Source organism: Leptolyngbya sp. AN10 (assembly GCF_050565645.1).
In the GTDB taxonomy this organism is placed as follows: Bacteria; Cyanobacteriota; Cyanobacteriia; order Leptolyngbyales; family Leptolyngbyaceae; genus Leptolyngbya.
This window is the reverse complement of sequence record NZ_JBNXVP010000013.1, coordinates 114,307-170,005: the sequence shown is the minus strand read 5'-3', so window position 1 is coordinate 170,005 and position 55,699 is coordinate 114,307. Positions and strand designations below refer to the sequence as shown.

62 protein-coding genes (2 of these 62 running past the window's edge) are annotated in these 55,699 nt (G+C 47.0%); 29 read left to right on the top strand and 33 right to left on the bottom strand.

Annotation, left to right across the window (positions count from 1 at the left end; translation table 11 throughout):
* The 4 genes in view from ACQ4M5_RS19615 to ACQ4M5_RS19600 are tightly spaced (at most 44 nt apart) and all read right to left on the bottom strand, a layout consistent with a single transcriptional unit that may run on beyond the window.
* On the bottom strand, positions 1-303 hold the beginning of the coding sequence (locus tag ACQ4M5_RS19615) for a cellulose biosynthesis cyclic di-GMP-binding regulatory protein BcsB (protein WP_430677357.1). Its footprint begins 2,157 nt before the window's first position; 303 of the gene's 2,460 nt are visible here — the first part of the coding sequence; its start codon is at positions 301-303; its stop codon lies off the left edge, out of view.
* A 44-nt stretch (positions 304-347) separates the two neighbouring features.
* Entirely contained in the window at positions 348-1,574 is a 1,227-nt protein-coding gene (locus ACQ4M5_RS19610; protein ID WP_430677356.1) for a glycosyl hydrolase family 8, read from the bottom strand.
* Positions 1,575-1,592: 18 nt separating this feature from the next.
* Positions 1,593-3,911 carry a tetratricopeptide repeat protein gene (locus ACQ4M5_RS19605; RefSeq protein WP_430677355.1) on the bottom strand — a complete coding sequence of 773 codons (2,319 nt, stop codon included), beginning with the start codon at positions 3,909-3,911 and terminating at the stop codon, positions 1,593-1,595.
* Between the two features lie 41 nt (positions 3,912-3,952).
* Positions 3,953-5,533 (bottom strand): carbohydrate porin, encoded by a 1,581-nt coding sequence (locus ACQ4M5_RS19600; RefSeq protein WP_430677354.1) that lies wholly within the window; start codon positions 5,531-5,533, stop codon positions 3,953-3,955.
* A gap of 377 nt (positions 5,534-5,910) precedes the next feature.
* Between ACQ4M5_RS19600 and ACQ4M5_RS19595 the strand changes: the two genes are divergently transcribed.
* Positions 5,911-6,600 (top strand): hypothetical protein, encoded by a 690-nt coding sequence (locus ACQ4M5_RS19595; RefSeq protein ID WP_430677353.1) that lies wholly within the window; start codon positions 5,911-5,913, stop codon positions 6,598-6,600.
* A 46-nt stretch (positions 6,601-6,646) separates the two neighbouring features.
* Here ACQ4M5_RS19595 and ACQ4M5_RS19590 read toward each other — a convergent pair whose 3' ends face one another.
* Entirely contained in the window at positions 6,647-7,489 is an 843-nt protein-coding gene (locus tag ACQ4M5_RS19590) for a hypothetical protein (protein WP_430677352.1), read from the bottom strand.
* Positions 7,490-7,662: 173 nt separating this feature from the next.
* A complete protein-coding gene (pgeF, locus tag ACQ4M5_RS19585; protein WP_430677351.1) occupies positions 7,663-8,418 on the bottom strand; it encodes a peptidoglycan editing factor PgeF in 756 nt (251 codons plus the stop codon).
* 447 nt (positions 8,419-8,865) lie between these two features.
* On the opposite strand from pgeF, the gene ACQ4M5_RS19580 reads away from it, so the two are divergent.
* On the top strand, positions 8,866-9,987 hold the full coding sequence (locus ACQ4M5_RS19580; RefSeq protein ID WP_430677350.1) for a peptidoglycan DD-metalloendopeptidase family protein: 1,122 nt from the start codon (positions 8,866-8,868) through the stop codon (positions 9,985-9,987).
* A 17-nt stretch (positions 9,988-10,004) separates the two neighbouring features.
* On the opposite strand, the gene ACQ4M5_RS19575 is transcribed toward ACQ4M5_RS19580, so the two are convergent.
* From ACQ4M5_RS19575 to ACQ4M5_RS19565, 3 genes are all read right to left on the bottom strand, one after another.
* The gene (locus tag ACQ4M5_RS19575) at positions 10,005-10,955 is read right to left on the bottom strand and encodes an alpha/beta hydrolase (RefSeq protein WP_430677349.1); all 951 of its coding nucleotides are present in this window, start codon (positions 10,953-10,955) and stop codon (positions 10,005-10,007) included.
* Positions 10,956-11,897: a metal ABC transporter solute-binding protein, Zn/Mn family gene (locus ACQ4M5_RS19570; RefSeq protein ID WP_430677348.1), complete on the bottom strand. Its 942-nt coding sequence runs from the start codon at positions 11,895-11,897 to the stop codon at positions 10,956-10,958.
* A gap of 64 nt (positions 11,898-11,961) precedes the next feature.
* Entirely contained in the window at positions 11,962-12,417 is a 456-nt protein-coding gene (locus tag ACQ4M5_RS19565; protein ID WP_430677347.1) for a hypothetical protein, read from the bottom strand.
* A gap of 154 nt (positions 12,418-12,571) precedes the next feature.
* On the opposite strand from ACQ4M5_RS19565, the gene cobS reads away from it, so the two are divergent.
* On the top strand, positions 12,572-13,294 hold the full coding sequence (gene cobS / locus ACQ4M5_RS19560; RefSeq protein WP_430677346.1) for an adenosylcobinamide-GDP ribazoletransferase: 723 nt from the start codon (positions 12,572-12,574) through the stop codon (positions 13,292-13,294).
* Here cobS and ACQ4M5_RS19555 read toward each other — a convergent pair.
* From ACQ4M5_RS19555 to ACQ4M5_RS19545, 3 genes are all read right to left on the bottom strand, one after another.
* Entirely contained in the window at positions 13,268-14,083 is an 816-nt protein-coding gene (locus ACQ4M5_RS19555) for an ion transporter (protein ID WP_430677345.1), read from the bottom strand. The genes cobS and ACQ4M5_RS19555 overlap by 27 nt on opposite strands.
* 492 nt (positions 14,084-14,575) lie before the next feature.
* On the bottom strand, positions 14,576-15,751 hold the full coding sequence (locus tag ACQ4M5_RS19550; RefSeq protein WP_430677344.1) for a sugar phosphate nucleotidyltransferase: 1,176 nt from the start codon (positions 15,749-15,751) through the stop codon (positions 14,576-14,578).
* A 72-nt stretch (positions 15,752-15,823) separates the two neighbouring features.
* Positions 15,824-15,979: a hypothetical protein gene (locus ACQ4M5_RS19545; RefSeq protein ID WP_430677343.1), complete on the bottom strand. Its 156-nt coding sequence runs from the start codon at positions 15,977-15,979 to the stop codon at positions 15,824-15,826.
* A gap of 420 nt (positions 15,980-16,399) precedes the next feature.
* Between ACQ4M5_RS19545 and ACQ4M5_RS19540 the strand changes: the two genes are divergently transcribed.
* Positions 16,400-17,230, top strand: coding sequence for a tetratricopeptide repeat protein (locus ACQ4M5_RS19540; RefSeq protein WP_430677342.1), 831 nt, complete (start codon positions 16,400-16,402; stop codon positions 17,228-17,230).
* A gap of 64 nt (positions 17,231-17,294) precedes the next feature.
* Here the strand turns inward: ACQ4M5_RS19540 and ACQ4M5_RS19535 are convergent, their stop codons facing one another.
* Positions 17,295-17,957, bottom strand: a complete 663-nt coding sequence (locus ACQ4M5_RS19535) for an orange carotenoid protein N-terminal domain-containing protein (protein WP_430677341.1) — start codon at positions 17,955-17,957, stop codon at positions 17,295-17,297.
* 43 nt (positions 17,958-18,000) lie between these two features.
* Here ACQ4M5_RS19535 and ACQ4M5_RS19530 point away from each other — a divergent pair, with 43 nt between their 5' ends.
* The 6 genes from ACQ4M5_RS19530 to ACQ4M5_RS19505 all read left to right on the top strand — a co-directional run bounded on the left by ACQ4M5_RS19530 (position 18,001) and on the right by ACQ4M5_RS19505 (position 21,733).
* Entirely contained in the window at positions 18,001-18,687 is a 687-nt protein-coding gene (locus tag ACQ4M5_RS19530) for an ATP-dependent Clp protease proteolytic subunit (protein ID WP_430677340.1), read from the top strand.
* Positions 18,688-18,705: 18 nt separating this feature from the next.
* Positions 18,706-19,335 carry an ATP-dependent Clp protease proteolytic subunit gene (locus ACQ4M5_RS19525; protein ID WP_430677339.1) on the top strand — a complete coding sequence of 210 codons (630 nt, stop codon included), beginning with the start codon at positions 18,706-18,708 and terminating at the stop codon, positions 19,333-19,335.
* A gap of 16 nt (positions 19,336-19,351) precedes the next feature.
* Complete coding sequence (locus ACQ4M5_RS19520) at positions 19,352-19,945, top strand: ATP-dependent Clp protease proteolytic subunit (RefSeq protein ID WP_068385955.1); 594 nt, start codon at positions 19,352-19,354, stop codon at positions 19,943-19,945.
* A 63-nt stretch (positions 19,946-20,008) separates the two neighbouring features.
* Entirely contained in the window at positions 20,009-20,617 is a 609-nt protein-coding gene (locus ACQ4M5_RS19515) for a DnaJ domain-containing protein (RefSeq protein ID WP_430677338.1), read from the top strand.
* A 299-nt stretch (positions 20,618-20,916) separates the two neighbouring features.
* Positions 20,917-21,360, top strand: a complete 444-nt coding sequence (locus ACQ4M5_RS19510) for an ATP-binding protein (protein WP_430677337.1) — start codon at positions 20,917-20,919, stop codon at positions 21,358-21,360.
* Positions 21,361-21,511: 151 nt separating this feature from the next.
* The gene (locus tag ACQ4M5_RS19505) at positions 21,512-21,733 is read left to right on the top strand and encodes a hypothetical protein (protein ID WP_430677336.1); all 222 of its coding nucleotides are present in this window, start codon (positions 21,512-21,514) and stop codon (positions 21,731-21,733) included.
* Here ACQ4M5_RS19505 and ACQ4M5_RS19500 read toward each other — a convergent pair.
* The 5 genes from ACQ4M5_RS19500 to ACQ4M5_RS19480 all read right to left on the bottom strand — a co-directional run bounded on the left by ACQ4M5_RS19500 (position 21,723) and on the right by ACQ4M5_RS19480 (position 26,119).
* Positions 21,723-22,193: a hypothetical protein gene (locus ACQ4M5_RS19500; RefSeq protein WP_430677335.1), complete on the bottom strand. Its 471-nt coding sequence runs from the start codon at positions 22,191-22,193 to the stop codon at positions 21,723-21,725. The genes ACQ4M5_RS19505 and ACQ4M5_RS19500 overlap by 11 nt on opposite strands.
* A 68-nt stretch (positions 22,194-22,261) precedes the next feature.
* Entirely contained in the window at positions 22,262-23,344 is a 1,083-nt protein-coding gene (locus tag ACQ4M5_RS19495; protein ID WP_430677334.1) for a beta-galactosidase, read from the bottom strand.
* A 255-nt stretch (positions 23,345-23,599) separates the two neighbouring features.
* Positions 23,600-24,160 (bottom strand): rod shape-determining protein MreD, encoded by a 561-nt coding sequence (gene mreD / locus ACQ4M5_RS19490; RefSeq protein ID WP_430677333.1) that lies wholly within the window; start codon positions 24,158-24,160, stop codon positions 23,600-23,602.
* Positions 24,157-25,020 (bottom strand): rod shape-determining protein MreC, encoded by an 864-nt coding sequence (mreC, locus tag ACQ4M5_RS19485; RefSeq protein ID WP_430677332.1) that lies wholly within the window; start codon positions 25,018-25,020, stop codon positions 24,157-24,159. Before mreC ends, mreD begins: the two co-directional genes overlap by 4 nt.
* A 97-nt stretch (positions 25,021-25,117) precedes the next feature.
* On the bottom strand, positions 25,118-26,119 hold the full coding sequence (locus ACQ4M5_RS19480) for a rod shape-determining protein (protein ID WP_059000572.1): 1,002 nt from the start codon (positions 26,117-26,119) through the stop codon (positions 25,118-25,120).
* A 271-nt stretch (positions 26,120-26,390) separates the two neighbouring features.
* On the opposite strand from ACQ4M5_RS19480, the gene ACQ4M5_RS19475 reads away from it, so the two are divergent.
* Positions 26,391-26,753, top strand: coding sequence for a single-stranded DNA-binding protein (locus tag ACQ4M5_RS19475; protein WP_430677331.1), 363 nt, complete (start codon positions 26,391-26,393; stop codon positions 26,751-26,753).
* A gap of 201 nt (positions 26,754-26,954) precedes the next feature.
* On the opposite strand, the gene ACQ4M5_RS19470 is transcribed toward ACQ4M5_RS19475, so the two are convergent.
* The 3 genes from ACQ4M5_RS19470 to hemB are packed head-to-tail and all read right to left on the bottom strand — an operon-like array spanning position 26,955 to position 28,989.
* The gene (locus ACQ4M5_RS19470; protein ID WP_430677330.1) at positions 26,955-27,641 is read right to left on the bottom strand and encodes an SAM-dependent methyltransferase; all 687 of its coding nucleotides are present in this window, start codon (positions 27,639-27,641) and stop codon (positions 26,955-26,957) included.
* Positions 27,642-27,648: 7 nt separating this feature from the next.
* A complete protein-coding gene (locus tag ACQ4M5_RS19465; RefSeq protein WP_430677329.1) occupies positions 27,649-27,981 on the bottom strand; it encodes a hypothetical protein in 333 nt (110 codons plus the stop codon).
* A gap of 3 nt (positions 27,982-27,984) precedes the next feature.
* The gene (gene hemB, locus ACQ4M5_RS19460) at positions 27,985-28,989 is read right to left on the bottom strand and encodes a porphobilinogen synthase (RefSeq protein WP_430677328.1); all 1,005 of its coding nucleotides are present in this window, start codon (positions 28,987-28,989) and stop codon (positions 27,985-27,987) included.
* A gap of 86 nt (positions 28,990-29,075) precedes the next feature.
* On the opposite strand from hemB, the gene ACQ4M5_RS19455 reads away from it, so the two are divergent.
* A complete protein-coding gene (locus ACQ4M5_RS19455) occupies positions 29,076-29,213 on the top strand; it encodes a hypothetical protein (protein ID WP_430677327.1) in 138 nt (45 codons plus the stop codon).
* 108 nt (positions 29,214-29,321) lie between these two features.
* Here the strand turns inward: ACQ4M5_RS19455 and ACQ4M5_RS19450 are convergent, their stop codons facing one another.
* Together ACQ4M5_RS19450 and ACQ4M5_RS19445 are read right to left on the bottom strand one after the other, a co-directional pair.
* Positions 29,322-31,847 carry a TonB-dependent receptor gene (locus tag ACQ4M5_RS19450; protein ID WP_430677325.1) on the bottom strand — a complete coding sequence of 842 codons (2,526 nt, stop codon included), beginning with the start codon at positions 31,845-31,847 and terminating at the stop codon, positions 29,322-29,324.
* A gap of 121 nt (positions 31,848-31,968) precedes the next feature.
* Positions 31,969-32,979, bottom strand: coding sequence for a helix-turn-helix transcriptional regulator (locus tag ACQ4M5_RS19445; protein WP_430677323.1), 1,011 nt, complete (start codon positions 32,977-32,979; stop codon positions 31,969-31,971).
* 93 nt (positions 32,980-33,072) lie between these two features.
* Between ACQ4M5_RS19445 and ACQ4M5_RS19440 the strand changes: the two genes are divergently transcribed.
* The 7 genes from ACQ4M5_RS19440 to ACQ4M5_RS19410 all read left to right on the top strand — a co-directional run bounded on the left by ACQ4M5_RS19440 (position 33,073) and on the right by ACQ4M5_RS19410 (position 40,145).
* The gene (locus tag ACQ4M5_RS19440; RefSeq protein WP_430677322.1) at positions 33,073-33,861 is read left to right on the top strand and encodes an ABC transporter ATP-binding protein; all 789 of its coding nucleotides are present in this window, start codon (positions 33,073-33,075) and stop codon (positions 33,859-33,861) included.
* Between the two features lie 11 nt (positions 33,862-33,872).
* Entirely contained in the window at positions 33,873-34,766 is an 894-nt protein-coding gene (locus ACQ4M5_RS19435; RefSeq protein WP_430677320.1) for an ABC transporter substrate-binding protein, read from the top strand.
* A complete protein-coding gene (locus ACQ4M5_RS19430; RefSeq protein WP_430677319.1) occupies positions 34,763-36,757 on the top strand; it encodes an iron ABC transporter permease in 1,995 nt (664 codons plus the stop codon). Before ACQ4M5_RS19435 ends, ACQ4M5_RS19430 begins: the two co-directional genes overlap by 4 nt.
* Positions 36,758-36,866: 109 nt before the next feature.
* Positions 36,867-37,583 (top strand): GTP-binding protein, encoded by a 717-nt coding sequence (locus tag ACQ4M5_RS19425; protein ID WP_430677318.1) that lies wholly within the window; start codon positions 36,867-36,869, stop codon positions 37,581-37,583.
* Between the two features lie 11 nt (positions 37,584-37,594).
* A complete protein-coding gene (locus ACQ4M5_RS19420; protein ID WP_430677317.1) occupies positions 37,595-38,404 on the top strand; it encodes a metallophosphoesterase family protein in 810 nt (269 codons plus the stop codon).
* A 2-nt stretch (positions 38,405-38,406) separates the two neighbouring features.
* The gene (locus ACQ4M5_RS19415; RefSeq protein WP_430677316.1) at positions 38,407-39,135 is read left to right on the top strand and encodes a metallophosphoesterase family protein; all 729 of its coding nucleotides are present in this window, start codon (positions 38,407-38,409) and stop codon (positions 39,133-39,135) included.
* Positions 39,136-39,269: 134 nt separating this feature from the next.
* On the top strand, positions 39,270-40,145 hold the full coding sequence (locus ACQ4M5_RS19410; RefSeq protein WP_430677315.1) for an Rpn family recombination-promoting nuclease/putative transposase: 876 nt from the start codon (positions 39,270-39,272) through the stop codon (positions 40,143-40,145).
* 111 nt (positions 40,146-40,256) lie between these two features.
* Here the strand turns inward: ACQ4M5_RS19410 and ACQ4M5_RS19405 are convergent, their stop codons facing one another.
* The 3 genes from ACQ4M5_RS19405 to ACQ4M5_RS19395 are packed head-to-tail and all read right to left on the bottom strand — an operon-like array spanning position 40,257 to position 40,985.
* Positions 40,257-40,589, bottom strand: a complete 333-nt coding sequence (locus ACQ4M5_RS19405; protein WP_430677314.1) for a DUF5615 family PIN-like protein — start codon at positions 40,587-40,589, stop codon at positions 40,257-40,259.
* Entirely contained in the window at positions 40,570-40,848 is a 279-nt protein-coding gene (locus ACQ4M5_RS19400; protein WP_430677313.1) for a DUF433 domain-containing protein, read from the bottom strand. The genes ACQ4M5_RS19405 and ACQ4M5_RS19400 overlap by 20 nt, the downstream gene beginning before the upstream one ends.
* 14 nt (positions 40,849-40,862) lie before the next feature.
* Positions 40,863-40,985, bottom strand: a complete 123-nt coding sequence (locus ACQ4M5_RS19395) for a hypothetical protein (protein ID WP_430677312.1) — start codon at positions 40,983-40,985, stop codon at positions 40,863-40,865.
* Between the two features lie 164 nt (positions 40,986-41,149).
* Here ACQ4M5_RS19395 and ACQ4M5_RS19390 point away from each other — a divergent pair, with 164 nt between their 5' ends.
* From ACQ4M5_RS19390 to ACQ4M5_RS19375, 4 genes are all read left to right on the top strand, one after another.
* Complete coding sequence (locus ACQ4M5_RS19390) at positions 41,150-41,533, top strand: papain fold toxin domain-containing protein (protein WP_430677311.1); 384 nt, start codon at positions 41,150-41,152, stop codon at positions 41,531-41,533.
* A 15-nt stretch (positions 41,534-41,548) separates the two neighbouring features.
* Positions 41,549-41,929: a hypothetical protein gene (locus ACQ4M5_RS19385; RefSeq protein ID WP_430677310.1), complete on the top strand. Its 381-nt coding sequence runs from the start codon at positions 41,549-41,551 to the stop codon at positions 41,927-41,929.
* 134 nt (positions 41,930-42,063) lie between these two features.
* Positions 42,064-42,330 (top strand): DUF4351 domain-containing protein, encoded by a 267-nt coding sequence (locus ACQ4M5_RS19380; RefSeq protein WP_430677383.1) that lies wholly within the window; start codon positions 42,064-42,066, stop codon positions 42,328-42,330.
* Between the two features lie 36 nt (positions 42,331-42,366).
* Positions 42,367-42,495, top strand: coding sequence for a hypothetical protein (locus ACQ4M5_RS19375; protein ID WP_430677309.1), 129 nt, complete (start codon positions 42,367-42,369; stop codon positions 42,493-42,495).
* Here the strand turns inward: ACQ4M5_RS19375 and ACQ4M5_RS19370 are convergent.
* From ACQ4M5_RS19370 to ACQ4M5_RS19350, 5 genes are all read right to left on the bottom strand, one after another.
* Entirely contained in the window at positions 42,485-43,459 is a 975-nt protein-coding gene (locus ACQ4M5_RS19370; RefSeq protein WP_430677308.1) for an iron-siderophore ABC transporter substrate-binding protein, read from the bottom strand. The genes ACQ4M5_RS19375 and ACQ4M5_RS19370 overlap by 11 nt on opposite strands.
* Positions 43,460-43,473: 14 nt before the next feature.
* On the bottom strand, positions 43,474-45,975 hold the full coding sequence (locus ACQ4M5_RS19365; protein ID WP_430677307.1) for a TonB-dependent siderophore receptor: 2,502 nt from the start codon (positions 45,973-45,975) through the stop codon (positions 43,474-43,476).
* Positions 45,976-46,178: 203 nt separating this feature from the next.
* A complete protein-coding gene (locus ACQ4M5_RS19360; protein ID WP_430677305.1) occupies positions 46,179-46,529 on the bottom strand; it encodes a HepT-like ribonuclease domain-containing protein in 351 nt (116 codons plus the stop codon).
* Positions 46,519-46,809, bottom strand: coding sequence for a nucleotidyltransferase family protein (locus tag ACQ4M5_RS19355; protein WP_430677304.1), 291 nt, complete (start codon positions 46,807-46,809; stop codon positions 46,519-46,521). Before ACQ4M5_RS19355 ends, ACQ4M5_RS19360 begins: the two co-directional genes overlap by 11 nt.
* 80 nt (positions 46,810-46,889) lie before the next feature.
* Positions 46,890-47,879 carry a helix-turn-helix domain-containing protein gene (locus ACQ4M5_RS19350; protein ID WP_430677303.1) on the bottom strand — a complete coding sequence of 330 codons (990 nt, stop codon included), beginning with the start codon at positions 47,877-47,879 and terminating at the stop codon, positions 46,890-46,892.
* A 142-nt stretch (positions 47,880-48,021) separates the two neighbouring features.
* On the opposite strand from ACQ4M5_RS19350, the gene ACQ4M5_RS19345 reads away from it, so the two are divergent.
* Positions 48,022-48,870 (top strand): hypothetical protein, encoded by an 849-nt coding sequence (locus ACQ4M5_RS19345; protein ID WP_430677302.1) that lies wholly within the window; start codon positions 48,022-48,024, stop codon positions 48,868-48,870.
* Here the strand turns inward: ACQ4M5_RS19345 and ACQ4M5_RS19340 are convergent.
* Positions 48,845-49,012 (bottom strand): hypothetical protein, encoded by a 168-nt coding sequence (locus ACQ4M5_RS19340; protein WP_430677301.1) that lies wholly within the window; start codon positions 49,010-49,012, stop codon positions 48,845-48,847. The two genes, ACQ4M5_RS19345 and ACQ4M5_RS19340, sit on opposite strands and share 26 nt — an antisense overlap.
* A gap of 482 nt (positions 49,013-49,494) precedes the next feature.
* Between ACQ4M5_RS19340 and ACQ4M5_RS19335 the strand changes: the two genes are divergently transcribed.
* The 3 genes from ACQ4M5_RS19335 to ACQ4M5_RS19325 all read left to right on the top strand — a co-directional run bounded on the left by ACQ4M5_RS19335 (position 49,495) and on the right by ACQ4M5_RS19325 (position 52,799).
* Positions 49,495-50,154 (top strand): hypothetical protein, encoded by a 660-nt coding sequence (locus ACQ4M5_RS19335; RefSeq protein WP_430677300.1) that lies wholly within the window; start codon positions 49,495-49,497, stop codon positions 50,152-50,154.
* 132 nt (positions 50,155-50,286) lie between these two features.
* The gene (locus ACQ4M5_RS19330; RefSeq protein WP_430677299.1) at positions 50,287-51,303 is read left to right on the top strand and encodes a helix-turn-helix transcriptional regulator; all 1,017 of its coding nucleotides are present in this window, start codon (positions 50,287-50,289) and stop codon (positions 51,301-51,303) included.
* Between the two features lie 98 nt (positions 51,304-51,401).
* Positions 51,402-52,799 (top strand): TonB-dependent receptor plug domain-containing protein, encoded by a 1,398-nt coding sequence (locus tag ACQ4M5_RS19325; RefSeq protein WP_430677298.1) that lies wholly within the window; start codon positions 51,402-51,404, stop codon positions 52,797-52,799.
* On the opposite strand, the gene ACQ4M5_RS19320 is transcribed toward ACQ4M5_RS19325, so the two are convergent.
* Positions 52,750-53,576, bottom strand: a protein-coding gene (locus ACQ4M5_RS19320) for an IS5 family transposase (protein ID WP_430674732.1) whose coding sequence is annotated in 2 segments (ribosomal slippage) — positions 52,750-53,189 and positions 53,189-53,576 — 828 coding nt in all. Because the reading frame shifts where the segments join, the coding sequence is not laid out codon by codon here. The genes ACQ4M5_RS19325 and ACQ4M5_RS19320 overlap by 50 nt on opposite strands.
* Between ACQ4M5_RS19320 and ACQ4M5_RS19315 the strand changes: the two genes are divergently transcribed.
* The gene (locus ACQ4M5_RS19315; RefSeq protein WP_430677297.1) at positions 53,549-54,844 is read left to right on the top strand and encodes a TonB-dependent siderophore receptor; all 1,296 of its coding nucleotides are present in this window, start codon (positions 53,549-53,551) and stop codon (positions 54,842-54,844) included. The genes ACQ4M5_RS19320 and ACQ4M5_RS19315 overlap by 28 nt on opposite strands.
* A gap of 91 nt (positions 54,845-54,935) precedes the next feature.
* Positions 54,936-55,699, top strand: partial view of an ABC transporter substrate-binding protein gene (locus ACQ4M5_RS19310; protein WP_430677296.1) — the 5' portion only. It continues 181 nt past the right edge of the window; the window shows 764 of its 945 coding nt (coding positions 1-764); it begins with the start codon at positions 54,936-54,938; its stop codon lies beyond the right edge, outside the window.

The following is a 55,699-nucleotide window of genomic DNA, read 5'->3' as shown; positions in this document are numbered from 1 at the left end:
AGGGGTGGGCGCTGGGGACTCGGAGGCAACAGGCTCAGAAGGTGCAATGTAGGGTTCGCTCACTGCTTCGACGGGTGCAGGTTCAGCGATCGGAGCAGGTTCAGGCTGATAAACTGGCGCTTGTGGGCGGTAGACAGGTGCTTCCGCAGGCGTACTTGGTAACTTGAAGTCTCGAATGAGTTGGTCTTCTTGTTTTTGAATACCTTGAGCGGAAACGGCGATCGGTTGTTGAGCATGAAGCAGCACGATCGCGAGTCCGGTCACTAATCCAGCACAACATAAGACTAGAGTGCGTGTCAGCATAGTTTTAGAGCCTCGACGCAAAGATTGATCTGAAAACCGTTTATTCATGGAAGGGATACGTTTGCAGCTTGAGTAGGTTCAGTAAGGTAAGTTGCCATTTGGTTCGGTGGGAGCAGACCAAACCAGGCAAGATTCTGAGAGTAGTAGGCGGAATCGTTATCCCAGAATCCATTTCGGTATGAGGGCAATAGCTTTTGGGTGAAAATTTCCTGTGCGATCGCAGGATCGATCACGCGGAAAGCAGCGTATAACATTCCGTATTGTGAAGTCGCTTCGTAGTCTACTAATGGACGACCTTGCAAATCGAGCTTGGCAGGAATTTTGCGCTCTCGTTGCCACATCTGTTTGAGATAACCAAGATTTGCCTTGAGATAGGCTTTGGCTCTTGGTTCTCCAAACCAGGTAGCATCTAACGCCACACGCCACCAAACGCGGCTGGCATCGAATCCATATCGGGTAATCAGCGGACTGCCTGGATCAAGCGCGGTATACATTCCGGTGTTTGGATCAACAGCAATCCAATCGCTCGGTAAGCCTACAGGTGAGACTTTCGAGGATTGCTCTAACATCTGGTAGCTACTGTCTACGAGGCTCAACCAATCGCGCTCTGAATCGACTTGGGCAAAGAGGCGAAAGGCATACGGCGCGAGATACGAGGGATTCGCTTTGAGCTTTTCGTTTCGCTGAAAAAGCGCGATCGCTCCTGGCAGTAGATATCGTTTTCCATCAGCGGGCAATGTCAGAGTTGCGTGTGTCCAGAGATCTTTTAACTTGGTACGCGCAAGCTTGAGGTAATCGGGGCGCTGCCATCTTCTGGATGCCAGAATTAATGCAGTAATGCCATCAATATCTGCATCACTGGCAACATTAGCATCGAGAATGCCCCAAGCTCCAGTCGAATTCTGTCCCCATTTCCATGCCCAGAGAGAATCGATCGACTTATTGTTTTTGTCTCGTCGCTGTAAGTTAGTTTCTGCCCATTGAAGCGCGATCGAGAATGTTTCAGGATCATTCGCCATGACTGCTCGTAACATGGCGTAGGCTTGACCTTCCGAAGTCGATCGTCCATTCGCTTCCCAGTCGATTACTCGTCCATCCGCTTGAATGAACCGCTTGCGATAAGCTGTCCAACTTTCAGCCAGCAATGAACTATGATCGGATGCTTCAACACTCGCTACAAACGTAGAACGTTGAGGAGGAGCCGCACAAGAAACTAATCCTCCGAGTCCAATCAATCCAGCAATGGTTAGTGGTACAAGCAAGCGCAGCATAATTGATCACCACCAAAGTTAATAGCGCTCCCAAGGGGGTTGGAACCCGCGTTGTTGCAGCATTCCTTCTTGAACTTTCTGGATACGTTGTTCCAGTTCGGGATCTGATGTTCCTTGTTCTGCCTGCTCGATCTTGAGTTGTTCAAATTGATCTAATGCAGTCAGAGGTTGACCTTGAGCAGCAGAGAGTTCCGCCAGAGATCGCAGTGCAATTCGATCGTCTGGATCAAGTTCCAAAATTTGAGAGTAGAGATTAGAAGCTGAGGCAAACTGTCGCTGTTGGAATCGCACACCTCCCAGACCAGACAAGGCATCTAGATTCTCTGGCTGTACTTTCAAGATGGCTTGGTAAGCATCTTCGGCTCGATCTGAGTTTCCGAGTGTCTGTTCGAGTTGAGCTTTGAGGAAGAGAAGCGAGATGTTTGAGCGATCGTCTGGTGAGGTTTGTCGAACTCTAGCAATTAATCGATTTGCTTGCGCTCTTGCCTGTCTTGGGTTGCGGCTTGCTAGTAATTGGATCAAGCGAACTTGGACAGGTACGTTTGTTGGATCAGCTTCAATCAATGCGTTGTAGAGCGACTCACGACTCCGATCGCTGGGTAAGATGCCAACTAATGTGTAGAGTTCCGAAGGAGTCTCTGATGGACGAGATTGAAGGAATCGAGCGAGGACTGTTTCGGCTTCGCCTTCGGTGATTTTTTTAGCTTGATAAGCTACCGCTGTACGACCGAGTTGAAGCTGTGCATCTTCGGGGTTATCCGCGATTAAGCGATCGTATAATCTCAGAGCTTCATCAAATCGATTCTGAGCGAGTCGCAGTCCTGCTAAAGAACGAACTGCACCAGATTTGAGATCAGCGTCGATCGCTTCATCAGAAATTAGAGCTTCGTAACGTTTTGCTGCTCCTTCGAGATTGCCTTGTTTGCGATCGAGTTCTGCAAGCAACAATTGAGGAGCACGATCGCGGGAACCAACCGGAGTCGATTGATAGCGAGATAAAGCTTCCTTTGCTTGCTCGAATTCGTTCTGTTCAATTAGGATCTGAGCAAGCCGGAAGTTCAAAAATGGCTCATTCACACCGCTGCGAATCAAACGCTCATACACAGAAAGAAATTCGGGGTCGGGTTCTAGGCGGACTAGCGCTTGAGCGATCGCGAATTGTTGTGCAGGCTCGTTCGGGATCGATTGCAGAATTGGTCTGAGTTGCTGACGAATTTCACTGTCTGTTAGTGTTCCGAGTTGAGCTTCTAGAGCAAGTTTCTGAATGAGAAGGGTTTGATTCTCTGGTTGTTGCTGGGCAAGTTGCCGATAAAGTTGCAGTGCGGTTTTACGCTCTTTGGGAATTCCGCTGAGAACATCTGCAATTTCTCGCAGCAAGATTGGCGAAGGATTTGAGGTTTCAGACAATACCTGACGGTAGAACGATCCAGCTTGAGTGACCAGTTCAGGACGATTTTCTCGTCTACCTAATTCATTCAACGCACGAGCCAAAGGCAGTCGAGCATCAGATCGATCGCGGAGTGGATCAAGAATAGCTAATGCTTGGGTCGATTGGCGATTTGCTAAATATGCTTGAGACAATTCCGATCGCACTTGAATACTAAAGGCATTCGTTTGTCTCGGAAGCTGTCCTTCTAAGATTGCGATCGCTTGAGTTGGATTGCCCGAAGCCCGTAAAGCACGAGCATAAGCGATCGCAGCATTTCCGGTAATTGGAGTATTTGATCTCGATCGGTAGCGCTCAAACAATTCCAACCCTTTCTGTGCGTCGCCTGCATAAGTGTAAATTTGTGCGGCTCCCAAAAGCACTTCTGGTGCTGGATTAGCTTGTAGAACAAGCTCGTAGTCTGCTAAAGCTTCAGAAAATCGCCCTTGATAGCCGTACAATAATGCACGTTGGGCGCGAGCTTCTGAATCTCCGCTATTGAGCCTCAGCAAAGTCGTGAGTGCTTCAATCCCTTGTTTTTGCCACTCTGGTTTAAAACCAGCCAGAATTCCAACTGTTTTCAGTGCTAACTGATTGTTTGGGTCTTGCTGCAAAACTCGCTGGTAAGCTTGCCACGCATCACCATCGCGTCCAGCTCGGCGGAAAGAAATTGCAAGTCCTAACTTTGCCTCGATCGAGCTTGGATAGCGTTGAATCGATTGCTGAAAAGCTTTGATCGCATCGTCTACCCAGCCTCTACCAAGGAGCGTATAAGCTTCACGGACATCAGCGGGGATGTTTGGAGTTTGAGCGATCGCAATTTGACTTTCTGCCAAGGTGAGCAGAGGAGTCCCGGCAAGAAGCCATCCGAGACAAAGAGAGAGGGTGAACTGTTGCTTGACGCGAGCCATGTTAGCGGGGTGTTTGCGAGTGTTCATGGGATCGGGGAAAATCACTGAGCTTGTCTGCCTTTAGGGGTGACATCGAACTCTGTTCTTAGACGAACGCCAGCGATCGTTTCAGAGAAGTTATTGCGCTCTTGGATCGAGAAACCGAGGCGCAGATTCGGGAGTAACCGGAAGTCATAGAACAATTCCAAGACATCAGGATTCTCAACGCCGCTTTGTCGCCGTAGTCGGTCATTGGATAAAGAACGACCATAGGCAAGCCCTAAGCGATCGTCTGGAGTTAACAGATCTAAAAAGGTGATGCCGCCGCTGAATGTATCGCCGCTTTCGTCTAAATCGAGATTGTTATAGCGTCCGTAGCGTCCGAAAACTCCCATTCTTAAGCTAGGAATGAACAACTCAGCATTTACACCATAAGCTTGTTCTCGATCGCCTCGGAGAACCCCGGTTTGTCCTCCGCCACGGCTGATTTGAAAGATTTCTTGGAAACCACTTTCGGAGCCAGAATCGCGATCGGTGGCATAAGTTCCGCGCACAATCAAGTTACCGTAGCGGATACCTAATTCGCCTGCAAAACCATCGAGTGCGAAATCACTCAGTCCTCTAGATGACGAGAAAACGGCTGCCTTTGCTTCGATGTTGTCGGTGAGGCTGAAGTTTACTAATGCACCTGGGCGTGAAGCAATTCCGGTCGCGCTCAGAGCAGGGTTTGTTTGAAACACCGGACTGAAGAATTGCGAGGCTCCATCTTTGGCGAAACTATTACGATCGAAGTATGAGGTTAAATCAATCTGACCAACGACAAATCGCAAGTTTGGAATGTCACGCGGTGAAGTTGCAAAGTAGAGTTCTGTAATATTGAATCCGTTGTTTGGAGTATCAGTGAAAGCTCTACCTGTTGTGAGATCGAGTGTTGCACCGACCAGCGCATTTGGTGTGAGTGGATAGATACCAAATAGTCTTGCTCGTGCTGAAGTCTGGTCGCCTTGAAATAAGTAGACACCCTGAAAAGTTAGATTCGGCGGCGTGAGCGCAGTACTCAGTAGGAATGGGCGGCGGGATCGGGTTAGAGAATCGGCATTGCGACCGGATTGAGCGACTAAATCTGAAGTACGAGAAGGATTGAGCGCGATTTCGGTTGGCGCAGCTTCAAAATTAATCGGCTCCTTCATTGCATCAGGACGAATGCCTCTGACAGTAGAAACCGGAGCCGTAAAACGCTGTTCAGCAGGTAGAATTCCACCCTGAACATCCGTTGCAGAAAGGGTAGATGCAACTAAAGACGATTTGGGTTGCTCAGTGCGTTGAGTCGTTGGAAGTGAAATTGCTGATCCTGCGATCGGAGGTGCAAAGTTTGGCTTTTGAGTAGTAACGGGTTTTACGGAAGTTGTTTGCCCTGATAGCTGTTGAATGAGATCAGCTTCCGATTGAATCATCGGTTGCGATCGCTCGATCGGCAAATTCGGCTGAGAGACCGCAGCAATCTTGGTCGCAGAACTTTGTTCTGAAGGGTTAGCTTGTGCGGGTTTTCCGGCATTGAGACCTGCAAATAGAGCGACGATCGCGGAAACCACAACGCACGACAGGAGAGAACTGGACTTAGCGAACCGGGTTATATCTGACATACCACACCGTTATGGCTCAATAGACACTCTTCAGAGTGCCGAGAACAACATTGACGAAGCCTGAATCAAAGTCAGTATTATCACTAAAAATATGTAGCGGATTTTACTGTTGATTTTAACTTCTTCAGAAATTGACCTCGGATGCTATGACCGAAATCAATCATTGTGCCTAGAGTTCCCGTAATTAACCGAATCGAACCTTTCCTTTTAGCTACTAATACTTTTATCCTGGCTAGTAAAAAATGACACATTTACTTATGTCAGATGCAAAACTGGCTCCCGTAATTTAGGTGTAAACCGCTTGCACTGGTCAGGGAATGAATAGAGTAAACGTCCAGTTTTGCGATCGTTCCTCATATCCCCTACGAGAATTCACTATGAAAGGCTTTCAGAAATTTCTTCGGTTCTGTGCAAGTGGCACACTGATCTCGTTCCTGATTCTCTGTACAGGTTGCACTGCTATTCCTTTTCTTGGAAGTGGACAGACTCCTAAAACAGACCTATCGATGCAGGTTGAGCCAACTCGCGATCCGGGAATTTACCAGGTCACAGGCAGCACCAATTTGCCAGATCAAACTCGATTGACGATTCAAGCAATTCGCAATTTGCAGCCCAATTCCCAAGCCGAATCAGGACAGTCTTATTCGATCCTGGCTCGAACAGAAGTCAAGGTCGAAAAAGGGAAATGGCAAACCTCGCTGAATCTCTTACCGCAAGACCGATTAGAGGCTTGGCAAAAAACTTCTCGATCGCTAAATCTCAAATCTGAGCCTGAGAACCAAGTCCGATTCTTGGCAATGACTGATCCCACACAGGACTCGATCGGGATTCAAGAGCAATCAAGCACGACAGCAAATCAGGGAACGAGCGTTCAGTTCACCGCCGATGGAAGAAGCTATTTGCAAGCAGAACAAATTTTAACGATCGAGCCTCCGACAGCAACCGTAGCTGCTACCGAGAAGCTTAGTCAAACGGTAGTTAAAATCGCAGTTCAACCAACCAATAAAGCAACGGAAGTGAAATCGCAAACCGATGCTGAATTGCCAACAAAAGCATGGATGCGGTAAATCAAAAAGGCGCAACTCAGGAGTGATTCTGGTTGCGCCTTTTAATTTATCTCTGTACTGTCCAGGTGGGATCAAGCGCTTGAAAGCGTTGTGCAAGGTGATTGAGCGGCGTAGTCTGAGTGGTATTCGAGGAAGGAGGCTCAACACGAAGCGTGGATTGGATTGTCTCGATCTCAGACATGATGTGCTGAAGCTGGGTTTGAAGATGCTGCATTTTCGCGATCGCGTCTGCCTCAACAGGTGAACTGTTCACTGGGGCAGGTTGGGCAACAGGACGAGCAAATCCCAAGAAAGATTGGGCAGCATGAAGCGGCGCAGCAGTTTGCAATTGAGTTGGAACTGGAGCAGGTTTTGGAACTGAAGCAGGTGGATTAGAAGCGATCGCGCCCTGAGACATTGCACGAGAGGGCGGATTCAGCGACACTTCTTCATCTAAGAAATATCTCAGACCAGAATCCGCAAGATAGGCATCTGAAAGCAATGCCTCTTGTAACTGAGCTTCTTTTTGTTTGAGTTGCTGCTCGATTTTAGCAAGTTGATCTTCAGCTTCTTGAACTCGACGGGCGGAAGACTTCCAAGCGATCGCGGCGCAGGTGGTAAAACTTGCACCCACACTGAGCAGTCCAGCGAGTGCGAGATAAGAGGTTGCAATATCTCTGAGTGACCCCTCAAAAACACGCTCTTCTTTAAATTGAATGGACAGCGGTTGAGATCCGTAAAGCGACAGAGGAATGGCAAAAGCTGAGAAGACTGTGCCAGCAGCAAGCGCAGCGGGGACAAATAACTTTCCGAGTGAAGTCATAGAGGTGAAGTTCTGAGTATCTTGGTTGCCAAAACCGTGTTCTGATAGGCGAATCTTGTATTTCTCGAAACTTCTAGACCAGATCACGGCTTTACGAGTTTGAGTATTACCTATCACTCCCTACATTAATCGCTTCACGGGGCAAAACAGGTGTAAATCTGATGAAGAATCGCCAGATCACCGAAAAGTTTCTGTAAAAATGCGGTTGCTTTTTATTTCTGAACTACAAGTTTTCTCTGAGCACTAAGAGTATAAACAAGTCAACGGCTGACGATGCCCGACCACTGAACTTTCTTGAGCTTGGCGCGACGATATGAAAAGAAGTTAGCGGGATCTTGATAGGTACAGTGAGGCGCGATCGCAATTTGTTCCGCCGCAATTCCCATCTGCTCTAGTTGAATTGCAATTACTCGTCGCACATCTAAGCGCGATCGTCCTGGAGTCGAGTCTTCTAAAATTGGCGAATTCGGCAAACTCATTAATTGATCAATTGTGGGATTCGGATCGATCGATGCTCCCACTTCTAACGCCACTGGATGCGAGACTTGATAGACTTCACCAGAAATCGCAGGACCAAGGGCAATTCTGAGGTCTTCGAGGTGGCTTCCTTGGACTTGAAGTTTCGCGATCGCAATCGGCACAATTTTTTGGGAAGTTCCGCGCCAGCCTGCATGAATGGCTGACACATTCCCGGTTTTCACATCGCCAATTAAAGCAGGAGTACAGTCGGCACTACACGCCCAAACCGCTTGTTGCGATCGCTCGGTTATCAGTCCATCGGCTTGAGAGAAATTTTCGCGGTCACTTGGATTTTCCAATTCAGAAGGCGACAGAACGGTATTGCCATGCACTTGATGAACTCGGTATGCCTCAGCATCGGGAGCCAGCACTTCGGTCAATTCAAACGGCGATCGAGGCGAAAACTGTTGTGTAAAGAAGCCGTGTTGCCAGGATTCTAAAAGACTGCAAGTGAGATAAGGCAGATCGTTCCAGGTTTGCCAGTGCCAATCGTGCATAAGGGGCATCCGCGAAATTACTAGCGCTATCGTAACGGTTTATTGCGGCATTGTTGTACGAAAATGGAAGAAAGCATGAAGTTTTTGTGAATTCGATCTGCGATCGAGCCTCAAACTCATCCAAGAGATTACGAGGCTTGAATTTTCTAGAATTCAGTGATTTTACTTGACCCTTGAATCAAGCTGGCGAATTTCCAGGAAAGTGTTTCCACTGACGGAATTTTTGGCATCATGGCAAACGAAATCGATTCATAGAAATCTGGGTATTCAATTATGTGAATTCAATAAAAACCCAATACTCGTCTCCGGATTTGTACCGAAAACTCGGTACTATGTCACTGGAATATGGTTAATTAGTGTAAAGAAATCCCCCAAAGATCGAACGGAACTTAGTCAGAGTCATCATCGACGAGTGAACACGAGCAAGCCTGAGAGGATACTACAGTTATGACGCAGCGACCTAGCCCAAATCGACCCCGACGCACGAAGTTACTCAAGCGCTTGGGATGTCTCAGTTGTTTGGGTGTTTTTAGTAGTGGAATGACGCTGGCACAAGCTTCCCCGTTGACCTCGTCGCCCGCGAGCGTGACCGTATCGCCTTCGCCCGCTGCGGTTGAGCCAACTCCACCCGCTCCGAGTGCAACTGTGGTTCCGACAACTCCAGCACCCGCCCCTGCGGTTCCGGAAAGTGCGACTCCTGATCCGACTCCACCCGTTCAGATCGAGATTCCAAAGTCTTCTCCGGTGTCTGAATCGCCGTTGGTCGCTCCTTCGCCCGCTGCGAGTCCTGCACCGAAGTATGAGCCGCCTAGCTCGATCGTGATTGAGAAACGCAATTCAGGTACAACGACGACTCCGAAAGCGACGACTCCGCCTAAAACGACTGGAATCGCGAACGCGGTTTCTAATGCCGTTTCTGGGGTGATGCGTCCGAAATTTAATCCGACTCAGCCAGAAGTGACCGCAGAAGCACAGGCGGCTCCAGAAACGGCTTCGAGTTGGACACCCCCTTCGATCGTGCCGCCTTCGTTTGTCCAAGATTACTTTAATCGCACCGTTCGCCCCCTGGGAATGCCCGGAAATGGGGATGTTCGCTTGCTCTTCCCGCTCTCGATTCCAAGTGCGATTACTTCAGCGTTTGGATGGCGAATTCATCCGATTACTGGAAATCAGCGGCTTCATACTGGAACCGATTTAGGTGCGCCGATGGGAACTCCGGTCCTGGCAGCGCTAACTGGGCGCGTGATTATGGCGGAGTTCTTTGGTGGGTACGGATTGTCGATCGCATTAGAACACACGAATGGATCGCAACAGACGCTTTACGCTCACTTGTCTGAGATCTTCGTCAAGCCTGGAGATGTCGTGAAACAAGGAACCGTGATCGGTCGTGTTGGTAGCACCGGAAATTCGACGGGTCCGCACTTGCACTTTGAGTTCCGTCAGCAAACTCAAGAAGGGGGCTGGGTGGCTCAGGATGCAGGATTATCGCTTGAACAAGCGGTTGCACAGTTAGCAAGATCGATGCAGGTAACTCAGCAAACTCAACCACAGACCCAAGTGCCGCAATAAAGAGTTGAAGCGATCGTTCAGAGGGCGGGGCTTCGAGTCGATTGCGCTCTTGCACCCCCTCTGTTGCAATGGCTCCAATCATCGCAATTGATAAATTTAACTATTTGTTGATGCAATTTCTGTCCGCCTTGTTGCAGCATATTCTCGTGAGTTGCTTCCTCAATTACATACAATTCTTTTCTCGTAGTTGCTGCTTCAAAAAGCTGATTCGCATTGTTTAAAGGAATATATCGATCGTCATTTCCATGAACAATCAAAACAGGAGCGCGAACATTGCGAATGGCATTAATCGGAGATGTATCTTGTACTCTGAACTGTGCAACTTGTTCTGCTTCTTGAATGGCGCGATTTCTCCAAACTCCTGGAAGCCAAGGAACTTGCGCTCGAATTGTTTCTCCTAAATCGGCAAAAGCAGCGATCGAGACTACTCTTTTAACTCGTGGATCTTTTGCTGCGGCTGAGATAGCAACGGCTCCTCCTGCTGAGATTCCAATCAAGGTAACATCGGTGGCTGAACTATCTTGTCTTGCTTCTAAAGAATCTAATAGGGCTGAAACTTCCTGCCATTCGTGATATCCAAAAGTGAAATATTCTCCGCCACTCTTGCCGTGTCCTCTCAGATCAATCATGGCTAAGTTGAATCCAGATTGCAGAAATGGAAGCCCGAATTCGAGTGTGTCTTGGCGAGTTCCACCTCTGGTATGAAGGAGAATAATTGTTCGTTTTGTAGTAGGTTTTGCAGAGATAAACCAGCCAGAAATATTGATGCGATCGCGAGTTGTAAACGTGATGGATTCCGCTTTGGCATCATATTGATTCAGAATCGAAGGCTGTTCGATCACAGGCTTCTTGTAATGACTAATCAGGGCGTAGGGAAGCCATCGATCGACAGCCCCGATCGCAAGAAGCAAGATACCAATGCTTAAAGCGATCGATCTTCGATTCTTATGGATTTTTTTACTTATCATTTACTGTGTTTGAAATGGGGTTATTTTGCCGCCCAACGCATTTACGATCGTGGTTGTATTGGCGACCATCATCTTGATATAGGTTTCCCCAGGACTACCCGGCGCGCCGATCGAATCCGAATACAATTGCTGTGGTGCCAACTTCACGCCTGCTTCCTGAGCGACAGTTTGAATCAATGCTGGATTGATAGTGGTTTCTGCAAAAATAGCCGGAACTTTTGATGCCTTAATTGATTGCACTAATTTCTGTACCGTTTGGGCACTGGGTTGCTCTTCGGTACTGATGCCGATTAACGTTCCCGCGATCGACAATCCGTAAGCATTGCCATAGTATTGAAAAGCATCATGTGTCGTAACTAAGCGACGATTTTGAGCAGGAATCGTTTGGATTTGCTGTCTAATCCAACTATCTAAGCGATTGAGATCGGCAATTAAGCGATCGGCATTCTGTGTTAGTTTCTCTCGATCGTTGGGCACGAGTTTGATTAGTTCATCTCGAATCGCGGCTGTCATTTTTGCCACATTTTGCACATTGCCCCAAACGTGCGGATCAGGGACTTTTTGCCCCTGTTCCTCAAGCTGAAGCGGTGGAATGACTTCTCCGATCGCAACTTGTCGCGCATTAGCTCCCGCTGCTTTCATCAATCGAATCAGTCCTGGCTCTAAGTTGTAGCCGTTGTACAAAATTAAGTTTGCTCGCTCCATTGCAGCCGTATCTGCTGGAACTGGCTCGTAAGTATGCGGATCGGCTCCGGGTTTGAGAATTCCTGTGATTTGAACCGAATCACCCGCGATCGTCGTTGCAAGATCCGTCAAGATTGTATTGGTCGAAACGACTTGTGGTTTTTGGTTGGTCGCTTGCTCTTGTCCAGTACAACTATGCAGCCAAAGCGCGATCGCACTTCCGAATAAAACTTGCCCGAATCTCCGTCGATCGAACATTTCCCGCTCCTAATATTTCTCAGCGAGATCAATCTACAGCGAAATGGGTAGAATCTCGATCGCTCTAAAGCGAGAAATTTTCCTCATCGTCGATCTGAACATCTAAGCTGGCGGATAAGACTTCTGCGACCATTGCTTCGAGTTCTGCGGCATTGATTCCGCGCTCGGCTTGGTCTTGGAGCGGATTGGTTAAAGGAATGAGTCGGAGTTGTCGATCGTCTTGGATCAGATCAAATCGCGAACCTTCTTCGGTTTTACTGAGTTGAAGATAATCAAAGCTGCACACGTTAAGATAAAGCGCATGGTTTGCGACCATTGTTGCTCGGTGTGGATCAGCAATCACTTCGAGAATACAGCCTTCTCCTTCACTGGTCGTTCTGCCATCGTGCGTGTGAATGTATCTCACTCGATTTAGGTCAGTCAACACACGCTGCATATCTTGTTTGTCGATGATTGTGCCATCGTCGATGATACAAGGGGCGGGGATTCGAGTGTGGCGGGAGAAAGAATCGTGACTCATGGCACAAACAAAAAAAAGGGGTGACGGAAGCTCAATTAGAAAAGAATTTCTAACTCAAGTTGGATGCTTCCTATCGCAATTATGGCTGCAAATCGGGAATGCGATCCGGACGAACGATATAAGAAGTTTACGTTATGTAAATTGATTTAGCGCAATGATTATTCAAGCTTGGAATCAATGTCTTGCAGCACTTACGTTTTACACCTGTTTGCCGATTCCAACTTCAAAAAATTTAGAGTTTCGCGGGATCGCTCGGCTTGCTCCCTTCGTCGGTTTCGCGATCGGTGGCTTAGTTGGCGCGATCGATCTGGGTCTTACTTATGTCGGAATGCCTATCTTGACCCGAAGCGCGATCGATGTAGCGATTTGGCTAGGGATTACAGGCGGTTTGCATTTAGATGGTGCGATGGACACAGCCGACGGGTTAGCGGTTATGAATCCCGATCGACGTTTGGAAGTCATGGCAGATAGCGCGACCGGAGCATTTGGAGCAATGGCAGCAGTGATCATTCTGCTCTTGAAAACAGTCGCTCTGAGTGAAATTGGACAGAATCGCTGGTGGATTTTGATCGGGGTTGCAGGATGGGGACGCTGGGGGCAACTGGTCGCGATCGCGAAATATCCTTATCTCAAAGCCACCGGAAAAGGCGCGTTTCATAAAGAATCTATTCGATCGGTTTGGGAAGCTTTGCCAACTTTGATCCTGTTATTGGGATTGAGTTGGTTTGTTCATCCGCTGATGATGATGGGAAGCGCGATCACGGTTTTAATCGGGGCTTGGTTGAATTGGAAATTAGGTGGACAGACTGGAGATACTTATGGCGCGATCGTGGAATGGACAGAAGCGCTCTTACTCTGTTTGCTGACTACGATTTAGACAGTTTCCGCAATTTTTACAATAGTAAGCATCTGAATCGTGAAACGCTAAACCACAATTTGAACAAACGATTTGAACTTGCTCGGTAGTTTTGACTAATCGTTTAATTAAATCTCCGAGTTGCCAAGGGATTAATACAATTCCAGTTAAGACCATTAGAATTGTGAGAAATCTTCCCATTTCTGAAATTGGCGTAATGTCTCCGAGTCCGGCAGTAGAGATTGTAGAAACTGAGAAGTAAACAGCATCTAGGAACGTTCCAAACTTTGGATTAACAGAATGTTCGACTTGGTAAATTAGACCAGAAAACACGAAAATAATCGAGAAGACAGTGAAAAGAATTCGGGTGAAAATTGCGCTATCTTCGCTACTGACATATCCAAAAATCGTTTTACCTTGGATAAATCTGATTAATCTTAGAATTCTGAACCAGCGAAAAATTCTGAGATAACCTGCATTTGTTCCAATTAGGAAAGGCGCGATCGACAATAAATCAATAATCGAATATAAGCTGAAAACAAATTGTAGTTTTTGTTCAACGCACCAAACTCTGAGAATATATTCAATTACGAAAATCGCGAGAATAACGTTCTCGATCGTATCTAAAATCTCTCGAATTTCAATCGGAATCTTATAAGTTTCTGCGATAAAGATTCCAGAAGAAACAAGAACCAATCCTGTGATAAAAAGATTGATTCCCTTTCCAATTGGCGTATCAATATCTTCAAGATAGAACGCAACTTTTTCGCGCAGTGGCAACATACAAAAAAAATGCTGGATCTGAGACATTTTGCCTCAAAATCCAGCGTTTTGTACAAACATGGAGATTTCAATCTTAGAGGGTGTTTGAGAAGTAGCCGTTCGGACACATTCACTCGCGCCGGACTAGAAGTCGGCGCTAACGGTGCGAAGTCCAGTAAACGGGACTCAAGACTCTGAAATCGGCTCCCAGTCCCCTTCAGTGGACTTCGTTCTGTTAGCCCCGAATTCCACTGAAGGGGCGAGAGGACATCGTAGCGAAATGACTTTCTATACTTTTCAAACATGCTCTTAGAGGGTGTTTGAAAAGTAATCGTTTATCGCATTCACCCGCCCGGAAATGAATCTCCGGGCTAATCGCGGGAAGCCCACTAAACTGGGCTAAGAACTTCGTATGACTCTCTTAGCCCGCTTCAGCGGGGTTTCTTCCATTAGCCCGGAGATTTATTTCCGGGCGGACTCGCAACGCAGCAAAGCCGCTTCTTATACTTCTCAAACACCCTCTTAGGTTGCCACTTTTGTTTAGGTTGCCACTTTCGTATCGATATTCAACAATTCCGCGATCGCTTGATGTTCTGCTGCCGGATGGGACGGAACCTCATGCCGCGTATCCGTAATCAACCAATCCAAAGACGCGGCTTGAACGTCGATCGTCGCTCCCGTCTTATCCACGCAATAGCGACCAAACACTAATTTATCGACCAGTCGCACACCCGGACCCAAGCGCGACCATTCAAAAATCACACTGTTATCGACCGTTGCACCACTGCAAATCCAGCAATTGTGACCAATCATCGCAGGTCCAACAATCTTCGCTCCATCCTCGATACAGGTCATGCTGCCGATATAAACCGGACCTTGAATATCGACTTTATCCCAGTTCACCGACACATTCAGCCCGGTGTAAATGCCCGGTTTCACTTCACGACCCGGAATCGGCACGTTTTTAATCTCACCATTTAGGACACCGCGAACTGCTTGCCAGTAATCGGGTACTTTCCCAATGTCCACCCATTCAAAGTCCATTGGCAAACCATAGAACGGCGCACCCATTTCCACCAGTTTCGGAAACAGTTGACCACCGATATCAAACTCAACACCCGACGGAACATAATCGAGAACTTCAGGCTCAAAGATGTAAATCCCAGTATTGATATTCGTGCTTAAGGCTTCTTCGACAGACGGTTTTTCCTGAAACGTCTTAATTCTGCCGTCTTCGTCCGTCACCACAACGCCATAGCTCGACACTTCAGAGCGATCGACGGTCTTCATAATCACCGTCGCGATCGATCCCTTCTCTTTGTGCCACTTCACCGCAGCGGTTAGATCCAAATCAATCAGTGCATCACCACACAGCACCACAAACGTATCATCGAAAAACGGCGAAAAATCCTGAATCCGCTTCATGCCGCCCGCCGATCCGACCGCTTCACCGACGAGATCACCATCCACGATCCGCCCTTCAAACGAATAGCCAATCTGGACTCCGAACCGTTGCCCATCTTTGAAATAGCTTTCGATCTCATTTGCCAAGTGGCTGACATTGACCATGATCTCGTCAAAGCCGTGTTGACGCAACAACTCCAGCAAAAACTCCATCACAGGCTTTTGCAGGATCGGAATCATCGGCTTGGGAATCGTATACGTGATCGGTCGAACTCGTGTACCTTTCCCTGCCGCCAGAATCATGGCTTTCATAAATCGTTTCTCTCCAACCCTACGCCATCAGTTTTCAGACGATCGCTCAATAAACTGGACGATTTCAGAAAATCAATCCACTGCACCCTGAAGCGCGATCGAGAACTTCAGAAGTTTTTTCGATAATGTCAACCCTAACGTACCCAGCTTCATCTTGGATTCATCTGAAAGTCCAGTTTCTTCAAAATGCAATGAAAGCACGATCGGGATGGCAAAACCCTCTTGCATTATCGCTGAAAGGCTCCGTGTTCCATCAGTACGGATGCTTCTGTCCTGTGGTTTTCCCGCAAACAAGATTGGTTTGATACTGAGATGGGAACCTTGGGACGATCGCGCATTCGGCACAAAGCTCGAAGTTTCAGTATTTCTACAGATTAGCGATCCGAAAGATACCTGTTCGTATTTACACGGGAAGGGAACTTTAAGATTGTGCGAAGTAGATACGAAGTTTCCGCAAAGCTGTGGAAACACAAGAACGATCGCTTTCCCTGTGGTGTCTTAGTTTCAAGTGTTTTGGTCAAGTGAGAAAACTTCTCGTTTCAGAAATGGAATCAGCCGCAGGTGTAGGAAAGACTAACGCCTACAATCCAATGCGAGTTCACTTTTGCATTTGGCGAATCCAAGATCTGACCGTGGACGTATTAAGTTATGGCACTTGGACAGAAAACATCTGATGAGCGAGTCGGTAATTTAGTTCATAGACATGGTGAGGATGGTATGAACGCTCGGACTTTTTTAGACGGCAACAAATCGAGACAAGGTAAACCAAATTTGGGTGGCATTCCTGGGGCGGGTCGCCGTCGCTCTCCGAAAGTCGATCGCGCTTCCAAGCTATCTCGACCTCAAACCGTTTGGCTTGATCCAGTGGCTCAAGATCGCTTACTGCGTCAACAGTCTCTAGCCGATGCCAAACAAGGTCAATATTTGGAAGCGATCGCAGGTTTAACGATTTTGATCGATCGTAATCCCGAAAATGCAACCGACTACAACAATCGCGGTTTAGTGCATTACCAATGCGGACATTTAGAAGCCGCGATCGAGGACTATAACGCCGCGATTCGCCTGAATCCGAAACTCGCAAGTGCTTACAACAATCGCGCCAATTATTACGCGGCTCAAGGGCAATTGATGGAAGCGATCGACGATTACGAAATGGCGATCGACCTTGATCCGACGAATATTCGCGCTTGGTTGAATCAAGGGATTACGCTTCGCGATTTAGAGATGTACGACGAAGCGATCGAGAATTTTGAACACGCCTTGCAGATCAAAGAATTGCTGTCTCCGACTTTGGATGACAATTCCACGTTAGAGGCTCATATTTACGCAGCACGAGGCAGAGCGCATCATTTAGCAGGCGATTGGAATTATGCGATCGCAGATTACCGTCGCGCCTTGGATCGAACCTCGGAATCGGATGTATCGGTCAAGAGAATGCGATCGCAAGTCACGCGCTGGATGCAAGAATTGACCAACTAAACAGTCCTAATAATTTTGCCCCTAAGCCTCTGAAGTTAGAAGCTTAGGGGCTTTTAGATGAAAACTACAATCCAGTTTCAGGATCAATCACGCCTTCCTGAGTTGGATCAACACCCATCGGCGCTACGTAATCTCTAAAGAACGTAATCTGCTGCTCGAATTCCATTTGTTTCACTCGATCGAGCAATCCTTGCGCCTCTTCTTCCAATTCGTACCCTGCTGGCATCGGAATGATTGTCTGATTATCCATTCCTTGCGCCAACAAATACCAGACGAGCAATTTCGTGGTGTCGCTCAATGCGCCATATTCACGAGTCAGTTGCGTATTTCGACGCGCAACCAAATCTCGCTGCACATTCAATTGTTCTTCGTGCGGCAGTTCTTTGATTTGATTGAAAATTCCTTCAGCGATCGCGGGCGACACGGTACTTGCTCCCGGAGCCGCAGGCGTGATCGAACTTCCCATTTCTCTATAAATAAACCAGAACAAAGCCAGTTGAGTATCTACATCTAACTGCTGAAACGCTTGCACTAAATCGTTAGCCGTATTTGAAGTTGTATAAGTCATAAAGGCAATTACCATTCGACTCCCAAACCGTATCAAAAGAGTCTTTTTCGATCGACTTGCTAGAGAAAGACGATCGATCCCCGCTTTAGATAGAGGTATGCCTGGTGTGCAAACCGTAATAGACGCGGCTGAAATATTCCCCGTTCCACGCGCTACCATGAGTAAACCGCCACTTATAGGCAATTTGTTTCAGGCAACTGCTATGGAATCACCGATTAAAGCTGTTCAGTCCTCGACTTATTATGGCGATGCGTCCTATCGCACGCCCCCACCTGATTTGGCATCGTTGATGCTGAAAGAGCGCATCGTTTATCTTGGCGGACCGCTGCACTCGATCGATGAATATCGCAGAAACCCCAACCAAGATTACACTCGCTTGATCATTGCACAGTTGCTATACTTGCAATTCGATGATCCCGAAAAGCCAATCTTTTTCTACATCAATTCCACCGGAACCTCTTGGGAAGGGGAAACGATCGGGTTTGAAACCGAAGCGTTTGCGGTGTGCGATACGCTGAGTTACATCAAGCCTCCGGTGCATACAATCTGTATCGGTCAAGCTGTAGGAACAGCAGCGATGATTCTCTCAGCAGGAACAAAAGGCTTCCGGGCAAGCTTGCCTCATGCGACGATCGTATTAAATCAGCCGAAATCCGGTACACGCGGACAAGCGACCGATATTCAAATCCGGGCAAAAGAAGTCTTAGAAAACCGTGCCGCGATTCTTGACATTCTTTCTAAGAACACCGGACAAACGATCGAGAAAATTGTCAAAGACACCGATCGCACGTTCTACATGACACCGCAAGAAGCGAAAGAATACGGGTTAATCGATCGTGTTCTCGAAAGTACGAAGCAACTCCCGAAACCTGTTGCTGCTTTAACCTAATTCACCCCTTACCGCCTTATGCAAGTTCCTTACCGTATTCCCGGTAGCCAATCCGTGCAGTGGGTCGATATCTACACCCGCATGGCATTTGAGCGGATTGTATTTCTCGATGGCGAAATTGATGACAATACCGCGAATGGGATCGTCGCCCTCTTGCTGTATCTCAATTCAGAAGATGCGACCAAGCCAATTTACGTGTACATCAATTCTTATGGTGAACGGATGGGCGGCGGCGTGTCTTCGTTAGCGGCAAGCATGGCGATCTACGACACGATGCAGTACATCAAAGCTCCGGTTCATACGATTTGTATGGGTGTGGCGGCGAGTAGTGCTGTGTTGCTGTTGTCTTCGGGAACGAAGGGATCGCGCTTGAGTTTGCCAAATGCGGAGCTGGTTCTGTCCCCGCAGTACGGTCGATCGAGAGGTCAAGCAACCGATATTCAAGTCGATGCCCAGAAAGTCATCGCCGATCGTCATACGTTCCTAGAAATCCTGTCGTTTAATACGGGACACAGCATCGAGAAATTAGCGAAAGACCTCGATCGACGGTTTTATCTGACCGCTGAAGAAGCGAAAGAATATGGACTCATCGATCGGGTTCTCACCAGCACCAAAGAGCTACCGAAACAACTTCCCGCCCTCGTTTAACTAAGAGTTTTGTCTTATGCCAATTGGAACTCCGAAAGTCCCGTATCGTTTACCGGGTAGCTCGTATGAGCAATGGATCGATATCTATCAGCGTCTCAGCCTAGAGCGCATCATCTTCTTAAGCCAAGATGTCGATGACAATATCGCGAATCAGATTGTCGCAATCATGCTCTATCTCGATTCTGAAGATCCGACCAAGCCGATTCAGTTGTATATCAATTCTCCCGGTGGCTCGGTCACTGCGGGAATGGCGATCTACGACACGATGCAGCACATCAAATCTGAAGTAATCACGATTTGCGTCGGGCTTGCAGCTTCGATGGGAGCATTCCTCCTCGCGGCTGGCAGCAAAGGAAAGCGCGTTGCACTTCCTCACTCTCGAATCATGATTCACCAGCCGTTGGGTGGAACTGGACGACAACAAGCAACCGACATCGAAATCGAAGCTCGCGAGATCATTCGGATGCGTCATCAGTTGAATGGAATGCTGTCAGACCGCACTGGACAGCCGCTTGAGAAGATCGAAAAAGATACCGATCGAGATTACTTCATGTCTGCCGCTGAAGCGAAAGAGTATGGATTGATCGATCGTGTAATCGAAACTGTCTAATCGTCACACCAATTTCAGAAAGAAGTGGCAGAATGCAATAAGTTCTGCCCTTTTTTTGTATCTATGAACATCGCTGATTCTTACCGCTTGTTAGGGCTAAGGACAGGAGCAACCCACGAGGATATTAAAGCCGCATATCGGAAACTGGCGCGTCAACTGCATCCCGACGTGAATCCGGGTGACGATCGCGCAAAAGATCGCTTCATTCGCATCACTGAAGCGTATCACTTTCTCTTGGGGATCGTTCCTGCTGAACCGGAACAAGCACCAGAATCACAAAAGCCAGAAGAACCCAAATCGGCAGAACCGCCAAAAGTCAAGATCAAAGTGACTCACGCGCCCGAAGCTCCGGAGCTTTCTTTGGTCGATCGACATCTTTTGCAGGCTTCTTACGAGCAATTACAAGATTTATTCAAACTCAAACGATTTCCTCGTGCTGTTGCTCTCGTGGAAGGATTAGCCCAACGCTTTCCCGATCATCCGGATGTGCGTCAATGGCAAGCAATTACTTATCATCGTTGGGGACAACATTTGATCGCGGAGCGGGATTATGAAAAAGCGCGATCGTATCTGAAAAAGGCTCTCCGCACTGATCCCCACAATCGACGACTCTGGGCAGAGGTCGAACAGGATTTTCGCAAGCTGGAAGAAAAAATCTATCGACGACGCTGATTGGGTTTCAGGTGGAAATTAGGTGGATCAGCGATCGACTTTTGGTATACGATGGAGGTATGGGGCTACAGAGAGGGACATACCTCTGCGTAGTTTTGACGACTTTTTGACTCTCTTATAACAAGGTTGCTTAATTCTTTAAGTCCGGGATTGACAGTAAAGCTGAATAATAACTCTACGGCTTTTCAGCCGATGCCAATCTGCTCTTATTAGCAGTAACCAAGTGTTCCCAGGTGCAATTGCTAAATGATCTGTATGTTGATCCATTTGAAAGCAACGGGGTTTTCTGAGTGATTGCGATGTCTCCTCGTCCAGTTGGACGCAATTGGAATACGGTCAGCTTTCCATCAACGCTGTATCTCATTCCGATTCTTGACCTTCTTCTATCGAAAGTTCCCAGTCGCTGGAAAGCAGAAGTTCGATTGGGATTACAGGAAGCTCTCGTCAATGCCGCTAAACACGGAAATTGCCTCGATCCTGGCAAAAAAGTTTTAATTCAATTCTCAATGGTCGCCGATGAGTATTGGTGGATCATATCAGATCAAGGACCTGGATTCGATGTTCCAGTTTGTTGCTGCCAAGAAGAGATAGAAGCGCATCTTCCTTGTGATGAAGGTGAATCTGGACGAGGATTGTACATTTTGTACCAAGTATTTGATCAGGTTGAATGGAATCGCGACGGGACAGAACTCAGGCTGTGTAAGCAAGTTCGCAATCCTGCTCGATTGCCATTAGTAGTTTAGTACTACTTTTCTCTCACGTCAATCTTTATCGTTGAAATTATTGCTCTCGTTTTTTATCGGGGATCATGCGTTGCGAGATCTGGAACGAAACCGCATCATTGCGGCAAAATTTTGTTATCTTGGCAGAGCAGATTGCCCGTAGTCCTGAAGAATGAAAACAAAACGGTTAGAGTTATTTCTGTTAGCTGGTTGCTCGTGTTTGATTACGCTGTTGGCACAACCGATCGCGAGTGCGATTGCCTATGGCAACAGCGTAGCTCCCGCATCTCCGCCAACCTTGCCCAATCTCCAAGCACCAAAACCCGCAGTTGGAGCATTTTGTTCGATTAAATCTAAGTCAGAATATTTGCAGACTGATCGCACTAACGGCTAGGTTTGAAGCGTTCAACCGCTTCAAGAATTAAGCAGGAAACTAGCCCCGTTACGAGAATCCAAGCACCATGAGTGAGATGTCCTTGCCAGAGGAACAGAACGGCAAATACACCGATCCCGCTCATGGTGATGAGAAAGAGCGATCGTATCGTTTTTCGCTTCTTTCTCCACCCAATCAACGCAAGACTTTCCAGCATTGCATAAACGATCAAGCTGATCAGACTAAGCAATCCTCCCAGGTATAGGAAGAGTCCGGGGAGTTTTGTGGGAATTGCGATCGCTTGAAAAATTACACCCGGCAAGAATATCAACATTATAGACAGGATGTTCAGATAGTGGATTGTGCCAAAGGTTTGATCCTGGACGATTGGAGTAAAAAAGCCGATCGCTAACAGCGTTAGATTAATCAGTCGCCAGATTGTTCTAACTGTAGAAGAGTGGCGAGGAGCGGGTTTGCTCATGAACACGGGCACAAGAAAAACTTACTGTTTCAGGATAACCACTGCCATGAGCAACTGCCTTTAGAAACTTAAGATTCGAGCAGTTGACGCATTCCAAGCCACCACTGCTCACGTCCTTGTCTGCGATGCCAGTACCAATATTCACAACCCCACAACAGGACAGGATCAAAGCCGATTTCTTGAACTCGATCGACAAGACTCAATGCCTGAAGGGGTGATGAACTCGGATACTCAGACTGTGCGACCGGGACTAATTCATTGTGCTCCCAAGGTTCCGCTTGTGCTTCTGCGATCCAGCCTTCTTTCCCCCAGCGTTTGAGTTCCGATCGCCAAGCTTTGAGCTTTTTCCAATACTGCGGATGTGCTTCTAAATAGTTCGAGCCATGTGGCACTTTCGTATAGACATTGAATCCGATCGCATCTGCTAACCAAAGACTTGCTCTGAAGGCTTGACTGTCTTCCTGTCCTTGTCCATCTGGAAGTGTGATTGCATTCGTCAGAAGAATCTTTTGATCCGATCGAGCATGAGATCGAACGAGTTTTACTTCTTGTTTCACGAATGATTCACTGAGCGATCGACCATGCGTAATTTCCAGCGTTGTAAAAGGTTCGTTCTCAACTTGCCAGTATTTGATTGCTGGAGCGGTTTTGGTATGACTGACAACTCGATCAAGCATTTTTAACGTTAAATCTGCGATCGCTGGATCTCGATCCATGACTCGCGCCGTTTTCGTATCATATTTCGATCGCATCCAGTCGGGGAAATGAAACTCTGGATAGCGTGGCACTTTCATCCCGACCGCTAAGGTGACTTCGATCCCACGTCGATCGCTTTCTTCGAGCAACCAATCGATCGTGCTGAAATCGAACTGATTCGGTCTCGGTTGAAGTTCATGCCAATAGGCGCAAAGTCGTAAACGCTCAAAGCCTAGATCGCAAATTTCCCGAAATGCAGTGCGATAATCCAGCCCAAGATACCAGCACTGTAACTGGCTGAACGTTGTGCCGAGTTGCGATCGCTTAGGAGAAATCAGATTGGGCAAAGTAATGCTTGCTCCTGCACTGGTTGCCATCAGATTGAGAAAGCCGAAAGTCGAAAGTGTTGTGAACTGTCTGCGAGTTAGATTTCGGGAAGCTCGATGAGATTTCATGGATCGAAAGTATGATAACGAACTCAGCACTACACCCGAATGGTTTTGAAAAATATTGCAATGATTTCGGGATCGCTTCCGTTAACGCGAAGAAAGAAGGAATGCGATCGCGATTGGTCACAAGAATATTTTGCCAAAGAAAACTCAGGAGAAGCAAGTATATTATGATACTTGGTCTAAAAAATGGACTAAGTTTTTAAACACTAAAAAGCAGAGAGATTTTGTCCCTCTGCCTCTCGATCGATCCTTAAAAATCTAGGTCTGCTCTGAGACTGCCATAGTTTCCCACCAGCGATTCAGTGGAAAGTAAACGACAGGTGCCCACAAGCTGCTCAGAATCGCAGAACTCAGCGCCACGAATTGGTGATGCGTCCAAATTTCAGAAAGAGAGCGATCGCCAATAAAACTGAACTGAAGTGCTGTCACCGTTTCCGAAATCACTGCCATCAAAAAGACAATCAGCGCAACAGAAATAAAATCTTCTTGGATATATTTCTGCTTCTGTAATCTTGCTGTCAGCGCACCGACGACCATCAAGCTGAGTGCATGAGTCGGTTCTGGCGAAGTCATCCCATCCTGTAACAAGCCCAAAATAAAGCCTACCATTGCACTTTGCCAAACTACTCGCTTCACGCTCCAAGCCACGACCCAGATCAATAGCCAGTTTGGACTAATTCCAGCCAGTTCCATTCCAGGTAATCGCAGCGGCAATAGAACCAAACACAGCCATATAGAAGCAACTGTGACCGCGCCGTTGAGAATCGGACGGGCGATCGGATAGGTATCGACAAAGTTTTCGATCGCACGAAGAGTCATGGAGTCACACTCGGTGAAGCGTCTGGAGCAGGCGAGGCATCAGGAGACACAGAAGCATCCGGTGAAGGAGCAACCGATGGAGAAGGCTTTGGAGTGGCAGCGGGGAGTGGTTCTGCTAAAGCGGGCGAATGCGGATAAATAATTGCCCATTCGAGATAACTGATTGGAGCCGTTAGCTCGATCGTGGCTTCAGGAGCAGGGCTTTTGGTCAAATCGACCGATTCCACTCGTCCGATCGGAATTCCGGCTGGATACAATTGGCTGAACGAAGAAGTCGTCACGATGTCATCTTTACGGACATCAGGAACTTTTTCAAAAAATTCCATCACAGCGCGATTTCCAGTCTTACCGCGTAGATAACCCATGAATCGGCTGCGGCTAATTGCTACTCCCACTCGGCTCGATGGATCACTGAGCAAGAGAACGCGGCTAGTACTAGGAGTCGTTTGAGTCACACGACCGACTAACCCCCCTGGACTCATCACAACTGCGCCTTCTTGGACTCCATTATTTGAGCCGCGTCCGAGTGTGACCTGCTGCCACCAATGATCCGCACTGCGACCAATCACAGGCGCGGGAATGCCCTCGACTTTCTTCGATCGAGCAAGTCCCAACAATTCTTCTAGTTTCTGGTTCTTGCTCTCTAGTTCGATTAATCGCTGGCGCAGTTCCGTATTCTGAATATTCGCCAACTGGTCTGGAGTCAGCGTTTTCGCCTGAAATGGACGAGTGAGCCACTGGTAAGTTTCCATCACAAACCCGGCTTGAGTTTGACGAACCAAAAGAGCCGTCCCCAATCCCAGGGTGGCTAGAGTAAATGGAATTCCAAATCGATCCCACCAGCGGCGCAATTCGTACATTCAGCGTTCTCAGGCAATAGACGGCATTGTTAATCCAGTCTCACGAGTGCAAGACTATGTATAGCTTCCACGCTCAGTTGCGCCCAATCAGGACAATTTAGCGAGGGGGACGAGTGCTGAACACACGCTCCAATTGCTTGAAGTTTTCTAACACACGACCTGTCCCTAGCACAACACAACTCAGCGGATCGGCGGCAACATGGACGACAATTCCCGTTTCATGGCTGATCAGCGTGTCGATTCCCTTGAGAAGAGCGCCCCCGCCTGCCAGCATAATTCCTCGATCGATAATATCCGCAGCAAGCTCCGGGGGAGTCCGCTCTAAAGTTCGCTTCACCGCATCGACAATGACCGACAACGGCTCTGACATACTTTCACGAATCTCCGGTCCTTTAATCGTCACGGTTCGCGGTAGTCCCGATAACAGGTGCAATCCGCGCACTTCCATCACATCCTCATCGGCAGCACTCGGATAAGCAGAACCGATTTGAATTTTGATTTCTTCAGCGGTTCTTTCCCCGATCACCAGGTTGTGAACTTTTTTCATGTACTGCACGATCGCATCGCTCAATTCATCGCCTGCGACTCGAACCGATTCACTTAAAACCGTTCCTTGCAAACTCAGAACCGCGACTTCGGTTGTACCGCCACCGATATCGATGATCATGTTTCCGGTTGGTTCTGCCACGGGTAAGCCAGCTCCGATCGCAGCCGCAACAGGTTCATCGATCAAGTACACCTCTCGCGCTCCCGCTTGCGATGCCGCTTCCATGACTGCCCGACGTTCTACACCGGTCACGCCGCTAGGAATGCCAATCACTATGCGAGGAGAAACCAGAGCTTTTCCTTCATGAACGCGCTGAATAAAGTGTTTCAGCATGAGTTCTGCGGTGTCGAAATCAGCAATGACTCCATCGCGCAGAGGACGGAGCGCAACGACGTTGCCGGGAGTCCGTCCCAACATTCGTTTGGCATCCTCACCGACAGCTAGGGGAACTTTTTCCGCCTGGTCGATCGCGACCACCGAGGGTTCAGATAGAACAATACCTTTACCGGATACGTAGACCAGGGTGTTAGCGGTACCGAGATCGATACCCATGTCCCGTGAAAGGGAGAAGCGATTGAAAAAACCCACTAGATTCTTGCCTCTTAAACTGCTTAAACTGCAATGAGTACGCTGAAGATTGCAATGCCACGCAAAGACCTTGATCGATAGTGGATCTTATTACAGTTTCGATGCCGAGTCTAGAGCGATCGAGAAGTTTCAAGCGGAGAAATACGGATTCAGCGCTGAGTTTAATTTTGATCTCCGATTTTACGGATAGATCGATTAATATGGAGGCGATCGACAAATTAAGTACAGGTGAACTATGAGCTTGAATGTGGTAACGCTCGTGGGACGAGTGGGTGGTGAACCCGATGTGAAATTTTTTGAATCGGGCAGCGTGAAATGCCGCTTGACGCTGGCAGTCAATCGACAAACCAAAAATAGTGATCAGCCCGATTGGTTTAATCTCGAACTCTGGGGTAAGCAGGCAGAGGTAGCATCGAATTATGTTCGCAAAGGCAGCTTGATCGGAGTCAAGGGAGCGCTGAAGTTCGATACCTGGACAGATAAGAATTCGGGTGCACCTCGATCGTCGCCTGTGATTTTAGTCGATCGACTTCAGCTTCTCGGCTCGAAGCGCGACAACGAGGGCGGTGATGCTCCAGCTTACGAAGAGGATTTCTAGAGCATGAGAATGCCCTTGTGAGTGAAATTCGCTGCTTGTTAAGAGGATGTTTGGAAAGAGACGTTCCTTGCTTTTCAAACATCCTTTTAGCGCTTTAGTGAATTTTGAGACGAGACAACACTGCCTCGACTGGGAAACTACACCCGCTTGATTTTCAAATGCCGAACTCGAAGTTACGATACACGAATGAACGATCGCGGGTCAAGCAACTTGAGTAAGCCACACCCCATACATCAGTGAGCGAAAGATTAGATGAGGAACAGCAAACCCTGCTTTTTGCAAATAATCCGCGATCGTCCACTCAGAAACCAACGAAATCTCTTTGCCAAATTTTTCCACGATAGTATCAAATGCGATCTCTGGCATACCTGACGATATTCCTTGCTGCCGCCAAATGGGTTCGAGAATTTGGAATTCCTCTGAAGCAACTTCGCCAAATAAATCTGCGGTCACAAGCGATGCTTTCGGTTTCAGCCGATGTGCGATTTGATGAAAGAATTCGATTCGCTTTGATTCATCCACAAGATGTTGCGAAACCAAGATCGAAGTTGCCCCATCGAAACGTTCATCGGACGTAAGCGACTCTAAAAAACCAGCATGAAAAGTAACACGATCGCGCATTCCTACTTGATCAATTCGACTTTGGCAAGCTGTCATCATTGCTTCAGCAGGTTCAACTGCAACAAACTGCCAAGTAGGATTTTTTGCACCAAGGGTCAGTAACTCTGTTCCTGTTCCTGAACCGATAACTAGAATTTTGGCATCATTTGGCAAGCGAGAGAGAAACACAGCCGCAGTAATGCGATGAATCGCTTCGTATCCAGGGAGTCCTGCTCTTGCCATCTCATCATACTGCTTTGCCCATTGTTCATCGTAGAGTTGTATCATCGCTTCCTCAAGATTCATCAGGAAAGAAAAAGTCTGCTGCCTCTTCAGACGGAGGCGATTGATTCTGATAGTAAAGTTCTAGCTCTCCTGAACTGATTGCCTGCTGCGTCGGATCACGAAAGAAAGCTTGCACTTTCAGATATCGCCGCAATCCTTCAGCACTCGCATCTAAATGAGTTGCATCTTTGAAGTCTTCAGGAAAGGTATTACTAATTTTTAGCCAAGCTTCTTGCAAGATCTGCTCAATTTCTGGAGTCGGCGCGATCTCCATCGCATTCTCCAGTTGCTCAAGAATATCGATCGCTCTTAGTAATCGCGCTATCAGTTCCGAATCTGCCATACGCTACCGCAACATCAATGCAACTTCTTTCGCAAAGTAGGTCAAAATTAAATCTGCTCCTGCTCGTTTAATACTTAATAGCGTTTCTAGAATCACTTTTTTCTCATCAATCCAGCCCTGTTGTCCCGCCGCTTTGATCATTGCATATTCGCCACTCACGTTGTAGGCAGCTACAGGAAGGTTTGTACATTCTCGCACCCGATGAATGATATCCAGATACGCCAGTGCAGGTTTGACCATGACAATATCTGCACCTTCTGCAATATCCAGCGCCACCTCTTTCAAGGCTTCTTGAGCATTTGCGGCATCCATTTGATAGGTCTTTTTATCGCCAAATTTAGGAGCCGAATCGAGCGCATCCCGAAACGGACCATAGTAAGCAGACGCATACTTCGCAGAATAAGCCAAAATGCTCACATCAATGAATCCACGCTCATCTAGTGCTCTGCGAATGGCTCCCACTCGTCCATCCATCATGTCCGACGGAGCAACCATATCCGCGCCTGCTTCAGCTTGTGCGATCGCTTGCTTCACCAACACTGCAACCGTCTCATCATTCAGAATCTTGCCATTCCTAACAATGCCATCGTGTCCTTGATCACTGTATGGATCAAGCGCAATATCAGTAATCGCAACAATCTCAGGAGTCTGCTGTTTGATCGCCCGAACAGTGCGAGGAATCAGACCTTCTGGATTGTAGCTTTCGGTTCCAGCATTATCCTTCTGAGCATCGGGAATCAGAGGAAAGAGAGCAATTGCCCCAATTCCTAGCTCAAACACCTCAGCCACTTCTTTAAGCAGCAAATCTAGCGAGTATCGGTAGCATCCGGGCATCGAATCAACTTCAACCTTCTGCCCTTTGCCTTCCATCACGAACAGAGGATAGATCAAATCTTCGACTCGAAGTTGAGTTTCCTGTACCATTCCACGCAGTGTTGCAGTCCGACGCAACCGACGCGGACGCTGGGTGAGATGCAACCTTTGTTCTGAAGATTCAATATTAGACATTGATGGCTTGATAGAACGACAACAATATCATTATGAGACATTATGCAAAAAATAATGATAATCATTCTCTAAATTTTCGCGTCGCTATGCTGTCAGAAATTAATCTGGCGATCGTGGGTGCTGGGATGCAAACTCTAACGCTTGTGGCGCACCTATTACAGAAGCGTCAAAAAATGTACGATCGCTTTGTCGTATTTGCTCCAACCGGCAAATGGATACAGTAATAGAATCGTTGAGCAGTTAGAACAACAGCGGCGGCAGTCTGATACGTTTCAGTTGTACTATCACACCCTCGAACTATTTGGCATTTGCTATCTTTAGTGTAAGTCACCTTACCAAGTAAATTGATAGCGTACACTGATCGATCGTCCCCGCCCTGCAAGATATTGCACATCGCTGGTTTGCAGTTGAGAAACAACCGGAAAATAGTCGGTGTTGAATAGATTCTCGATCGCGACTTGTAAGGTTCCGCTGCCGATTTTCACACTAGTCAGAAAATCAACCGTTAGATAGTCATTCACGGCTTGGCGACCAAATGCAGAACTGTTATTGAAGCGATCGCGGCTGCCAGAATAAAGTAATTGCAATCGATTTCGCCAACCTGGAAGGGTTTCATTCTCAACATAAGCGGTTAGCTTCAGCGGCGGAATCCGAAAGCCATCAAGGAAGTTCTCGTAATCCCCATCGTTGTTTGCATCAATCCTTCCCTCAACTAAGCTAGCAGTCAGCCCCAAATTCCAGGTCTTGCTAGGCTGTACATCTAACGTTGCTTCTACGCCATAAATTTGCTCAGGCGCACGAATAATATCGACGAAGCTAGCAGCAAAGGTTGTCCCCAAATCAGAAGTATTGTAGAAACCGGAAATTGAAGCTTGAACATTCTGCCATTCACCGCGTAAGCCAATTTCATAGTTGTTCACCTTTTGCGGTTCGGGTCGAACTTGCTCAAACTGGAAATTGTTCGGCGCGGCTCTCAACACTCGTCCAATATCTGCTAGCGAAAAGCCTTGGGAAAAGCTAGCAAATGCACTCAGTTGCGATGTGATTTTGTAAACGGCTCCAGCATTGAACAATGTTTCGTCGTAGTTCACTTTTCCACCTGTGACCGTGTTGTTTGCGATCGTCACAAAGTCATCAACACTGACCGAAGCTCGCTCATGTCGAATTCCACCGCGTAGAATTAAGCGATCGCTAAATCTCGCTTCGAGTTGTCCAAACAAGCCGAGATTGTTGATCGTTAGGGGCGGAGTCCAAGTACGATCGCCTAATTTGCGAAATGCTAACCCGCGACTGGCATTAAATGCAACCGGATCAAAGAAAGAGACAGGTTGTTCAGAGTTTTCATTCGTAAAGTCCAAGCCCCAGAGTAAGTTGACCGCTCCATTCCTGGTTAGGGGTGTTTCCACATCGAAGCGCGTCCCGAACTTTTGCGAATCTACTCGCGACTGAAAGATTAAACGTCCTAAACTAGCAGTATTGCGAGCATCGAAGGGAAAAAATCGGGCTAATACATTTCGGTAGTAAACTTGCCCTCGCACTCGGCTTCCAAAGACATTCTGATTCGTGTATTCGAGGTTGAACACTGAATTTTCAGTCCCAGGTAAATCATCAAGTTCCAAACCTTCCAATACTCGCGCCCGTTGCCGCCCTGGAAGCAGATTCACGATCGGATCACTGGTAAATTCTGGATCTTGACTGTCATCAAAGCGATTAGCAGAAAAAACAAGCTGCTGATTTGCATCAGGTCGATACACCAATTTGCCGAATAGATTGATTGCTTCTGCATTTGAGAGTCCGCCTTGTCCAGTCGGATCAAGTGCAATACGATTGCCCCGCGCATCAAAGAAACTACCAATATTCGCAAATGAAACACTGAAGACGTAACCTAACTTGTCTTCTGTGCCAGAAAAGGTCTGCTGCAATGTTTGACCCCAAGCATCATCGGAACCTGTAAGAGACGTATTCACGCCGATTTCTGTGGTCGCTGTGAGGCGATTGTTAACAGGAGTGCGCGTGATAATATTCACCACTCCGCCAGTTGCACCATCACCATAGATTGCAGTAGGTCCGCGCAAAACTTCGACTCGCTCGATCGCACTTGGATCAATGGTTCTCAAATCGCGAAAGACGTTCGGAGTGGTCGATTGCGGAACTCCGTCAATTAAAACCGTAACATTCCGTCCACGCAGAGTTTGACCGAAAAGATTGTTCCGCTCATTCGGAGCAGCCAGTCCAGGGACTAACTTACTCAGCGCATCTGATAGGTCACGAGAGATCGCGAATTGTTGCTGTAGCTGCTCTCGATTCAAAACGGTGATAGATTGCGGAACATCTTGCCTCGATTCTTGAGTTCGAGTTGCTGTGACTACCACTTCTTCTTCAGCGATCGCGGTCGTGACAGCTAAGATAAGCCCGGTTTGGCTTGTTGTGATCTCTGCGAATGGAGGTTCATTCGTTCCGACAATTCTGACCTGAACACGATCGGGTGCGATCGCTTGTACAATCACTGACTGAATCCCACTGGCTGGATTGCTGGCTTGGAATGATTCTCCTTGAGGAAGTGCAAGTGTTGCTGCAAATTCAGCCGTCAGAGTCGTTTCTCCTTCGGTTAGCGTCGGTTGTGACAGTGTTTGATTGTTGGCAGTCTCTAAAATGACGTTCACCCCATCACGGGCGGGCACGAGTCGAACATTCGTGATCTGGGCAAGTTGCGGCGCTTGAGTCAGTAGCTCGGATGCTCTAGCAGGTTGTTGAAACTCTCGAAGATACTGAATTGTCGGCAACTCGGCTAGGGCAACGGGTTGCCACACTGATCCTGCGATCGCGGCACTGACATAAATCCAAAACTGACGAATCATCTCTCACACCATCCACTTGAATCAGAGCTTCTTGAGAATTATTACTGTCTAAAGCGTACAGAAATGGTTCTCAAAAGTCTTACGCGATCGGGAGATTACTTAATCGAAACGGAGTTCGTATTTATTGATACCGATACGCTTTTGGACTGATGCCAAACTGCCGATAAAACGCATTACTAAATGCGGGTAAACTTCCATACCCGACTGCATAAGCAATCTCAGTAATGCTTGCATCTGTTTCAGCTAACAATCGCTGCGCCTGCTCCATCTGATAAGTTCGTAAATAACCAAAGACTGTTGTACCGAAAACTTGGCGAAATCCTTGTTTTAATTTGCAGTCATTCAGTCCGACTTGACGAGCAATCTCAAGGAGCGAGGGAGGGCGTTGATCAAGCGGTCGATCGAGAGAGCGTCTAAGAATTTCTTGAGCTTGATAAAGTTTTTCCAGGTCTTGGGGTTTCCATTGCGGCGTTTTTGCTAAAGGCTGTTCATCTTGTGCCCATCGCCAAAATTGCAGCGTCAAGAGTTCCAACGCTTTACTTTCTAAGTAGAGATGCCGCATTGCGCCTTGATAGGGGCAGGTGAGCATTTGTTGTAAAAGCGGTTGATGTTGCATTGATTGAAGCCCCAAAGTTTGATGAAAGGGTTCAACCGATTTTCCGTCGATCAATTGTCGGATACGATCGGGGATGAGTTGCCAGTCGGTGTAAGAGCGCAAGAAATCAACATCAACGCTGAGTGTAATTCGTTGCAGGGGTTGTTTTTCGGTGTAGTATTCAATTGATCGAACTTCTGGCAAGTAACAAATACAACTTTCTCCAGATACTTCTGAGCGATCTTCTTCTTGTCGGAGTCCTGGATTAATGATGCGAAAATCACCCGATAGATAAAATGTCAGTGTGATTTGAGGAATTTGGTACAAATAATCTAGATGAAGAGGACGATTATAAATCACATCATCAAACCAAAGCTCAAAGCCGTCTCGCAATGTGGTAACTTGGCGTTGTCCTTGTCCTAATGCAGGTGGAAGATGTCGCCAGCCTCGGTTGCCTTCCCAAGTCCAAATCTCATTTTGAGTCGATGCTGCTTGCCAAATTTCGTTAAACTCACGTTGAGCGATCGGCTTTGACATAGAAACCTGGTAAAAAATGCGTCACAAGATTAATGAAAAATCTTATCATTAAGCTGATATTTTTATCTAACACTTTTGGTTGGAGAATTTGCTTTGTCTGAGATCAAGACTGATCATCTCAAAATCAGCTATGGTGAAACGATCGTTGTTCCTGATTTGTCGATCGCGCTTCAACGAGGAGCCGTGACCGCTTTAATTGGTGCAAATGGTTCTGGAAAAAGTACAGTTTTGCGAACTATTTCCCGCTTGCTTTCTCCGACTCAAGGCATCGTTTGTTTAGATGGACGGGATATTGCCAAGCTCAAAACAAAGGATTTGGCACGGCGGTTAGCTTTTCTGCCACAATCTCAAGAAGTGCCTAGCAGGATTACCATTCGCGAATTGATTGCTTATGGGCGCTATCCTTATCAAGGACTATTCAAAGCACTTTCAGCACCGGATCAAACTGCGATCGATTGGGCGTTGGCGATGACTAGATTGGAACTGCTAGCACATCGATCAGTTGATACTCTTTCAGGCGGAGAGCGGCAGCGAGCTTGGATAGCAATGGCATTGGCTCAACAAACTCAGGTATTACTGCTCGATGAGCCAACGACCTATTTAGATATTCGTCATCAGCAAGAGATTTTGTTGTTAGTGCGACGGCTGAATCGTGAACAGGGGCTTACAGTTGGTTGGGTATTGCATGATCTTAATCAAGCCGCAATGTTTAGTGATTGGTTGATTTTGCTGCGTCAAGGTCAGGTGTATGCTCAAGGACGATCTGAACAAGTGATGACTTCTGAAATTTTGCGAGAAACTTTCGGCACTGAGATGGTCATTGTGCCGCATCCCCAAACCAAAAAGCCAATGTGTTTGCACAGTGTTTCAGAAGAGTTTTAAGGGTCAGAGCAATGAACTATTACAATCGGCGCAATTTTTTACTCACTGCGATCGCAACCGCACTCGCAACTGGGTGTCAATCTCGATCGATCCAATCCGAGCGTCAAGGCTTTGTGGCACTGGAATGGGTTTATGCGGAGAATCTATTAGCGCTTGGAATTCCGCCTAAAGGAGTTGCTGACATTCGAGGCTATCAGCAGTATGTCAACATCCCAACTGAACTGAATCCGAATACAACAGATGTTGGAACTCGACAAGAGCCTAGTTTAGAAGCGATCGCAAGTCTCAATCCTCAAATAATTTTTGGCACTCAGCTTCGACATGAAGCTATCTATCAAGACTTATCCAAGATCACCTCAACTAAACTATATAACCCTTATCCTGAACCGGGACAGCTTGATCAATTCAAAGAAATGGAGCAAACCTTTTTATCGATCGCAGAACTAACCAATCAACGAAGTCAAGGCGATCGAGTTCTGGCACAATTGAGCGATCGACTCGCACAAGCCGCTAAATCTTCATCAAGCGATCGCCCAATTTTGTTAGGTCAATTTTTAGGCAATACACCACAACTGCGGTTATTTACAGATAACTCAATGGCAATGAGAACTCTCAATCAAATGGGCTTGAAAAATGCTTGGAAAGGAAAGCTCGATCGCTATGGCTTTAACACCGTTTGGATAGAAGCCTTGCCTGCGGTTCAACAAGCTCATTTTCTCTATGTTGCACCAGAAAATGATGCCGAATTTAACAAGCTACAAAACAATCCCATCTGGCAAGGACTCGAATTTGTTCGAGAGAACCGGGTGACTTCACTTGGAAGCGATACTTGGTTGTTTGGAGGTGCGCTTTCGGCTCAAATCATCATTGAAAAAGTAGTGACCGCTCTGACGAAAAAGCCATGAAAGCATTCATTACAGGAATTGTCTTATTGCTAATTGTGCTTTGGGTTCATATCACTCAAGGACAAGTAAATGTCAGTCTTGAAACTGTGCTAGGAGCAATTTTTTCACCGGACAACAGCGAAGCACAGAATTTACTGCGATATTTAATTTTGCCTCGATCGTCGATCGGAATCTTAACCGGAATAGCATTAGGCATCGCAGGCACACTGTTGCAAACTATGACACGCAATCCGCTTGCTTCTCCGACTACATTAGGTGTAAATTCCGGCGCATACTTTGCGGTGGTTGCAGGTGCGATTTTTGTCCCTGAGCAATTTGCGATCGCGCCTGAATTTTTTGCATTTGCAGGGGGACTACTTGCAGCAGGATTGGTTTATGCGATCGCAACGAGTGTCCGAGTTACCCCCATTCGATTAGTTCTCGCTGGAGTTGCTGTTTCTCTGATGTTGTCAGCCTTCACAGCCACCTTACAGCTTGTATATGAAAATGAAACGGCTGGATTGTTTCTGTGGGGTGCAGGTTCTTTAGTTCAAACCGATTGGAGTGGTGTAACAAACGCACTGCCGCAGATTCTAGTAGGTTCAGTCATTGCAATTCTATTCACTCGGCTATGGGATGTGTTGCTGCTTGATGATCAGACTGCACGATCGCTAGGTGTAAAAGTACAATCGGCAAGATTTTTCGGCATTGTGATTGCTGTATTTCTTGCTGCGATCGTTGTTAGTGTTGTGGGTGCAGTCGGTTTTGTTGGATTAGTTGCGCCTCATCTTGTGCGATTGATGGGAGTCCGACAGCATCTATTTTTGCTGCCAGGATCAGCAGTTTGGGGAGCAGTTCTAGTAATTAGTGCAGATGTAGCTGCTCAACAAGTTACAACAAATGTCAGTGAACTTGCGGCTGGAAGTGTAACAGCACTGATTGGTGCGCCGTTTTTAATCTGGCTGGCGCGTCAAACTCCGGAGGGCAATACAAATTCGGTTGGGAGCTTAAGAAGCGATCGCTCTTTATCAGGGAAAGCATTGCATCTTCCTTATTCGGGATTGATTGCGATCGCGATGGGTTTATTAATCCTTGCTCTTTTCTCAGGCATTGCATTTGGTCAAATTCGCTTCAGCTTGTTTGAAATGCTGCAAGCACTACAAGGCAATGCTTTTTCTCAGCAAGTTTTATTTGATTTACGATTGTCCCGTGTTTTAGTTGCAATGTTTGCAGGTGCATCATTATCTGTCAGCGGACTACTTTTGCAAGGGGTCATTCGCAATCCACTCGCAGGACCTGAAATCATCGGTATTACATCTGGAGCCGGATTGTTTGCACTCCTCGTTTTAGCTCTAATTCCCAATGCACCTGCGTCATTTATCTCGATCGCGGCAATGTTCGGAGCCTTTACGACTTTTGCGATCGTCTGTCTTACCGCATGGCAAAATGGCTTTGCACCCGGACGATTAGCTTTGGTTGGAATTGCGGTTTCTGCTTTTTGTGCGGCTGGCATCAATCTGCTGGTTGTGAGCGCAAGGTTACAAGTCGCTCAAGCGTTAGTCTGGCTATCTGGAAGTACCTATGCTCGTTCTTGGGATGAATTGGGTCAGCTTATTGTATTTCCCGTTTTGTTACCGATCGCAGGGTTAACGGCTCGTTGGCTTGATTTGATGGCATTGGGGGACGATTTGCCGAAATTAGTAGGCATTCGACTGCAACAGGCTCGATTGATCTTGATGTCGATCGCGGTGATGCTGGCAGCAGCGGCAGTGGCAACGGTTGGAACTTTGGGCTTTGTCGGGCTAGTTGCGCCTCATGCGGCTCGTCTGCTAGTCGGCAATCATCATCGTCGTCTTATTCCTTTATCTGCTTTGCTCGGTGCGACTTTAGTAGTGGTTGCAGATACAGTTGGGCGAGTCGCTCTAGCACCAAAAGAAATTCCATCTGGATTAGTCACAGCAATGATTGGAACGCCCTACTTTCTTTGGCTACTCTGGCAGAATCGAGACTGAACTGCTTTCTGTATGAGTGTTCAGATTCGGCACCAAAACGAACTCATTCGATTAGACGAAATTTGGGTAAAAGTGTGTATAATTTACGAGAATGATTCTCATTCTAATTATGAACTTCCCGGTAATTCTCGTCGCTGGCGCTTCTGGAGTGGGTAAGACCACCTGGATTCAGCAGCAAAGTCTGAACTCATTGATCGCGTATTGCTCTTTAGGGGGCGATGGAATTGATGCGACTTATCTTGCTGTCGAATCTCCAAACATTAAGTTTCTCTCAGAACTTTCCGAACTCGCTTCTGTGAAGGTTCCGGTCTATCTTGAACTTGGCTTTCAGCTAGATCTTGCATCTTTTACAATTCCAACTAAGTATTATCAGAAAGTTGCGATCGTTGCCCCTAATTCGGCAAACACAGAATGGCATCACTGGGCAGATCAGATCATGCCCGGAACTCAAACTGTACCTAGTTCTCAACTCTGGCGCTCGAATCTATCGGGTCAAGTGCTTGATCCGGCAAGCCTCGATACCTTTTGGGAGGAAGTGACTGAAGGCGCGTATGGATCTGTTCAACGGGCGAAAGGCATCTTTGAGGTTGTTGATGGCAGAGCGTTTCACTTTAACTATGTGCAAGGTTTAGAGACAGATTACACAGAACTGAATGTGGCTCGATCGCTCAATGGAAGACCCGATCGCTTTAGTGGCATTGAGGTAGTGGGTGAAGCCTTTGATCAAACTGCCATCAAGCAAACACTTCAGGATTGTTGTTTGGCAGACGATGTGTTGGCGTACTACCAAGATCAAATTCGGCAATCGCTAGAAGTACCCGCTTAGAGGAGAACACAATGAGAACAGCAGTTTTATCCTGTATTCATGGAAATTTTGAGGCGCTGAATGCAGTGCTATCTGATGTAGATGATCAGAATGTCGATCGAATGTTCTGTCTCGGCGATTTGGTTGGATATGGTCCGTATCCAAATGCGGTCGTTGAGATGATTCGGTCTTTGAATGTTCCGACCGTTCAAGGCTGTTGGGATGAAGATGTGGTTGAAGGCTTAAATGCTTGTGAATGTAGCTATCCATCTTTACTCGCTGAAAAGCGAGGACGACAGGCGCATGAATGGACAAACCAAGAAATTCATCCAGAAGTAAGAGCATTTTTAGCACAGCTACCTCATACTTTACGAGATGGAAATCTCTGTTTTGTGCATGGCAGTCCTCATAGTAATCATGAATACTTGCTGCCTGAGATTGATGCGTTTGTGGCGATGGAACGAGTGCTATCAACCGGAGCCGATATTCTGTTTTGTGGACACACTCATGTGCCGTATGTACGATCGCTGGACTCTGGAGAACTGCAAATCAAAGTACAACAGTCCAAACAAGATCAATCCATTCGCTTTACTGCGCCCTTAAAACGCATCGTCAATGCTGGTTCAGTCGGTGAGCCTCGACATGGCAGACCCAATGCAACGTATGTCATTTACGACGATAGTACTGATCAAATTGCGTTGCGAGAAGTTGAATACGACTATCAAAAAACCTGTGCAGCGATCGTCGAAAAGGGACTGCCTGCAATCTTCGCTTGGAGACTCTCAAAAGGCATGGAATTTGCAGAACGCGCCGACGATCCGACTCATATCTGTGAGCGATAATTATGTCATATTGGGCAATTTTGAGCGGCATTGAAGGCAATCTCGCCGCATACGAAGCAGTGCTAAAAGAGATTCAACGACAAAGGGTTGATGCTTTGTTTGTTTTGGGGGATGTGATTAGTCCCAAAGCCGATAATGAGAGATTGATCAATCGATTGACTTCTCCACGTCGAGGTGAACTTGTTCCACAAGTCTGTCAGGGTTGGTGGGAAGAACAGTTACTCATTTTGCATGGTTTAGGGCGAGTCGGAGAGCCGACTGAACTCATCGATCGCTATGGTATCCAGATGACAAAAATGCTATGGGATTCAGTCCCGCGTCATTTAGTCCAGTGGATACGATCGCTAGAATTTGGCATCTTTGAACTCGATTGCTTACTCATTCATGGCAGTACAGTGAGCGTCAGTGATGAGCTAACGCCTGAAACTGATCCGATTCAAATGCTCGATCGAGTGATGCGAATGGATGCAAACTATCTATTCTGTGGACGTTCGGGATTAACGTTTGAATATGAGATCCAGCAAGGTCAAGTTCTAACTGCGGTGACAACGCTCGATCGACAATCAGAGCCAGAGCCAACAAGCCTTCGTCCGCGTAAAATCATCGGAGTCGGGAACGTTGGAAGAACGGCGGGGCGGGCAACTTACACGATCTACAATCCGAATACCAATGCACTGAAGTTTTGCACCGTTCAGTATGGTGCAGGGAAAGGATTCCAGACCCAAAGATAGCGCGATCGTCGGTTGAGTCAGCAAGCGCAAAGCGATTGCAATTGAAGCTTGAAATGGCTTGTAGTGTGCAATCTCTCAGTGATACTCTGAGCCAGAAGCAGAAATGCTCAATCATTCTGTAAACGGTAGCCCGAATGAGCTTTGATACCACCTGTCGGCGACTGGCTGAAATCTTTCCTGAAGACTTTGCAAGCTGGTTGCTCGGCTACCGGGTTCCTCTCACTGAACTCAGCCCGACTGAGTTATCGATCGAGCCAATCCGCGCTGACCGTGTAATTTTGCTCCAAGGTCAGAACGAAATCGTGCATATCGAATTCCAAACCGATCCCAAAGACGATGTACCGATGCGATTAGCCGATTACCGCTTACGCCTGCATCGCAAATTTCCAGACAAGACGATTCACCAAGTCGTCCTCTATCTGCGAGAAACGACTTCAGAGCGGGTGTATCAGAACTATTTCGAGATTGCGGGGATGTATGCAGAGTTCAACGTGATCAGAATCTGGGATGTGCCTGCCGAAGAACTGATGGCGTTTCCAGGCTTATTGCCGTTCGTGGGACTCAGCCGCAGCGATAACCCGATCCAGACCTTACGACAAGCAGTGCGGGAGATCCAAAACATCGAAGATGAGTCTCAGCAGCATGAAGCAATGGCAGCGACTTATGTGTTGTCTGGGTTAAAATTTGAAGCAGCAGTCATTTCGCAGATAATCAGGAGAGACGTGATGCGGGAGTCGGTGACTTATCAAGCGATTTTGGAAGAAGGACGGGAAGAAGGACGGGAAGAAGGACGGGAAGAAGGACGGGAAGAAGGACGGGAAGAAGAGGCAATCGCATTTGTAACCCGTCTTCTTGCCCGACGACTGAGACAGGAACTTTCGGAAGACCTGCGATCGCGGCTTTTAACCTTGTCTCTACCGATGCTAGAAGACTTGGGCGAAGCGTTGTTAGATTTCACCAGTATGGCTGATTTAGAAGCTTGGTTGAAGGAGCGATCGACAGAGGGATAAGCGATCGACCTCTTGAAAATCATCAAGCGATCGGACATCAAAGGCGCGATCGCATTTCACAATTTAGCGATCGATAATTAGAACATGTTGCCTTCAGCGGTGAGCCAAAATTCAGCTAAGAGACAAGACTGATTCTAGCGGATCAGCAATAAATCTGTAAATTTCTTCTCTTGAATTTTGAATTAAGGCAGTCAAATCATCGCGAGTACAGTTTCCAATCCGGAGCCACACTAGCTTAGGGGGATGTCCATACAGTAAACTCCGTTGATAAAAATCAGAGTCCTTGGAAACAATTGTAAACTCCTGATCGCGGGCATATTCCCAGATTGCTTCATCGGAAAAGCCTTTTAACCCACAATCGCGGACGTGCAGACTGCCTGGAAATTGCGACGAAAGCAGACGGGAAAGTTTAGGAGAGAGGTTTTCATCGAACAGAAGTTTCATTGGGGCAAACAACTAAACGACGATCGCGATCGGCAGCAAAGGCAAAACACGCCTGAATGTCGGCTAGGGTTAAGTCAGGGAAGTCATCTAACACTTCGTCAATGGTCATTCCTCCTCCTAAATAATCGAAAATGTCCATGACTGTGATGCGAGTGCCTCGGATGCAAGGTTTGCCGCTGCGGATGCCCGGATCGATGACAATGCGCTGTTGATAATCCATTGGATAAAACACTGAGCGATCAGTATATGTTGTTGACAATTTGCTTAACTCAATCATACCAAACGTCCCCCAGTGTAGTGAGACCGCAGTTCACCATCAAGCGATCGACCATCAAAGCGCGATCGCACGGTTGAAATTGGAATGATGACTTTGGCGATCGTCGGTTGAGTTAGCAAGAGCAAAGCGATCGCTCAATCATTCTCAAAGCGCGATCGCTTTTCGAGCTTCATGATGAACTGCATCAAACTTAGACGAAGGCACAATCGCCCCGCTACGTTTGTGAGAATGAGAGGCTTTTGATGGGACGATACAATAGGAGTGGCTAAATATTGGTGCGAATGTGAGTGACTTATCATTGGAAGAGATTTATCGGGAGGTGGGCGCAATTGTTAGCCAGTTTGATTTGCTTGAATGTGCTGAGTGTGCGGCAGCGGTTTTACAGTGGTTAGACCAACAGGGGATTGAACGATCGCTGCTAAAGTTAAGAACTCGATATGACTTTGAGGACTATATTTTGAGCGATCGTCTGGAAATGAGGGGAATCACAGAGCCGATTACCGAGAATGGCATTCACTATGGGGTGAAGGTGAGAGGGAAAGTGTTTGATAATTTGTCTGTTGAGGGAATGGAGTTAGAGGTGTGGTTGAGCGATTTTCATTGTCCGAGTGAGAAGTTTGTGGTGCAGGAGATGGACAATTTTAGCAGTGGATCTGAAGTGCAATAGATTGGAGGGCGGAACATGGCAGGACTGTTTGGATTGTTGAACAAAATTCGAGTAAAGCCTGGAATGTATATTGGCGGAGCCTCTGTAACCGATCTGTTTATGTTTATTGGTGGATATAAAACGGCACAACATGAGTTTGGGGTTCCGACGACTGAGGCAGAGAAGCACTTTTACCGGGAGTTTCAGCCGTGGTTGCAACGTCGATTAGGGATGACAACTTCTCGATCGTGGGCAAAGATGCTGGAGTTTCGATCGGTTAATCAGCAAGAGGCGTTTGAGTCTTTTTTCAGGTTATTGGATGAGTTTTGTGAGAGTGAAGCAATTCTGCGCGGACAACAGGAAACAAAGGAATTGGTTTGCAAAGATAATGAGTCTGAGTCAGTCAGGGCAAGTTGATGTCCTCAGCGATCGTAAGCTAGTCGATCAAGAGCAAAGCGATCGTTAAATCCTTCCAAACGTGCGATCGCTGAACATTTCCAGGATGCGATCGTGCTTTTCATAGAACCCAGATACTACCATGAGCGCAATCACTGAACTTTTTCGAGGTACAATCGCTCATCACAAATGCTGTAAAGCGCGATCGCAAAAACCATCGAGCGATCGACCATCAAAGCGCGATCGCATTTGTAACCCGTCTTCTTGCCCGACGACTGAGACAGGAACTTTCGGAAGACCTGCGATCGCGGCTTTTAACTTTGTCTCTACCGATGCTAGAAGACTTGGGCGAAGCGTTGTTAGATTTCACCAGTATGGCTGATTTAGAAGCTTGGTTGAAGGAGCGATCGACAGAGGGATAAGCGACCCTTGCGGTATCTGCATAGCAGCGCGACATCTTGAGAAATCATCAAGCGATCGCAGAAATCATCAGGCGATCGACCACTAAAGGCGCGATCTCAGTTCATCATCAAGCGATCACGTTTCGGAATTGTCAATCGAGCAACGTAGCTTTAATTATGATTTAGAAGAATCAACGAGATATTCAGATAAGTCATCAAGAATAGCATTGATCGCAAAAACATCTGCATTCGACCAATGTCCGCCTACAGAGTAGACCTGAGCACGTTGAACTGCACTGAGTTTTTTCCATAGAGGATTTTGCTTTAGCTTTTCTACAGTTTTAAGATCTTCTGCTGTTCCAAAAACGACAAAGAAGAGAATATCACCATCAATGTCTAATACATTCTCTTCAGAAATATTGTCAATATAGAAAAAGTCTCCTCTTTGAATGGGTGGGCGTTGCACTTCAAGGTCGCGCAAAACTTCTCCAGAAAAATGCTTTTCACCGTTAACCCAAAGTCCATAAGCCGAAGTTGTACTCGCAATAGATACATTGATAGTACGGCGACGGTTTCCTAATTTCTGCTTTAGGTTTTCGATTCTCTGCTGATATTGATTGATTAATTGTTGCCCAACCTCCTCCCTACCCAGAACTTTAGCCAGTTCCTCTAACTGTTGTTTCCAAGAAGGAGGAGGGAAAGGCACATTCAATGTAACTGTGGGTGCAATCTGCGATAGTTGTTTGTAGATTCTTGCTGAATAGTACGAATTAGCAAGAATCAAATCAGGCTTAAGTTCCAGAATTCTTTCTAAGTTAGGAGCATCAGTCTTCCCAACAGAAACAATTCCTTTAATCTTCTGCTGGAGATAGGCAGGAAGTGGATAGCTTGGTTCAAAGACAGAAGCGATAGGCTTGATACCTAAAGCCAAACTATTTGCTAGGGTATCTTCTCTAAGCGCAATAACTCGTTGAGGGCTACGAGGGATGCAAGCTGTACCCATGATGTGCTTCACAGTTCGGCAGTTTTCAAGTTGTGGCTTGAGGCTTGTTACTGGAGTATCGCCAAGATTATGGCAAGCTACAAGGATCACTATTGTCAGGACTCCTAATAGGAGTTGGAAAGCTAGGCGAATTAAAGAGAACTTCATCAGAATTCAACGACTCAAAACTGCCATGAAATCGTTCCTTGTACAGTAAGTGGTTCTGCTGGATAAACTGTCAAATCAGAATAGGCAGATTCAAAGTAGTTTACATTGAATAGATTCCGAATATTAAGCGCTGCTCGGAAGCGATCTCGTTTGTAAAAAATAGCTGCATCGGTGCGAAAGTAGCTTGGTAGGGCGAAGGTGTTAGCTAAGTCTCCTTGGCGATCGCCGACGTAAAAGAACCCTAAGCCAAAGCCTACGCCTTTCAAACTGCCGCTCTGTAGTTCGTAGGTTGTCCATAAGTTAAAGCTGTTCTCTGGTACATTGTTGAGGCGATTTCCAGTCTGAAACGAGTTGTCCTGTGTAATCTGAGCATCGGTATAGGAATAGCCTGCAATCACATTCCAGCCTGGAAGAACTTCTCCAGCAATGTTCAACTCAATCCCACGGCTGTTTTGTTCGCCCGTCTGAACCGAGAAAGTAGGGTTTGCTGGGTCAGTTGTGACTACGTTGGAGCGGGTAAGATCGTAAAACGCCAGCGTAGCCGAGAGTCGATTGTTGAGGTTAGCTTTGACTCCGACTTCGTATTGTGTCCCGCGCCCTGGTTTGAATTGACTACCATCAAAGGTTCTTCCACTGGTTGGCGTAAATGATCGACTATAGCTGGCATAGAGCGAAATTGACGGAATGGGTTGATAGACGATACCTAGGCGAGGACTAAAAGCATTGCCAGATTGAGATTGTTCAGTGTTGCTGATTAAATCAGTGGTAGTTTGCTTGAAGGTATCAAATCTTCCGCCCACCAAAAGCTTTAGATTTTCCGCCAATGTTATTTGATCCTGAATATAGATTCCTAAAGAATCTGTTAAGCCAGTATCATCACCACTGAAGATGACATCAAATCGTTCCCGACTATAGACTGGATTGAAAAGATCTAGCGGTGTTCCATTAAATCCAATGAAGTTATTCTGATATCGGTCTAATCGTCGCAAATCGACCCCAAACAAAAGCTGATGCTGAACTGAACCTGTTGAAAACTTACCGACTAAATTTGTCGTAAAATCAAATGCCCTTTCCTTGTAATCATTGTCTTGAATGCCGCGCTGTACGGTGCGTAAATCTGAATCAAGACCTGAAATAAAGTAAGAACCTGCATTTCGGAGGTAGCGATTTGAGAAGTAAAACGCATTTTGTAGTGACCAGTTCTCGTTAAACCGATGCTCTAAACGGTATCCAACTCTGAAAACCTCTGGGCTATATAGACTATCTGGCTCGGAGATATTGCGATTTCGAGGGATTTCACCATTCGGATTCGGCAGAATTGTTCCCACTGCTGGCAGTCCGTTATTATAACCTTGATTAACTTTGCTGTACTCTGAATCTAGGGTTAGCGTTGTGTTTTTACCAATGTCAAACCGCAGAACACCCGCAAAAGCTGGAACTTCCCGTTCAGAAAAATCGGCAAAACTGCCCGCGTTTTCGTAAGATGCTGTCAGCCTATATAGAATCGATTTATCGTCTGCCAGAGGTCCTGATAAGTCGATCACTCCTCGGTAGAAGTTATAGCTTCCGATCGTCGCTTCAACTGAAGCGTAGGGTTCGCGGAGCGGCTGCTTAGTCACGATATTAATTGTTCCACCCGGATTTCCGCCTCCAAATAGCACTGAAGCAGGACCGCGAAGCACTTCGATCTGTTCAATATTCGCGAAGTTTGCGGATTGTCCGCCGCCAAATGCGTAGCTCAATCCATTGCGAGTAAAGTTGCCGGTATCGTCTCTCGCTTCAAATCCTCGAATCGTGAAGGATGCAAACTGATTGTAATAACCAGGAGCCGTCTGAGTTGCACCACTCACGTTCTTAAGTGCATCATTGAGCGTCGTGACTTGTTGATCGCGCAAAACCTCCTGCGGCACAACCTGAATCGACTGCGGAATATCCCGAATCGGCGTATCCGTCCGCGTTGCTGTACTCGCATTCGGCACTCGATAGCCTCCTTCCCCTTCCCCCGTCACCGTAATCTCTTCTTCCATTCCTTCCTCTGGGGTCACTGCCAACACTAACCCCTGTCCCGCCACAATCTCAGCACTCGGCAAATCATTCAATCCCGTAATGCTCACCCGAATCGTCGTGGCATCCGCTTGCGTCACAGCAATGCGATCGATTCCCTCCGAAGGCTTCTGAACTTCAAACGCCTGCCCACTGCTCAACGCCAACACCGCATTCGGAACCGTCAAAATCAGCGTATCGCCCTCTGCCTGTTGCGTCGCCTGCAACGCCTGCCCATTCTCCGTCTCCAGCGCAATCTCCAATCCCTGCTGCGTCGGGTTCACCTTCACCCCCGTCACCCGCACCAATTGCGCCTGCTGTGCCTCCGTTTGCGCCATCCATTCCTTTACGGTTGTTGCCGCTTTCGGACGATCTTGCAGTCGAGAAACCGTCGGTTCTGTTGCCAGTGCGGACAGTGCCCCAACCAGAACAAACGCGCTAGAAACGAAAAGCGATCGCAGCCACACACTCATCAGCATCACACCAGTACTTAGGAATTGTTATCAATAGACAGTACTGGAGAGGCTCATGAGATTGGAAGCCCTTTTTGGTTGCTAGCGGGACTTTCTTGATCGCTAGCGGGACTTTTTTCGCGATCGTCTGTCTCGATCGCAGTAAAACAGAGCGCAATCTCACTTCCCAAAATTGCACGATCGACGATACCAGAGACAACAATTCACGTCCTTTCCAAGCCTTCAAGCAGTTCCCTGAGTTGCTGGAATAGCTGAGGCAAATCAGTTTGAATCGTTTCCCAAACAATCTCTAAATCAACTCGAAAATACTCATGAATCACAACGTTTCGTATCCCTCGGATATCAATCCAGGGAATTTCTGGATAAAGCACCTCCACTTCTGGCAGCAAACTTGCAGCCGCCTCTCCCATGACCGCCAAACTGTAGAGAACGGCTCTTACGGTGCGAATATCTGCTACAAACTCTGCAAAACTGAGATCTTGAGTAAATGTTTCAATCTCTGAACCAACCTCAACAATATCCTGAATCCGTCGCCGCAAACTTCTAGAAGACACGAATAGACTCCTGTAAAACAGGCTCTTTGAGGTCAGGCTTGAGTGAGTTCGGCGTTCCCAAATCAACTGAGCAGCCTAAAATCGTCTCCAAATGCCGCTTTAACCGCACAAATGTCAGCAATCCGATCGGTTGTGCAAACTCGACCAACAAATCCACATCGCTCTCTGGCGTTGCCTGATTACGAGCGACTGACCCAAACAGAATTAATGACTGCACCTTAAATGCTTGCAGCGAAAGCCTATCCGCTCTCAGTCTCTCTAAGACATCATCTCGTTCCATCGCGTCTCATACTGCTGGATGGTCTTATTGTAACCGTCTCTGATTAGACTCAAAACACATCGGTGCGATCGCCCCCATTCCTAAAAAATCCGCCTGTTCTGACGAGCATAATCACTCGGATTCACGCCAAACTTCTTCCGAAACGCCTTAGCAAAATAACTCCGACTCGTAAAGCCCACCCGCTGCATCACCACTTCAATTTTCAGATCGCCTGCCAATAACAACTGCTGCGCCTGCTCTAATCGATAGTGATGCAAATAGTTGAAAGTACTTGTGCCAAAACAAGCCCGAAATCCTTCTTTTAGTGCGCGATCGTTGAGTCCCACCAGCCGAGCCAACTCAGACAGCGAAGGCGGATTTTCCAACCGTTGCAGCAAGATATCTCTCGCAGCATGAATACGATCGACCTGTTCCGACTTCAGCTTTCTCGGCAATTTTTCCAACGCAGGCGAATCTTCTAGTAATGGCTCCACCGAGAGCAACAGCAGCTCCCAAATTTTCGTTTCTAGATACCGTTGCTTCATCACGCCATGATAGGGACATTGCCAGATTTGCTGCAAGGCGATTTGCATGGCGGGAGTTGATCGATATCCCTGAACAAATGACAACTGATCCGGTGATCCAATCAATGGTTGTAATCCAGCAGGTAATTGACCAAAGAACGATCGAAACTCCTCAACAGAAATCGAAAAAGCAATCTCTCTCAACGGTTCCACACCACATTCAAACGATCCTTTAGCCGATTCACCTCGACCAATCAAAGAGTACTCTCCTGGACAAACGGTCACCTCAGAACTGTGATGAACACCTGATAAATGAAACCCAACTCTCAGATAATCAGGCTCGTGAAATTCTTCCCAAGACATTGCACAAGTATTTAAGGGTTCGTGATAGTCCATGACTAAACCGATGCCTTCTCGTAGGTCAATGATCCGAGATAGCCCTCGCCCCAGTTCAGGCGGAAACGGCATGATCACATCTGCCTCGTCTTCGGGATCGGGATAGCGTATCTGCTCTAGCATTTCTTCAAACAAAGCGTCATAAGTCTGACTAGAAAGTACGATCGTCATGATGATTCTGAGACTCCGATAAACAAGGCGCGAACCTCAAAAGTATCTTGACCTAATTAGTATTAATTTGCAATAAGAGCACGATCGCTGCAAATATAATTTCGATCAATCTCTACAATGAAGCAGGCTTCAAGGTGAAAAAATGCTGCATCTAAGTTTCAATTTTTGTCGTCGCTTCGGAAAACTAATACGTCAATCCGCACGAAACCTAGCTCTGAAGAAATTGCTACTAATCATTGGCTTCACGATCGTCACTCTGATGACGCTACCCGCGATTAGCGCAGAGCGCAACCCTGTAGAAACTGCACAACATTCTCAACCTAATCCCTATGCTCATACCCATGTTGATCCAGCCGTGATCAAACTCGCGCAACAGCTACAGCAGGACGGTTACACTATCTTCTTTCGGCATGAACGCACTGCATTAGATCGCCTGCGGGATCAGCGTCCCTACGATTTAACTACCTGTGCAGGTCAACGAATGCTTTCCCCGGCGGGAATTGAAGCGAGTCGAGAAATCGGGCAAGCGTTTCAACAATTGAAAATCCCGGTTAGCACAGTTCTAGCAAGTCCACTCTGCCGAGCTAAAGAGACTGCGAAACGAGCATTCGGTCAGGTAACGACGACTGAAAAGCTGATGGGCGAAGATCGAGAGAAGCAGCGATCGAGGGAAATTGTTGGCAATGATCTCAAACAGTTCGTGAGACAGCGATCGCGCTCTAACAGTAACTTAGTTTTAGTTGGGCATTTTGGTAGTTCGTTGGCTTTGGGTCGCATCCTGAGTGAAGGAGAAGCAATGGTTTTGGAGCCGGGTGCAAACGGTGGAGTCCGAATCGTGGGGCAGATTACTTCGGCACAGTGGGGCGATGTTGTGCGCGATCTTGACCGGATGCAACAGAAGCGATCGCACCTCCGAGAAGACTCAAAAGATTGGGAAGCAAAAACTTTTTCATGTGAGCTTATGTTCAGCGTGTTGAAATGTGCGGATTAGAAGCTGATCGAGCGATCGCAGTTTGACGCACCAACGCTTCCAGATTGGGCATTTCCTGCCGACAGGACGGACAAAACCAATACACACCAGAGTAGCGAATATGCCGGAGCAATTTAGTTGAGCAGCATAGACAAGTACTCATAAGTAACCTTACAAGATGAATTTGATGAGAATCAAGCTATTTCTGAGTTTGCATCCTGATTGCTTCTGATGAAAAAAGGGAAAGACGCTCCCCTTCTTGAGTTCAGAATCAAAAGGTAGTACCAGAAATATTCACTCAGCGTAGCGGTTTTCCTGATTTATTGCAAGTCAATCTCAATAAGTCTATGCTCAAGATGTTAGATTGAGTCTCTTTCCAGCATTCTCGACTATCTCAAGTCCAACAACTCCAAACGGAACTGAGAGATCGCAACTATCAAACCATTGGGCATTTGGTTACGATCGCTCAACAAGCTTCTCCTACTGTTCGCGAAGCATGAGCCAACCTTGGATTTTCGCCATTTGATGAAGTCGTTATTAGGATGATCGAACTGCGAAATCGTGGTGAGTTCTAAAATTCGCCCCTCAAAGGCTAGCTGAATCGCTAGAATCGAGTCATATCCTGCCAATCAAGCGTTTAGAGCGATGCTATCTCGCCTCATTTCTTCCTCGATTTGCACCAGTGCGATCGCTGCTCTTCTCACCAGCAGCGTTCTGACTTCTCCCGCGATCGCAGCCCAACCCTCGGATCTTCCAATTGTTCGATCGTCAATTCTTCAGCCTGATCTGCGCGTTCCTTGGTCGCAACCTGTTCGCGTGATTGATCCATTTGAAGGCGAATCGTTAGCAGTGTTTGATCAGAATTATTTCTCGCGATCGTTCCGTAACACAAATGCTCAAGTCAAAATTGTTTCGCTGTGGAAGCCGGAGTCGGTTCGAGTCTTGCTTGCTTATAGCGGGAGAAATTGTACGATTGCTCGTAGTACATTTCCGCTTCGTCGTCGTTTGTATGCGTCAAAACTTGGATATTATCCTTTTGGATATTTTCATAATGATTTTCCCGATTCGGTTTGCGTTGTGAACAATGGGACTCAGAAGATTACGGGGCTTTCCGTGAGAGTAGGCGATCGCGTTTTCTCACTGAACAATAAAGAAGGGCAATTTCCGATCACTTCTGATCTTGCAGCCGCGTTAAAGAATGCACCAGAGCAAAATGTTCAACTAAGAGCCACAGCCGATAACGGAGAAGTGGTAGATAGTGCGATCGGGATTGAAACAGTGAGAGCTTGGAGAAGAATTTACTAGCTTGAATGACTTTCCTGCACGAACATCCATGCAGGAAAATCGTTGAATCAGGATTTTACAGATGGGAAGAGAATTCATGATATGCTTTGAGGAGTTTTAGTAAGAATCATTCTCAGTAGGGATTGGATCATCATGACCATTTCGGTATCTGAGCGAGATTGGGCAGAGTGGGAGGAAAAACGATCGCACTTGATTGAGTATTCCGATCCAGATGATCCAGATGATACGCTGACACCGCTACCGACTTGGATGGCGCAAGGGTATACGCGAGAAATTGACTTGCGGGAAGGGCTGGCGGTGCGGATTGATGATTTTCGGATGCGCGATCGAACTCAAATGGCATGGTCAGAAGAGGAGTCTTGGATACAGTTTCACTGTCATCTGTCTGGAGATCATCAGAATCCTATTTCGGAAATTGGCAACTCGGAATATGTACTGTACGGCAGTGGGATTATGCCTAAAGGGGTACTGACCTGCTCCGGTCAGTTTCCGATTCTAGAAGTCGTGGTCGAAATGTCGCCAGAGGTATTCATCAACTTTTCAGGTCGGGAAGGAATCGTACCGATCGAGTTTCAACCGTTGATTGGAACAGATCAGCCAGCTTATGCGCGGGATGGGGCGCTGTCTCCCATGATGCAAGGTGTGTTGCGGCAGATTGTTCAATGTCCTTATCTCGGATTGATGAAGCGCGTCTATTTGGAGAGCAAGGCGCTGGAACTTGTGGCGCTGATTCTGGAGCAGGAACAGGAGGTGCAGCAGGGAAAGCGCGCTGCTTCGCAGATACCGCAAGGGTCGCTGTTTCGACTCAAGGCAGAGGAGGTCGATCGAATTCACCATGCTCGAACGATTCTATTGCGGAACTTGGAGCAGCCGCCCTCATTGCCAGAACTAGCAAGGCAAGCAGGGCTGAATGAGAAGGCACTGAAGCAGGGATTTCGGCAAGTATTTGGAAAGCCTGTGTTTGGGTATTTGCATGATTATCGGATGAATCAGGCAGAACAGTTATTGATGACGGGAGAGATGAAGGTGGGCGAGGTGATGCAGCGCGTTGGATTTCGCGATCGACGTTACTTTGCGGAAACGTTTCGGAAGAAATTTGGCACGAATCCCAAGGACTACCTCAAAGCAAATCTGAAAAAGTCCGTCTAGCCTTCAGAAAAAGTCCCGCTCGTCCCCCAAGTCCCCATTGCGATCGCTGTTTTCGGTCTGGTATTTCTTGAGAGTGATTTTCAAGAAGGTGTGACGAGATGCGGATGCGATGGGCTGCGGGACAAGGATTACAGCAGTTGAGTTGGACGGTTAGCGTTCTGTCGGTGGTGGTAGCTGCGAGTGCTGGGGCGACGGAACCCGCGAAGGTGCTTCAGGCGCGGGATTTGCCTGCGAGTGCGAAAACGGTGCAGGAATGGACAGCACAGGTGGAAGCAGCAACCGCGCAAATTACCCAGATTCGACTGGTTCCGATCGAGGGTCGGCTTCAGGTGCAGATTGATACCGCCGATGGCAGAACGCTGCAAGCGACCACGCGAGAAGAAGGGAATACGCTGATTGCTGGGATTGTGAATGCGGTATTGGTGTTGCCGGAAGGGGGAGCATTTCGGGCAGAGAAACCCGCGATCGACATTACGGAAGTGACTGCAACTCAGACAAATGCTGCGACGGTGCAGATTCGGATTGTGGGAGATGGAATTGCGCCTGTTGCTGAAGTTGTGAACAGCGATCGAGGTTTAATCTTGAGTGTTGAGTCTGATGAAGATGCTGTAGCTGAAGAAGAAATTACAGTGACAGGGCAAGGACAGCGAGGCTATCGAGTACCGAATGCGAGTACAGCAACGAGGACAGATACACCGATTCGAGATATTCCTGCTTCGATTCAAGTTGTGCCGCGACAGGTTTTAGAAGATCGTAATGTTAGAACGATTAACGAAGCAGTTGAAACCGTCAGTGGTGTTGTGAGCGACGGCACTTTTTTCGGTGCGCCTGGACTGGAGAATAGGATCATTAGAGGATTTTCTCAAGGCGGTAGAGATGGTGGAGGAGGGAACTTGCGAAACGGCTTCCGAGATGGAGGCGCTTCTGGCTTGAGAGCGAGTGAGACATTTGAACAAGTAGAAGTTCTAAAGGGACCCGCATCGATTCTATTTGGCGTACAAGAACCAGGCGGAGTCATCAATGTTATAACTAAACAGCCGCTCAGTGAACCCAACTATGGAGTTGCTCTAGAAATAGGAAATCGTAATTTCTATCAACCCACTATCGATTTTTCAGGACCTTTAACCAGCGATAAAACTCTGCTCTATCGATTGATTGCGAGTTATCAGACTTCAGATGGTTTCCAAGATTTTGTAGACACCAAGTTAACCACGATCGCACCAACTATTACCTGGAAGCTTGGGGATCGTACCACTCTGAATCTATATTATGAGTATCTAAGATTTGTAGGGGATAGCCCTACACAACCTGCTGGGCTTTTTGATGGTAGTGCCATTTTTCCCAGAAAGTTTTTCCCAGGTTATCCACAAACTGCTTTTCTTGAAATCATTACCCAAAGATACGGATACACGCTGGAGCATGAATTCAATAGACCTCCTGCACGAATCAAATTGGATGAGCAAGCTCATAGTTCAGCAAGCCTGCGATCAAGTTGAACCGTAGCCCAAATCGCCTGCGACGGTTACGGTAGCGCTCCGATAAGATGCGAAAAATCTTCAACTTGCGAAAGGTATGCTCCACCGTGATACGAACTTGCGCTAATTGTCGATTAAACTGACGTTCTTGCTTGGAGAGCGGACGCTTGCGCGATTTTTTGTAGGGCGTACAACTGTAAGCATGAAGTCTGGCGATGCCTTGATAGCCTCGGTCTGCCACCCAGAGTTGCTCAAGTTGGGTCGGCAACTGCGAGTCCTTGAACAAGCGGAAATCATGCTTGCGCCCTTTGCCAAATGCGGTGCAGACAATTTGACCGCTGAAATAGTCTACGACGACTTGCGCTTTTAGTGTGTGCCATTTTTGCTTACCACTGTAGTAAGGTCGCTGTTTTTTTTTGGACGTTCAATCGGACTTTCGCTGACATCAACTAACAGGAGGTTCCACCCTGCATCAGGCGAGTGCAGCGCCTTCTTGCCCGGAAGCCGAAATTCGCCCGACCGAATCAAACTGTTCTCAACTTTCCGCACAATGCGCCCCACGGTCGTTTCATGAATCCCCCAACTTTGTCCGATGTGGAACTGAGTCCGATACTCGCGCCAATATTCCATCGCAATCAAGAGTTGATCTTCGACTCCAAACTTGCCTTGTCCGCCTCGTTTGCCTTTTCGGATCAGCTTGGGTTTGAGAATTTCAACCATTTTCTCGAAGGTTTCACGCTTCACTCCGCACTTGCGTTTGAACGATTTTGGTGGCAGGTGTTGAATGCGATCGTACATTTGATCAGTCTCCTGAGTGGCATCTAGTCCTCTTTTCAGGAGTTCAAATCTGTGATCAGGATTCGTGCAGGAGGTCTAATGATAATTTACAGATTCGTAACGCTATTACTGTAAGCAACAATTCTTACGTCGATCTTCGTCCTGGTGCTTCACAACTACTGGATAATCGGTTTCTAGTAGTTAGTCCTGAGGAGGGTAGATTCAGTGATCACAACCTTTTTGGTCAAATCGATCTTATTGGAAAATTCAATACAGGCTCGATCTCACACCAACTTCTGGTAGGGTTTGACTACAACCGTTTTAACATTCCGGTAACAGGTGGATTCGGTGCTACGAACATTCCTCCACTTGACATACTAAATCCGAACTATGACAACATTCCAGAGCCTATCTACGATACAACATTTGAGATTGTTGATACGATTCAATCCTATGGTGTTTATCTCCAAAATCAAGTTAAGCTTTTAGACAACTTGAAGCTTTTAGTAGGTGGACGATTTGACTGGATTTCGTCAGTTAGCGAGGGTGATTTTAGAAGAAGTGGTCAAGAGAGAAATAACAGTGCGTTTAGCCCTCGAATTGGTCTAGTATATCAACCAAGTAAAACCATCTCACTCTACGCGAGTTATAGTCAGTCTTTTCAACCAAGTCCGACCTTCAGCGCATTTAATACTGATGGCGAAGCATTCGAGCCAACCAAAGGAACCCAGTATGAAACAGGCATCAAAGCCGATTTTCTAGATGGAAGGCTTTCAGCAACCTTAGCTGTCTACCAAATCACTAAAACAAATGTCATTACTCCCGATCCACTGACTCCTAGGCTCTCGATTCAAACTGGAGAACAACGCAGCCGGGGAATCGAGTTAGATGTCACAGGTAGAATTCTTCCAGGTTGGAACGTAATTGCCTCTTATGCTTACACGGATGCGAAAGTCACTGAAGACAATAGTATTCCTGTAGGAAATCGATTACAGGGTGTACCAGAACACCAAGCCAGTCTTTGGACAACTTATCAGATTCAATCAGGGAGCTTAAGAGGGTTAGGATTTGGGTTAGGGCTATTTTATGTGGGTGAGCGGCAAGGAAATTTGGCGAATTCGTTTACGTTAGGCGATTACTTTCGGACTGACGCATCCTTGTTCTATCGCCGCGATCGCTTCAATGCAGCAGTCAACATTCGCAACCTATTCGATATAGACTACTTCAATGTTGGCTTAGAGAGAGGTGATCCTCTGACTATCACAGGCTCTATCAGCTTAGAATTTTAGCTTTTAGTTGATGAAGAATCGATCAGGAGAAACGGTTTTAGCAATGCCAAAGGCGATTCGTAGAATTTCTAGACTGCTACTTCTAATCGTCATGACGATTACACTTGCTGTTGCCTGCCGTAATCCCGTTTCACTAGAAGAAGGAAGCTTCAATCCTGTACAAGAACCAATCCTTGCACGAATTCCTACAGCTACAAAAGTAGTAGAACACGCTTTAGGTCAGGTCAAAATTCCACTTCACCCGCAGCGAGTAGTCGTAATGGACGGTAATATCTTTCTCGACCCTGTGTTGGCATTAGGCGTAAAGCCAGTTGGTATTGCACCTTGCTCTGACTGTCTAGAAGGTCATTCAGGAATCGATTCTAGCTTGACAGCAAATATTCCAGATGTCGGAGATGAGCAACCTTCGCTAGAAAAGATTCTTCAACTCAAACCCGATCTGATTCTATTGCACAAATATCAACAACGAATCTATCCACAGCTTTCTGCGATCGCGCCTACAGTTGTCATTGACTCTGACAGTGAAGTAGACTTCGAGAAAAATATCCGATACATTGCTCAACTACTTGGAAAAGTCGATCGTGTTGAAGCGGTTTTATCCGAGTACAGAAACAAGGTCAAGCAATTACGACAACAACTAGAGCCAAGATCAAAAACGCAGCGAATATCAGTGATTCAAATTTCTGGCTCAAACATCTATTCGCTTAAGCCAGGTCTTTTTCCATCTGACCAGATTTTGATAGATGCAGGCTTACAATTTCTTGAGAGCCAAGAGCAGCAACAAGATCCATTTTTACCCGTGAGTCTGGAGGCTTTACTCAATTATGATGCTGATATTTTATTCGTTATAGTAGT

Coding starts and splice junctions, on each gene's coding strand:
- ACQ4M5_RS19455 (WP_430677327.1), top strand. CDS start 29,076: ATGCTGTCAGAAATTAATCTGGCGATCGTGGGTGCTGGGATGCAAACT.
- ACQ4M5_RS19420 (WP_430677317.1), top strand. CDS start 37,595: ATGAGAACAGCAGTTTTATCCTGTATTCATGGAAATTTTGAGGCGCTG.
- ACQ4M5_RS19330 (WP_430677299.1), top strand. CDS start 50,287: ATGACCATTTCGGTATCTGAGCGAGATTGGGCAGAGTGGGAGGAAAAA.
- ACQ4M5_RS19475 (WP_430677331.1), top strand. CDS start 26,391: ATGAGCTTGAATGTGGTAACGCTCGTGGGACGAGTGGGTGGTGAACCC.
- ACQ4M5_RS19510 (WP_430677337.1), top strand. CDS start 20,917: ATGTCTCCTCGTCCAGTTGGACGCAATTGGAATACGGTCAGCTTTCCA.
- mreD (WP_430677333.1), bottom strand. CDS start 24,160: ATGACTCTTCGTGCGATCGAAAACTTTGTCGATACCTATCCGATCGCC.
- cobS (WP_430677346.1), top strand. CDS start 12,572: ATGATTATTCAAGCTTGGAATCAATGTCTTGCAGCACTTACGTTTTAC.
- ACQ4M5_RS19550 (WP_430677344.1), bottom strand. CDS start 15,751: ATGAAAGCCATGATTCTGGCGGCAGGGAAAGGTACACGAGTTCGACCG.
- ACQ4M5_RS19425 (WP_430677318.1), top strand. CDS start 36,867: ATGAACTTCCCGGTAATTCTCGTCGCTGGCGCTTCTGGAGTGGGTAAG.
- ACQ4M5_RS19385 (WP_430677310.1), top strand. CDS start 41,549: ATGGCAGGACTGTTTGGATTGTTGAACAAAATTCGAGTAAAGCCTGGA.
- ACQ4M5_RS19365 (WP_430677307.1), bottom strand. CDS start 45,975: ATGAGTGTGTGGCTGCGATCGCTTTTCGTTTCTAGCGCGTTTGTTCTG.
- ACQ4M5_RS19500 (WP_430677335.1), bottom strand. CDS start 22,193: ATGAGCAAACCCGCTCCTCGCCACTCTTCTACAGTTAGAACAATCTGG.
- ACQ4M5_RS19370 (WP_430677308.1), bottom strand. CDS start 43,459: ATGAAGTTCTCTTTAATTCGCCTAGCTTTCCAACTCCTATTAGGAGTC.
- ACQ4M5_RS19345 (WP_430677302.1), top strand. CDS start 48,022: ATGCTGCATCTAAGTTTCAATTTTTGTCGTCGCTTCGGAAAACTAATA.
- mreC (WP_430677332.1), bottom strand. CDS start 25,020: ATGTACGAATTGCGCCGCTGGTGGGATCGATTTGGAATTCCATTTACT.
- ACQ4M5_RS19350 (WP_430677303.1), bottom strand. CDS start 47,879: ATGACGATCGTACTTTCTAGTCAGACTTATGACGCTTTGTTTGAAGAA.
- ACQ4M5_RS19555 (WP_430677345.1), bottom strand. CDS start 14,083: ATGTCTCAGATCCAGCATTTTTTTTGTATGTTGCCACTGCGCGAAAAA.
- ACQ4M5_RS19480 (WP_059000572.1), bottom strand. CDS start 26,119: ATGGGTATCGATCTCGGTACCGCTAACACCCTGGTCTACGTATCCGGT.
- ACQ4M5_RS19575 (WP_430677349.1), bottom strand. CDS start 10,955: ATGATAAGTAAAAAAATCCATAAGAATCGAAGATCGATCGCTTTAAGC.
- ACQ4M5_RS19515 (WP_430677338.1), top strand. CDS start 20,009: ATGAACATCGCTGATTCTTACCGCTTGTTAGGGCTAAGGACAGGAGCA.
- ACQ4M5_RS19445 (WP_430677323.1), bottom strand. CDS start 32,979: ATGTCAAAGCCGATCGCTCAACGTGAGTTTAACGAAATTTGGCAAGCA.
- ACQ4M5_RS19355 (WP_430677304.1), bottom strand. CDS start 46,809: ATGGAACGAGATGATGTCTTAGAGAGACTGAGAGCGGATAGGCTTTCG.
- ACQ4M5_RS19610 (WP_430677356.1), bottom strand. CDS start 1,574: ATGCTGCGCTTGCTTGTACCACTAACCATTGCTGGATTGATTGGACTC.
- ACQ4M5_RS19435 (WP_430677320.1), top strand. CDS start 33,873: ATGAACTATTACAATCGGCGCAATTTTTTACTCACTGCGATCGCAACC.
- ACQ4M5_RS19335 (WP_430677300.1), top strand. CDS start 49,495: ATGCTATCTCGCCTCATTTCTTCCTCGATTTGCACCAGTGCGATCGCT.
- ACQ4M5_RS19595 (WP_430677353.1), top strand. CDS start 5,911: ATGAAAGGCTTTCAGAAATTTCTTCGGTTCTGTGCAAGTGGCACACTG.
- ACQ4M5_RS19415 (WP_430677316.1), top strand. CDS start 38,407: ATGTCATATTGGGCAATTTTGAGCGGCATTGAAGGCAATCTCGCCGCA.
- ACQ4M5_RS19450 (WP_430677325.1), bottom strand. CDS start 31,847: ATGATTCGTCAGTTTTGGATTTATGTCAGTGCCGCGATCGCAGGATCA.
- ACQ4M5_RS19430 (WP_430677319.1), top strand. CDS start 34,763: ATGAAAGCATTCATTACAGGAATTGTCTTATTGCTAATTGTGCTTTGG.
- pgeF (WP_430677351.1), bottom strand. CDS start 8,418: ATGCACGATTGGCACTGGCAAACCTGGAACGATCTGCCTTATCTCACT.
- ACQ4M5_RS19535 (WP_430677341.1), bottom strand. CDS start 17,957: ATGGTAGCGCGTGGAACGGGGAATATTTCAGCCGCGTCTATTACGGTT.
- ACQ4M5_RS19410 (WP_430677315.1), top strand. CDS start 39,270: ATGAGCTTTGATACCACCTGTCGGCGACTGGCTGAAATCTTTCCTGAA.
- ACQ4M5_RS19505 (WP_430677336.1), top strand. CDS start 21,512: ATGAAAACAAAACGGTTAGAGTTATTTCTGTTAGCTGGTTGCTCGTGT.
- ACQ4M5_RS19580 (WP_430677350.1), top strand. CDS start 8,866: ATGACGCAGCGACCTAGCCCAAATCGACCCCGACGCACGAAGTTACTC.
- ACQ4M5_RS19545 (WP_430677343.1), bottom strand. CDS start 15,979: ATGCAAGAGGGTTTTGCCATCCCGATCGTGCTTTCATTGCATTTTGAA.
- ACQ4M5_RS19470 (WP_430677330.1), bottom strand. CDS start 27,641: ATGATACAACTCTACGATGAACAATGGGCAAAGCAGTATGATGAGATG.
- ACQ4M5_RS19600 (WP_430677354.1), bottom strand. CDS start 5,533: ATGTCAGATATAACCCGGTTCGCTAAGTCCAGTTCTCTCCTGTCGTGC.
- ACQ4M5_RS19530 (WP_430677340.1), top strand. CDS start 18,001: ATGGAATCACCGATTAAAGCTGTTCAGTCCTCGACTTATTATGGCGAT.
- ACQ4M5_RS19565 (WP_430677347.1), bottom strand. CDS start 12,417: ATGAGTCACGATTCTTTCTCCCGCCACACTCGAATCCCCGCCCCTTGT.
- ACQ4M5_RS19340 (WP_430677301.1), bottom strand. CDS start 49,012: ATGAGTACTTGTCTATGCTGCTCAACTAAATTGCTCCGGCATATTCGC.
- ACQ4M5_RS19405 (WP_430677314.1), bottom strand. CDS start 40,589: ATGAAACTTCTGTTCGATGAAAACCTCTCTCCTAAACTTTCCCGTCTG.
- ACQ4M5_RS19540 (WP_430677342.1), top strand. CDS start 16,400: ATGGCACTTGGACAGAAAACATCTGATGAGCGAGTCGGTAATTTAGTT.
- ACQ4M5_RS19520 (WP_068385955.1), top strand. CDS start 19,352: ATGCCAATTGGAACTCCGAAAGTCCCGTATCGTTTACCGGGTAGCTCG.
- ACQ4M5_RS19605 (WP_430677355.1), bottom strand. CDS start 3,911: ATGGCTCGCGTCAAGCAACAGTTCACCCTCTCTCTTTGTCTCGGATGG.
- ACQ4M5_RS19570 (WP_430677348.1), bottom strand. CDS start 11,897: ATGTTCGATCGACGGAGATTCGGGCAAGTTTTATTCGGAAGTGCGATC.
- ACQ4M5_RS19495 (WP_430677334.1), bottom strand. CDS start 23,344: ATGAAATCTCATCGAGCTTCCCGAAATCTAACTCGCAGACAGTTCACA.
- hemB (WP_430677328.1), bottom strand. CDS start 28,989: ATGTCTAATATTGAATCTTCAGAACAAAGGTTGCATCTCACCCAGCGT.
- ACQ4M5_RS19465 (WP_430677329.1), bottom strand. CDS start 27,981: ATGGCAGATTCGGAACTGATAGCGCGATTACTAAGAGCGATCGATATT.
- ACQ4M5_RS19525 (WP_430677339.1), top strand. CDS start 18,706: ATGCAAGTTCCTTACCGTATTCCCGGTAGCCAATCCGTGCAGTGGGTC.
- ACQ4M5_RS19325 (WP_430677298.1), top strand. CDS start 51,402: ATGCGGATGCGATGGGCTGCGGGACAAGGATTACAGCAGTTGAGTTGG.